Consider the following 56,864-nt stretch of genomic DNA (forward strand, 5'->3'; position numbering starts at 1 on the left):
CGAGGCCTCCCTCGACGCACTCGCGGACGAGATCCCCGAGGTCATCGAGATCCCGGGCCTGAAGCTCAGCGCCTCGTTCGACTCGGCGATCGCTGACGGCGCCACCACCACGGCGCCCTCGACCGTGCAGCTCGAGCCGGTCAAGGGAGCGATCGTCCTGTCCGCGGAGGCTGTCGCCGAGATCCGAAAGCTCGGCCTCACCGAGGGCGTGGCCGGCGCCTTGCTCCTCGCGGGCATCGAGGAGACGGGAGCGGACAGCGAGACCGACTTCTTCTTCGACGCCGTCAGCCTCCCGGAGTCGGGATCACTGACGCTGTCGACGGACGACGGGTACGCCGAGCCGTTCCGCGCGAACGCTGCTGGCACGTTCACCTACGTCGCCGGCGACATGGAGCTCTTCATCGCCTCCGAGGACGAGGAGAGCGTGATGTTCGCGGGCTTCTCGTGTGTCCCCGACGAGGGCCAGGACCTGACGATCGACCAGATCGTCGCCACCGGCGCCCCGACCACGACCCCGACTCCGACGCCCAGTGCTCCCGGGCCGGTCCGCCCCGACGTGGTCCAGACCGACGCGGCGCAGCCGACGTCTCCCACCTGGCTGCCCCTGACCGCCGCCGGTATCGGCTCGGTCCTCCTGTTCGGTGCCGCCTCACAGCTCGTCGGTCGTGCCGGTCGTCGCCACTGACAGACGCCGCACGACCGGTGCGGTGGCGGCCCTCGCTGTGGGGACTGCCCTGATCGCGTGGGGCCTGACCTTCCGTCCCGACTCACCCGAGTCCGGGGCCGGTCAGGCACTCGCGCAGGTCACCGGCTCGCCGACGTCGTCGTCCTCGGCCACGCCCACCACGGCCGGCACCCCGACTTCGAGGACGACACCCTCCCCGTCGCCATCTCCCTCCGGCTCGGCCTCCGCTGCGCCGAGGTTCGGCCCCTCCACGGTCAAACCTGAGGGAAGCCCCCGGCGAGTGGTGGTCGTCAGCACGTCCGGTCGGGTGCTCGTCGACGCCGAGCTGGTGCCTGACCGGCTCGACGCCGACGGCGTGCTCGCTCCGCCGTTCGGGGTTGCGGGCTGGTACGCGGAGAAGGGGTGGCCGAAACCCGGCTGGCCGGGAGCGTCCATTCTGGCCGGGCACATCAACCGCCGGTCGCCCTCGGTGCAGCTCGACACCTTCGGGCGCCTCACCGAAGTTCGGGCGGGGGACCGCATCACGGTCGTCTACAGCTCGGGCCAGTCCGTCACCTTCGTGGCGACCAGGTCGAAGGCCCTGTCGAAGAGGGCCGTGCCGCGCGACGACTCCATCTGGGACGCCGCCAACCCCGAGCCCGTCCTTCGCCTCATCACCTGCGACCCCACCACGCCCGTCAAGGGTGGCCACTACGAGGGCAACTGGGTCGTCTGGGCCTCCCTGGCCTGACCGCGAGCCGAGGCGCGGCTGCGAGTCAGGCATCGCATCGTGGCCCGGTCGCCTCCCACCCCTGCTCCGGCGCGACCGGACTGCGGGGAGGCGTGACGAGGGGGCCGACCCCAGCGGGCCGGCCCCCTCGTCACGTGGCTCAGCAGCCCCTGGGCTTCTTGCAGGTGGTGGTGGCGGTCGTGGCCGTCCGGGCGTTGACGTTGAGACCGTCAAGCTTGACGATCGTGGCGTTGAGGCGCTGACCGAGGTAGATCGTGCCGTTGTGCACGCCGATCGACCACGCGAGGTCCGGCGTCTGGGCCAGTCCCTGCCACGTGAGGCCGTCCGCGCTGCGGAAGATGCCATGGCCAGCGAGGGCGTAGATGTAGCCGTCGCCGGGGATGTCGAAGTCACGAACGTTGCCGTAGGTCATCGGCAGCACCGGGGTCATCTTGCGACCGTCGAAGGCGATGAGGCCCTTGAGGTAGTTCGGGCAGAGGATCAGGCCCTTGAAGACCTCGACCGAGCGCGCCTCGACGGCGTGGCAGGGCGTCATGGCCAGGCTCGTCCAGCGAGAGCCGTCGAAGACGCGCACCGGCGGGTCCTCGGTGACGCCCTGGGCCTGCATGTACATCTTGCCGTTGAGAGCGGCCGCCCAGTAGTAGCGCTCGTAGCCGGTCTCGGTGACGGAGGTGTCCTTGCTGACGAGGGACCAGGTCGCGCCGCCGTTGGTCGACCGGTAGGCGGCGGCGCCGCCCTTGGTCCCCACGACGTTCTTGGCCGAGCCGACCATCCACAGGTCGGAGCCGTTGAGGCTCGCGACGTCGTAGACGTGCTCGGCAGGAGCCTTGTACTCGTTGGTCCACACGCCGCTGGCGTTGGTCGAGAAACCCTGCTTGGCGGTGGCCGAGCCGGTCGGGTCCGTCCACGGCGCGTACATCTTGCCGTTGATCTTGCGGTAGGTGGTGATCTCCTCGGTGGGGGCGGTCAGGCCCGACTCCGCGAAGGTCCGGGTCACCGGGTCGAACGTGCTCACCTTGGTCGGCCCGGAGTTCTCCAGGTAGTCGCCGTGGCCGACGTAGAACTTCCCGTTGTCCATCGTCAGGCTTCGGATGGTCTTGCCCGACGCGGTCGTCTTGGCCGCAGCCTGCGGGCTGATTCCGACGACCGAGGTCGAGTAGGTCGGGAGGACCATCGGGGTCGGACTGGTGGGGGCGGGCTTCGCGGCGCTGGCCGGGGCGGCGGACAGGGCCAGGACGCAGCCCAGGCTCGTAGCGCCTGCGGCGAGCGCAGACAGCAGTGGACGGGGGGACAGGGCGGGGGATCCCATCGTGGGCGCTCCTCGGGTTCAGGGGTTGACCCGAACGGGTCAGGGCCAATAGTCAAGGTGAGGAGGGGTTTAGGCAACTCAGAACGCCCAAATGACCCAGAATGACTATAGGGTGCGCTCTTCACGTTTTGACGTGGTTCCGCGTGTTCCTGGTGGTGCCAATGGGAGTTCTGCGGCATGATGAGGCCCACGGTTCACGAGTTCGCTCGTGAGGCGACAAACAGCGGCGCGTGACGCGCCCTCACAGCAAGCTGGCCGGCATACAGATCTGTTGCCTCCGAAGGACCACGTGCGACGGCGTTGGGGAAGACGTCCCTTGCACACCAAGGAGGCCAGGATGTCTGTCGCGACGCGACGTGTGTCGACCCGGGGAGTGGTGTTCATCCACTCGGCCCCGGCAGCGCTGTGCCCCCACATCGTGTGGGCGCTCGAGTCCGCCACGGGCTTGCGCGTCACCATCGACTGGTCTGCGCAGCCCGCGGCTCCCGGCCTCAAGCGGGGTGAGTTCTCGTGGATCGGTGAGCAGGGCACCGGTGCGCGGATCGCGTCGACGCTGCGCGGCTGGCAGGGGCTGCGCTACGAGGTCACCGAGGACCCGAGCGCGGGCTGCGACGGCTCACGCTGGTCGCACACGCCGAGCCTGGGCATCCATCACGCCACGACGTCTGCGAGCGGCGACGCGGTCATCAACGAGGAGCGGCTCAAGGAGATCCTCCTGCTGGCCCAGGGCTCGCCCGACGCCATCGAGGAGATGATCGAGGAGGTGCTCGGCACCGACTGGGACAACGAGCTCGAGCCGTTCCGCTACGCCGGGGACGGCGCACCCGTCCGCTGGTTGCACCAGGTCGGCTGACCGCAGCACCACGGCACCACCCGCGTACGTCGCGAGGCCCGCTCCGGTACAGGGGGAGCGGGCCTCGCGTCGTGGGTGCCCCTCAGAGGGGGATGTTGCCGTGGTCCCCGCGCCGTTGGGGCGCCTCGGCGATGGCCCTGGCCAGGGCGGAGCGGGTCACGCTGGGCTCGACGATCTCGTCGACCACGCCGATCTCGACGGCGCGGGAGAGGCCACCCGACATGAGGTCGTGCTCGGCGGCCAGCTGCTGCTCGACGGCCGCACGCTCGGCGTCGTCGACCTCGGCCAGGCGGCGGCGGTGCAGGATCCGGATCGCGGCGACCGAACCCATGACCGCGACGTGCGCCGTCGGCCAGGCGAAGACCTTGGTCGCACCCAAGGAGCGCGCGTTCATCGCGATGTAGGCGCCGCCGTAGGTCTTGCGGGTCACGAGGGTCACGCGCGGCACGGTGGCCTCGGCGAAGGCGTGGAGAAGCTTGGCGCCGCGTCGCACGACTCCGTCCCACTCCTGGCCGACGCCGGGGAGGTAGCCGGGGACGTCGACGAGCACGATGAGCGGCACGCCGAACGCGTCGCACATGCGCACGAAGCGCGCGGCCTTCTCGGCGCTGGGTGAGTCGAGGCAGCCGCCGAGGCGCATCGGGTTGTTGGCGATGACACCGACGGTGCGCCCACCGAACCGGCCGAGCTGGGTGACGATGTTCGGCGCCCACCGCGGGTGCAGCTCGATCGAGTCGGCGCCCTTGTCGAGGACGTTGTCGACGACGGGGTGCACGTCGTAGGCGCGCTTGGCCGACTCGGGGAAGGTCTCCTCGAGGTCGAAGTCCTCGACGCCGGCGACGTCGAGCGTGCCCTGGTCGGCGAGGAGCGAGCAGAGCTGGCGGCCGCGCTCGTAGGCCTGCTCGGTGGACTCGGTGACGACGTGGACGACGCCGCTGCGTCGGCCGTGCGGCTCCGGCCCGCCGAGGCGCAGGGCGTCGACGGCCTCGCCGGTGACGGAGCGGACGACGTCCGGTCCGGTGACGAAGATCCGGCCGTCGGGTGCGAGGACGACGATGTCGGTGAGCGCGGGCCCGTAGGCGGCACCACCGGCGGCGGCGCCGATGACGACCGAGATCTGCGGGATCTTGCCGGACGCGCGCGTCATGATGGCGAAGACCTCGCCGACGGCGTGCAGGCTGACGACGCCCTCCGGCAGTCGCGCGCCTCCCGAGTGCCAGATGCCGACGACCGGTATGCCGTCCGCGAGCGCGCGCTCGTAGGCCGTGAGGACGACCTTGCAGCCGGCGACGCCCATGGCCCCGCCCATGATCGTGGCGTCGGAGCAGAAGGCGGCGACGGGCGTGCCTTGGCAGGTGCCGACCGCGGCGAGCATGCCGGAGTCGTCCTCGGGGCTGATGAGCTCGAGGGAGCCCTCGTCGAAGAAGGCGGCGAGCCGCAGGCGGGGGTTGCGCGGGTCGGTGGCGCGGTCGGGCTTGGGCTTGGTCGCCGCGGACGCGGTGGCGGAGGCCTCGTTGGGCTGGTGGGCCATCAGATGCTCTTCACGGCGAGGGCCACGTTGTGACCGCCGAAGCCGAACGAGTTGTTGAGGGCCGCGATGTCGCCCTCGGGGAGCTTGCGGTGCTCGCCGCGCACGACGTCGAGGTGGATCTCGGGGTCGAGGTTCTCGATGTTGATCGTGGCCGGGGCGATCCGGTGGTGCACGGAGAGGATCGTGAAGAGTGCCTCCAGTGCGCCCGCGGCGCCCAGCAGGTGACCGGTCATCGACTTCGTACCGCTGACGCACATGCCGTCGGTCGCGTCGCCGAAGGCCCGCCGGATGGCGTTGGCCTCGGCGACGTCGCCGACGGGCGTCGAGGTGGCGTGGGCGTTGATGTGGACGATGTCGGCGGCGGTGATGCCGGCGCGCTGCACGGCCTCGCGCATGGCGCGTGACGCTCCGGCGCCCTCGGGCTCGGGCGCGGTGATGTGGTGGGCGTCGGACGACATGCCGGCCGGTGCGAGCTCGGCGTAGATCCTGGCTCCGCGGGCCCTGGCGTGCTCCTCGGACTCGAGGACGATCACCGCGGCACCCTCACCCATGACGAAGCCGTCACGGGCGGTGTCGTAGGGGCGCGAAGCGTGCGCCGGGTCGTCGTTGCGCGTCGAGAGCGCCTGCATCTGGGTGAAGCCGGCGAAGGGCAGCGGGTGGATCGCGGCCTCGGTGCCACCGGCGATGACGATGTCGGCGCGGCCGGAGAGGATCTGGTCGACGGCAAGGCCCATGGACTCGGCGCCGGAGGCGCAGGCCGAGACGGCCGTGTGCGCGCCTGCCCGGGCGCCGAGGGCGAGCGAGACGTTGCCGCTGCTCGTGTTGGGCATGAGCATCGGGACGGCGAGCGGGAAGACCCGGCGCACGCCCTTCTCACGCAGGTTGTCCCACTGTGCCAGCAGGGTGTGGACGCCGCCGATGCCCGTGCCGATGGCGACCATGAAGCGCTCGGGGTCGACCTCGGGGCTGCCGGCGTCGGCCCACGCCTCGCGCGAGGCGACCATGGCGTACTGCGCGCTCGGGTCCATCCGGCGGCACTCGACCTTGGTGAGGACCTCTTCGGGCGAGGTGTGGATGGTGGCGGCGAAGGTGACGGGGAGCTCGTACTTCTCGACCCAGTCCTCGGTGAGGGGGCGGGCGCCGGGGGTGCCGGCCAGGATCGCGTCCCACGTGTCGGTGATCGTCCCACCGAGCGGGGTGGTGGCTCCGAGTCCGGTGACGACGACGCGACGTTCGGTGCTCATGTTCGATGACTCCTTGGGCGGTGGGACGGTCCCGGTGCCGCCCTCGACTCTGGTGAGGGCGGCACCCGACGGATCAGCTGCGGATCAGCTCTGGTTGGACTGGATGAACGAGACGGCGTCGCCGACGGTGCGGAGGTTCTTGACCTCGTCGTCGGGGATGCGCACGCCGAACTTCTCCTCGGCGTTGACGACGATCGTCATCATCGACAGCGAGTCGATGTCGAGGTCGTCGGTGAACGCCTTGTCGCTCTGGACGCTCTCCGGGTCGAGGCCGGTCTCTTCGTTGACGATCTCTGCGAGACCCGCGAGGATCTCCTGCTCGCTCTGAGCCATGTCCTGCTCCTTCATGGTTCGAGTCCGCCGGGTGCGGACACTCTGGGATGGGGTGGTGCTGTGGTCCTTGGTGACCCGTGGACCGCGGGAGTCTTCTAGGGAAGGACGACGACCTGGGCGGCATACGAAAGGCCGGCGCCGAAGCCGATCTGCAGTGCGAGCCCACCGCGGGGGGCGAGGCCCTCGCGCAGCAGTCGCTCGGTCGCGAGGGGCACGGACGCGGCCGAGGTGTTCGCCGAGTCGACGATGTCGCGCGCGACGGCCACGTGTTCGGGGAGGCCGAGCTGCTTGCACATGGCGTCGATGATGCGGACGTTGGCCTGGTGGGGGATGAAGGCGTCGAGCTGGTCGACGGTGACCCCGGCGACCTCGAGGGCTCGTTGGGCCACGGGCGCCATGCTCCACACCGCCCAGCGGAAGACCCGCTGGCCCTGCATACCGATGGTCGGCCAGTCGAGCTTCTGCTCGTGGACGTCGATCCAGCTCTCGTTCTGCGCGATGACGTCCCACTTGTCGCCTTCGGAGCCCCAGACCGTGGGACCGATGCCCGGCGTGTCGGAGCCGGTGACGATCGCGGCACCGGCGCCGTCGCCGAAGATGAAGGCCGTGCCGCGGTCGGTACGACTGGTGAAGTCCGAGAGGCGCTCGACGCCGACGACCGCGACGTTGCGGGCGCTGCCACCGCGCACCATGTCGCTCGCCAGGGCGATGCCGTGGCAGTAGCCGGCACAGGCGGCGGAGATGTCGAACGCGACCGGCTTGTCCATGCCCATGCGGTCGGCGAGGGCGGGTGCGGCAGCGGGGGTCTGGTAGGGGTGGGACACCGTCGCGAGGACGACGGCGTCGATCTCCCCGGCCTCCATGCCTGCCATCTCGAGGGCGCCGTTGACCGCGGCCTCAGACATGTCGATGACGCTCTCGCCCTCGCCGGCGAAGTGACGGGTCTTGATGCCGGAGCGCTCCTGGATCCACTTGTCCGAGGAGTCGATGGCCTCGATGATCTCGGAGTTGGGGACGACGCGTCGCGGCCGGTAGGCGCCCACACCGGAGATCCGGGCGTGTGCCGAGCCGGTGGCGGGGGTGATGAGTCCGGCCATGTCAGCCTTCCTGGGGGTGCAGACGGAGGACGGGCTGGCCGGGGGAGACGGGGTCGCCGTCCTCGACGAGCCACTCGACGATGCGGCCACCGTGCGGTGCGACGACCTCGTAGGTGTCGCGCAGGGTGCCGACGGTGGCCACGACGCTGCCGGCCTCGACCGCGGTGCCCACCTCGCTCGCGGTGAACGAGACCATGCCCTTGGCCGGGCTGATGACGAGGCGCCACGTCGGGTCCTGCACCGCGCCGGAGGTCCGGCCGTGCTCCTTGACCATGCGGTGCGCCTGCTCGAGGTCGTCGGGCGACTTCAGCGCGAGGATCTCGACGTCCTTGAGGACGCGCTTGGCGAGCCCGGCGAGGGTCCCGGCCGGCGGGATCTCGATGATGCCCGTGACGCCGAGCTCCTTGAAGGTCTCCATGGTGAGGTCCCAGCGGACCGGGTTGCTCACCTGGCTCACGAGGCGACCGAGCACCTCGCGACCGCTGTGGACGACGGCGCCGTCACGGTTGGACACGAGCGGCACGCGGGCGTCGTGGGTCGACATGGCCTTGGCGTAGCCGGACAGGACGTCGACGGCAGGCGCCATATGCTCGGTGTGGAAGGCGCCGGCGACCTTGAGGGGGATGACCCGCGCCTTGGCCGGCGGGTCGGCGGCGAGCGCGGCGAGCTGCTCCATCGTGCCGGCGGCGACGACCTGCCCGGCACCGTTGATGTTGGCGGGGGTGAGGCCGTGGCGGGTGATCGTCGCGGTGACGTCGTCCGGGTCACCGCCCATGACCGCGCTCATGCCGGTCGGCCGGACGGCGCTGGCCTGCGCCATGGCGCGGCCGCGCTCGCGGACGAAGACCATCGCCTGCTCGGCGGAGATGACGCCACCGGCCGCAGCCGCGGTGATCTCACCGACCGAGTGGCCGGCGCCGCCACCGACGAGGCGGAAGCCGTCGGCGGGGTGCTCGAAGAGCGCGAGCAGCGAGACGAGGCCCGAGGCGACGATGAGCGGCTGGGCGACCGCGGTGTCCTTGATGGTCTCCTCGTCCGACTCGGTGCCGTGCCGGACGAGGTCCATGCCGGCCACGGCGGAGAGCCAGCCGAGCCGTTCGCGCACGCCGGGGATGGCGAGCCAGGGGGTGAGGAAGCCGGGGGTCTGGGAGCCCTGTCCAGGGCAGACGATCACGAGCACCCCTTCAGCGTGTCGGCCCACGGCACCTCCCGGCGCGACCGGCGGCGACGATTCTCGACGCTGACTTCTGTAGGGTTCCTACAACTCGCGTGGAGAGGGGCGCGGCACGCGGGGACTCGGCTCCGGGGCTACTCGCCCGTAGGCCAGGGCGAGCCGCACGGTCTGCGCGTCATGGGGGTCGGTGAGGTCGTAGCCGATGGTGTCGGCGATCTTGGCGAGCCGGTAGCGGACCGTGTTGGGGTGGACGAACAGGGTGCGGGCGGTGCCCTCGAGGCCGAGGCCGCCGTCGAGGTACGCGGCCGCGGTCTCGAGCAGGTTGCCCCCACTGCTGGCCGACAGCGGCGCATAGACCCGCGACACCAGCGAGGCCCGCGCCGGCAGGTCGCCGAGCAGGGCGCGTTCGGCGAGGAGGTCGTCGCTGCGCACCGGGCGAGGGGCCTTCGGCCAGGCGAGCGCTGCGGTGTGACCGGAGAGCGCGGCGCGCGCGCTGCGCCCCGCGGCATACAGGTGTGGGACGACCGGACCGACGACGATCGGGCCGTCGCCGAAGGAGTCACCGAGGTGGGCCGCCGTCTCGAGCGCGTCCGAGACCTGCCCGGCGATGCAGACGACGCGACGGCCGTGGATCGCGACGAGGACCTCGACGCCGAACCGCTTCGCGCCGCGGTGCAGCTGGTCGACCACCTGTGCGGCGCCCGTGCTCGGGGTCGACCCGACGATGACGCACACGTCGCCCGTCGTGCCCCACCCCAGGGCCGAGGCCCTGGACTGCATCGAGTCGTCGGCCTCGCCACGGATGACGGCGTCGACGACGAGCGCCTCGAGCCTGGCGTCCCAGGCGCCGCGCGCCTCGGCGGCGTGGGCGTAGACCTCCGCTGCGGAGAAGGCGATCTCACGGCTGTAGAGGAGCACGGCCTCGCGGACCTTGACCTCGTCGCCGCGCGCGGCGAGCCCCATGGACTCGCGCTCGACGACGTCGACGACGGTGCGCACGAGGTCGAGGGTCTGGCCGAGGCTGATCGACCGGGTCAGCTCACGGGGCGCCGTGCCGAAGACGTCGGCCGTGACATGGGCGTGGTCCTGGCTGCCGGTCAACCACTCGATGAACGACCGGATCCCGGCCTGCGCGACGAGCCCGACCCACGACCGCTCCTCGGCGGGCAGCGACCGGTACCACTCGTGGTGGGTCTCCATCTGCTGCACCGCGGCGGCGCCGAGGTCGCCCGCAGCACGCTCGACTCGGCGCCGGGTCGCCGCTGACGGGCGGCTTCTCGAGGTGGCCACGTCGCGAGTCTATTTGTATGCCGTGCACAACGTGCTTCCTGTGTCCACCGTCGTCCGCGTGGTGACCGTGATCGCTGGTCAGGCCTGCCAGCCGAGGAGCGACTCACCGAGGGTCATCGACAGCCACCACACCGCTGCGGCGACGAAGGGCATCGCGAGGATGGGCCACGGGTACCTGGCGAACCACCGTATCGCGGTCGCGAGGAGGGCGAGCCAGAAGGCGAGCAGCAGGACGATCGCCCAGAAGGGCGCCGCGAGTCCTGACGCCACGTAGAACGGCAGGACCGCGAAGAGGCCCAGCACGCCCAGCGTCGCCGCCACCCGCTCGATGATGCGTTGTCGATCCACGCGCCCAGCATCCCGTACCGGCCCTCGGCTGCTCGGCCAAACGGCAAGAGTCGCCACGGTGGTCCCCACGTGTGGCGAGGGGACCGCGCCGGGCGGTCGTCAGTCGGTGCCGAACTCCATGGCCGCGCGGTCGAGGGCGTCGTCGTCGGGGCCGTCGGCGACCGGGTTGTCGGTGATCCGGTCGTACCCGCCGGCGGGCAGGTCGCCGAAGAGCGTGCCGTTCTCGACGAGCAGCTGACCCTGGTCCACGGGCTGGCTTGCGTAGAGCTCGAGCTTGGCGCGGCTGTCCGCGATGTCGAGGTTGCGCATGGTCAGCTGGCCGATCCGGTCCAGGGGTCCGAACGCGGCGTTCTCGACACGCTCCATGGAGAGCTTGTCGGGGTGGTAGCTGAAGTTCTCGCCGGTCGTGTCGACGATCGAGTAGTCGTCGCCGCGACGCAGCCGGAGGGTGACCTCGCCGGTGACGACCGAGGCGATCCACCGCTGGATGGCCTCACGCAGCATGAGCGACTGGGGGTCGAGCCAGCGGCCCTCGTAGAGCAGCCGGCCGAGACGGCGGCCCTCGGCGTGGTAGTTGGCGATGGTGTCCTCGTTGTGCACGGCGTTGAGCAGCCGCTCGTAGGCGATGTGCAGCAGGGCCATGCCCGGTGCCTCGTAGATGCCACGGGACTTGGCCTCGATGATCCGGTTCTCGATCTGGTCGGACATGCCGAGACCGTGGCGACCACCGATGGTGTTGGCGAGGTCGACGAGGGCGACCGGATCGAGGTCCTCCCCGTTGATCGCGACGGGACGGCCCTGGACGAACCGGACCCTCACGTCCTCCTGCTCGATGGCGACCGACTGGTCCCAGTGCTTGACGCCCATGATCGGCTCGACGATCTCCATCGACTCGTCGAGGTGCTCGAGCGTCTTGGCCTCGTGCGTCGCGCCCCAGATGTTGGCGTCGGTCGAGTAGGCCTTCTCCGCGCTGGCCCGGTAGGGGAGCTTGCGCGCGGTGAGCCACTCGCTCATCTCGTGCCGACCACCGAGCTCGCTGACGAAGGCCGCGTCCAGCCACGGCTTGTAGATCCGCAGGCCGGGGTTGGCGAGCAGCCCGTAGCGGTAGAACCGCTCGATGTCGTTGCCCTTGAAGGTCGAGCCGTCGCCCCAGATCGACACGTCGTCGGCCTGCATGGCGCGCACCAGCAGGGTGCCGGTGACGGCGCGGCCCAGGGGAGTGGTGTTGAAGTACGTCCTGCCGCCGCTGCGGATGTGGAAGGCGCCGCACGCGAGCGCGGACAGGCCCTCCTCGACCAGCGCGCTACGGCAGTCGACGAGCCGCGCGACCTCGGCGCCGTACTCGCCGGCCCGCTCCGGGACCGTGTCGATCTCGGGCTCGTCGTACTGCCCGAGATCGGCGGTGTAGGTGCAGGGCACCGCGCCTTGCTCGCGCATCCAGGCGACGGCGACGGAGGTGTCGAGACCTCCGGAGAAGGCGATGCCGACGCGCTCGCCGACGGGCAGGGAAGTGAGTACCTTGGACACGTTGCAAGACTATACAGTCGGGCGCATAACCACAAATGCCGGCGTATGCCGTGGCTCGCTGGTCGGGCACCCGTCACCTGCCGTCCAACTCCTCGACAGGCGATGACACCGTCACCGTCCTACGTTGGACGACATGAACCGACCTCTCCTCTCCGTCCTCCTCGCTGCCGGCGTGGCCCTGTCGTCCGTGGCCGCCACGGCTCCCGCAGGCGCCGACGCGCCGCCGTCCTCCAGCGGCCGTGCGAAGTTCACCGAGCCGCTGGTCCACGCCCACCGCGGCGCGTCCGGCTACCGGCCGGAGCACACCCTCGCGGCCTACCGCCTGGCCGTGGAGCAGGGCGCCGACTACATCGAGCCGGACCTCGTCATGACCAAGGACGGCGTCCTCATCGACCGCCACGAGCCCGAGATCGGCGGCACGACCGACGTCGCGGACCACCCGGAGTTCGCCGACCGGCGGGTCACCAAGCAGCTCGACGGTGACGCGGTCACCGGATGGTGGGTCGAGGACTTCACCCTCGCCGAGCTCAAGACCCTGCGCGCCGAGGAGCGACTGCCGGCGCTGCGTCCCGAGAGCGCGAGCTTCGACGGGCAGTTCGAGGTGCCGACCCTCGCCGAGGTCCTCGCGCTGCGCGAGCAGCTCAGTGCCGAGACCGGTCGCACGATCGGGGTCATCCCCGAGATCAAGCACTCGACCTTCCTCCACGATGCTGGCCTCGACCCCGAGGTCGCCCTCATGGACGAGCTCGAGGAGCACGGGCTCAACAGGCCCAACGCCGCCCTGTGGGTGCAGAGCTTCGAGCTCACCCCGCTCGTCCGGCTGGACGACGAGCTCGGCTACAGGGCCAACCTCGTCTTCCTCGTCAGCGCCAGCGGCCGCCCGTACGACCTCGAGGCGCAGGGCGACCCGCGCACCTACACCGACCTGCTCACCCCGGACAGCCTCAAGGCGCTCGTCAAGGACGTGGACGGGCTCGGCGTCGACAAGAGCCGGGTCATCCCGCGCCGCAGCGACGGCACCCTCGGCACGCCGACCGCCCTCGTCGGCAACGCGCACGCCGTCGGGCTCGACGTCACGCCGTGGACGTTCCGGGCCGAGAACCAGTTCCTGCCGGTCGACTACCGCATCGGGACCAACCCGGCGACGCATGGCCGCATGGCCGACGAGGTGACCCGCTTCTTCGAGGCCGGTGTCGACGGTGTCTTCTGCGACCAGCCCGACATCTGCGTCGCGGCCCGTTCGGAGTTCCTCGCCCGCTGACGGTCGACTGACTGCCCGGGGACCACCGGATGCGGCGCCCTCAGGCGCCGATCCGGTGGTTCTCGGGCAAGAAGTCACGGGTTCTCCCTGACAGATGTCACGGTGAGGTCGTGTCTCCCGGCACTGTCGTCGAACCCCCTCGGCGGCCGAGCCTTGGGGCATGACCCACCACGACAGTCCCGCCGTCGAGCTGACGGCCCTCACCAAGTCCTTCCAGAGCCGCGCCGGGGACGTCCGGGCGGTGCGCGGCATCGACCTCACGATCGCCCGCGGCGAGGTCGTCGCGATCCTCGGGCCCAACGGCGCCGGCAAGACGACGACCCTCGACCTGGTCCTCGGGCTCGCCACCCCGACCTCGGGAGCCGTGCGGGTCCTGGGCCGCGCGCCGCGTGACGCGGTCCGCGCCGGTGAGGTCTCGGCCGTCCTCCAGACCGGCGGACTGCTGCGAGACCTCACGGTGCGCGAGACGGTCGAGCTCATCGCGAGCACGTATGCCGTCCACGCACCGGTCGAGGACGTCCTGCGGCGCGCGAACCTCACCGCCCTCGGACGGCGCGGGGTCTCGACGTGCTCCGGCGGCGAGCAACAGCGTCTTCGTTTCGCCCTGGCGCTCCTGCCCGACCCCGAGCTGCTCGTCCTCGACGAGCCGACCGCCGGCATGGATGTCTCCGCGCGCCATGCGTTCTGGGAGTCGATGCACGCGGAGGCAGCGGCCGGCCGCACCATCCTCTTCGCGACGCACTACCTCGAGGAGGCCGACAGCTTCGCGAGCCGCATCGTGCTCGTCGCCGCCGGGCAGGTCGTCGCCGACGGTCCCACGGACGTCGTCCGCGGCCGGGCGCTGGGCCGCACCGTGGCCGCCCGCCTCGACCTCGACCTCGTCGATGCGGCTGCCACCCACCTGAGTGCGTTCCCGACCGTCCACGACGTCCGCGTCGACCGCGACCGTCTGACCGTGACGACGTCGGACTCCGACGCCGTGGCCCGAGCCCTGCTCACCTCGCTCGGTGGCCGCGACCTCGAGGTCACCACCGGCTCGCTCGAGTCCGCCTTCCTCGCCCTCACCGACGCCACAGCCGCGACCTCAGCCACAACCACGACCACAGCCACGGCCACGACGAGCGAAGGAGCCGCAGCATGAGCGCCGCGACCACGACCCCCGCCAGCCGACCCGGCGTCACGCCCCGCCGCGCCACTGAGCACCCCGGTCACGCGGCGAGCCAGCCGAGGACGCGAGGGGAGCGGACGGCATACGTGCGGTTGGAGCTGCGCCGCATCCTGCGTGACCTCGTCACGTTGTTCTTCGTCGTGGGCCTGCCGGGCTTCATGTACGTGCTCTTCGGCGCCAGCGCCGGCTACTCGCAGCAGGAGGCCGGCAACGGCAACGTGGCCCTCTACGTCATGATCTCGATGGCGGCCTACGGCGCGGTCACCGCGACCGTGGGCATCGGCGGCTCGGCCGCGGTCGAGCGGATGCAGGGCTGGGGGCGCCAGCTCGGTCTCACGCCGCTGGGCGACGGGACCTACGTCGCGACCAAGGCGGTCGTCGCGCTCGTCGTGGCCACGCTGCCGATCGTCGTCGTCTACGTCCTGGGACTGCTCACGGGAGCCGAGGGCACCGTGACGGCCTGGCTCGGGAGCGCGGCGATCCTCGTCGTGGGGGCGGTGATGTTCGCGCTGTACGGGCTGATCTTCGGTCTGGCCTTCCGGTCCGAGGCAGCCGTCTCGGCGGCGTCCGGCTCGCTCGTCGTCCTGGGCTTCCTCGGCAACATCTTCTTCCCGCTGAGCGGCTTCCTCCTCGAGCTCGCCCGGTTCACCCCGCTGTACGGCTACGTGTCGTTGGCGCGCTACCCGTTGACCGGGGGCGACGTCATCGACTCCGAAGGTGGCCTCGTCCATGAGGCGCTGTGGATGTCGGTGACTAACGTTGCGGTGTGGACGGTGATCTTCGCGGTGCTCGCGACGTGGCTCGTGCGTCGCAGCCGCGGCCGGCAGTGAGCGCGTCGTCCTCGGCGGCGAGGCCCGACCGGGCGATGGTGACCCATCCCTGGCAGCGGTGGGGCTGGGTCATGGGTGGGGTCTGGCTCGTCTTCCTCGCCTTCCCGATCGCCGGCGTCGTCGACAGCGGCGAGAGCCGGCCGCGGGTCGTCGCCGCGGTGGCGCTCTTCGTCCTCTTCGCGGCGGTCTACATCCGCGGGTTCCGGGCGGTCAGCCGAGCGCCCTCGGGCGCCGCGGTGGTCCGCGGTGGCGTCGTCCACCTGGTCGCGCTCCTGCTCATCTGCCTCGCGATCCACGTGCTCGTCGGTCCCGCGTCGGTCGGCGGCGGCCCCTACCTCGTCGCGCTCGCGATGTTCGCCCTGCCGATGTGGGCGGCGGTCGGGGTCACCGCGGTGGTCCTCGCCCTCACCGCCTGGCTCACGTCGGTCTCCAGTGAGCTGGCCGACACGTGGTACCTCTCCGGCATCGTCCTGCTCGTCGCGGTCGTCACCGCCGTGGTCCGCACCATCGAGCGGCGCGGCATCCTCCACGACGAGCTCGCCGCCGAGCTGACCGTCACGGCCGAGCGTGACCGGGTCGCCCGCGACGTCCACGACGTCATCGGCCACACCCTGACCGCGATGAGCCTCAAGGCCGACGTCGCGGAACGGCTCGTCGCCACCGACCCCGAGCGGGCTCGGCAGGAGATCGCCGAGGTCGGGGTGCTGAGCCGGCAGGCGCTCGCCGAGGTGCGTGCTGCCGTGGGCGGCATCCGTTCGGCCCGGCTCGACGACGAGATCGCGTCTGCCGAGCGGGTGCTCGCTTCCGCCGGCATCAGGGCTGACATGCCCGACGACCTCTCGGTGGTCGACCCACGCCACCGCGTGGTCGTCGCGTGGGTCCTGCGTGAGGCCGTCACCAACGTGGTCCGCCACAGCAACGCGTCCGTATGCCGTGTGGCCCTGGGGCCTGCGTCGCTCACCGTCGAGGACGACGGCCGGGGCCCGTCCGGGCTGCGCGAGGGCAACGGACTGCGTGGTGTGCGCGAGCGGGTCGACGCCGCCGGGGGAGTGTTGCGGGTGCTCGACGCCGCACCGGGCACGAGGCTCGAGGTGACCCTGTGATCCGGGTGCTCGTCGCCGACGACCAGGCCCTCGTCCGCGGGGCGATCGTCACGCTGCTCGGGCTGGAGCCGGACCTGGAGGTCGTCGCCGAGGCGGGGCGCGGCGACGAGGTACTCGGGCTCCTGTCGGCGCACGAGGTCGACGTGGCCCTCGTCGACGTCGAGATGCCCGGACTCGACGGCATCGAGGTGTGCCGGGCGATGACGGCTGCCGGGCTCGCGACCCGTGCGCTCGTCGTCACGACGTTCGGTCGCCCCGGGTTCGTGCGGCGGGCCCTCGAGGCCGGCGCCGCGGGCTTCGTCGTCAAGGACACCCCCGCCTCGGAGCTCGCCGACGCGGTGCGCCGCGTCCACGCGGGTGAGCGCGTCGTCGACGGGGCACTGGCCGCCGAGTCGCTCATCGAGGGCGCCAACCCGCTCACCGCGCGCGAGCAGGACGTCCTGCGAGCAGCCCTGTCCGGCGCGCCGATCGCCGTCGTCGCGAGGTCGGTCCACCTGTCCGAGGGCACGGTGCGCAACCACCTGTCCTCGGCGATGGCCAAGACGGCGACGTCGACCCGGGCCGAGGCCGCCAACCACGCGCGCGACCGCGGTTGGCTCTAAGAGGCGGACCGACGGCATACCCTCGCCTGTCCCACCCCACCACTGATTGCCCGTAGCGGCTGCGGCCGTGCCCGGGCACCGATCCGGATCCGCCGCTACGGGCAATCAGTGGGACTAGCGTCGCCGAGCCGTCGCGCGCAGCACGAGGCCGGCCAGGACGACGCCCATCGCCGCCAGCGCGGTCGTGTCGACCGCCGGGACGAAGCGCACCCGTCCGTCCTTGACCTCGTAGACCCCGATGCCGCGGACCATCCCGCCGAAGCCCGCGCCGCTGCCCAGCTCCTCGGAGCCCTGGCTGCCGCCTCCACCACCGATGGCGACGGCGACCGGGACGAGCAGGACGCCCGAGTGCTCGACGGGGGTGCCGAACACCCGGCGGACCCCAACCTGCTCGCCCACTCGCTCCAGGATGTCCTCAGGGGTCATGGCGCGCCTCCAGTGTCCGGTCGTGACGGCTGACGCTCCCAGCAGAGCACAGCTCGCAACGCGTGCGAAAGACCATCGGGTCACACCACCTGGAAGTTGAGCATCATGCCCGCGTCCTCGTGCTCGAGCTTGTGGCAGTGCATGAGGTAGCGACCCTTGAGGTCGAACCTCACGAGCACGTCGACGGACTCCTTGTCGAGCAGGAGCACCGTGTCCTTCCAGCCGCCCTCCCAGGCGAAGAGCCGGTTGCGGCCACCGCGCCGGGCGACGACCTGGAACGACGCGCCGTGGACGTGGATCGGGTGCGGCGGGTTGCCGTTGCCCACGAAGGTCCACTTCTCGACGACGCCGCTGGGGGTCTCGAAGCTGATCCGGTTCATGTCGTACTCGAGCCCGTTGACCTTCGTCATGCCGTCGAAGGTGAAGGTGCGGGAGCGGACCGGGTCGCGCAGGGGGGTGATGACCGACAGCTGGCTCGGCGGTGGGGTGAACGGCACCGTGACGGCCGCCGGCTTCGGCCGCAGCTCGAGCAGCGACCAGCCGGAGTCCCGGTCGACGACGAACAACGGTGCGGTCAGGCCGCGGAGGTCGACGAGCAGGTCGAGGCGTTCGGCGTTCGCCAGCAGAACCTCGCTGACCGCCACAGCCGTCGGCAGCAGGCCACCGTCGGTCCCGATGAGGCTCATGCTCGCCCCGTTCGACAGGGCGAGGCGGAAGAGCCGGGAGTTGGCGGCGTTGACGACCCGGAACCGGTAGACCGCCCGGTCGACCACGAGGTAGGGGGCGAGGGTGCCGTTGACCAGGGCGGTGTTCCCGAGGAAACCCGAGGCCCGGCCGTTGTAGGTCAGGGTGTTCATCTTGTCGAGGTTGGCGTCCCGGATGACGAGAGGCACTTCGTAGTCGCCGGAGGGCAGGAGCAGGGCGTCCTCCTCCGCGTCACGGACGATGAACGCTCCCTGCAGCCCCAGCGCGACCTGCTTGGCCGTCGCCCGGTGCGGGTGCGGGTGGTAGAAGCTCAGGCCGGCGCGCTGGCGGATCGGCAGGTCGTACTGGAACGACTGGTTGACGCCGAAGGCGTCGTGCGGCTGGCCGTCGACCGCGGTGGGGACGACCAGGCCGTGCCAGTGGACGGTGGTCTCCTCGGTGAGGCTGTTCGTGACCCTGATGGAGGCGGTCGTGCCGGTTCGGGCGACGAAGGTGGGTCCGGGGAAGTGCCCGTCGTAGGTCAGGGCTGAGCCGTCCTTGCCACCGAGGTTGATCTTGGTGCGTCCGGCGGTCAGGGTGCTCGGACCCTGCGTCGACAGGACCGGGGGGATGTGCAGCGGGTTGAGGTGGGCGGTGGGCGTCGCGCCGCCTCCGCCGGTCGGCGGTGCTGCGAACCCCGCGGTGGCCGGACCACCGACCGTGACGGCGATCCCGGCCACCGCGGAGAGGCGGAACAGGTCGCGACGCCCCAGTTCGCAGGTCGGGTGGGTGTTCATGGCGGTCCTTCCCTCATGCGCCGGAGAGGAGGGGGTAGAACCCGGGCCCCGGCACGCTCCGGGTCCTTGGGTCTCACGCTAGGACCGCGTCGCTCCAGCGGGCGGGGACCATGGTCCCCACACTCCGCGGTTGCCGCCACCCGGCACAAGGCGAGTTACGGCATACAGCACTGCGCCCGCCACCTCGATCGCGAGGTGACGGGCGCAGTGGGAGGACGGGTCAGGCGTCGCCGCCCTCGTTGCCGCTGGTGCCGGCGCGCACGTCGAGCAGGTCGTACTTCTCCGCGGCCTTGCCCGGCACGTCCGTGGCCACCTCGCCGCGAGCCGCGAGCACCTGGAGGGTGCGGACCGCGAGCGACGGGCCGTCGACGTGGAAGAAGCGTCGGGCGGCAGGCCGGGTGTCGGCGAAGCCGAAGCCGTCGGTGCCCAGCGAGTGGAACTCGCCGGGGACCCACTGCGCGATCTGGTCGGGGACGGCCCGCATGTAGTCGGAGGTCGCGAGCACCGGACCCTCGACGTCCGCGAGCCGCTGCGCGACGTAGGGAACGCGCGCCTCGTTCTCCGGGTGGAGGAAGGCCTCCTCGTCGCAGGACAGTCCGTCGCGGCGCAGCTCGCCCCACGAGGTCACCGACCAGACGTCGGCGGCGACTCCCCAGTGGTCGGCGAGCAGGCGCTGGGCCTCGAGGGCCCACGGGACGCCGACGCCCGAGGCGAGCAGCTGGGCCCGCGGCGGCTTGTGGGTCCAGCCCGTGGTGTCGGCCTTCTCGAGGAGGTACATGCCGCGCAGGATGCCCTCCGTGTCCACGCCCTCCGGCTCGGCCGGCTGCACGATCGGCTCGTTGTAGACGGTGAGGTAGTAGATGAGGTCCTCGGGGCTGTCGCCGTACATGCGCTCGAGACCGTCGCGCATGATGTGCCCGATCTCGTACCCATAGGCCGGGTCGTAGGCGACGACGGCAGGGTTGGTCGACGCGAGCAACGGGGAGTGGCCATCGGCGTGCTGGGTGCCCTCGCCGGTGAGCGTCGTGCGACCGGCGGTCGCGCCGATGAGGAAGCCACGCGCCATCTGGTCGGCTGCGGCCCAGATCGAGTCGCCGGTGCGCTGGAACCCGAACATCGAGTAGAAGATGTAGATCGGGATCATCGGCTCGCCGTGCGTCGAGTAGCTCGTCGCGGCGGCGGTGAAGGCGGCGACCGAGCCGGCCTCGTTGATGCCCAGGTGCAGGATCTGCCCCTGCTCGGACTCGCGGTAGCTGAGCATGAGGTCGTGGTCGACCGGCGTGTAGTTCTGCCCGTGCGGGTTGTAGATCTTCAGCGTCGGGAAGAAGCTGTCCATACCGAACGTGCGCGCCTCGTCCGGGATGATCGGCACGACCCGCTTGCCGAACTCCTTGTCGCGCATGAGGTCCTTGAGCAGGCGGACGAACGCCATCGTCGTCGCGATGGTCTGCTTGCCCGAGCCCTTCTTGACCTGCTTGTAGGCCTCGTCACCTGGCAGCGAGAGCTGGGCGTACTTGCTGCGGCGCTGGGGGATCGGACCGCCGAGCTCGCGACGGCGCTCGAGCATGTACTGGAGCGTCGGGTCGTTCTCACCGGGGTGGAAGTACGGCGGCTGGTAGGGGTTCTCCTCGATCTGCGCGTCCGTGATCGGGAGGCGCAGGACGTCGCGGTAGCCCTTGAGGTCGTCGACCGTCATCTTCTTCATCTGGTGCGTCGCGTTGCGGCCGGCGAAGCCCTTGCCGAGCGAGTAGCCCTTGATGGTGTGCGCGAGGACGACGGTCGGCTGGCCGGTGTGGTTCACCGCGGCCTGGTAGCCGGCGAAGACCTTGCGGTAGTCGTGGCCCCCGCGCTGGAGGTCGTGCCAGATCTGGTCGTCCGTGAGGCCCTCGACCATCTTGCGGGTGCGGGGGTCGCGGCCGAAGAAGTGCTCGCGGACGTAGGCCCCGTCGTTGGCGCGGAACGTCTGGTAGTCACCGTCGGTCGTCGTGTTCATGATGTGCTTGAGGGCGTGGTCGCGGTCGGCGGCGAGCAGCGGGTCCCAGCCGCGGCCCCAGATGACCTTGACGACGTTCCAGCCGGCGCCGCGGAAGAAGGCCTCGAGCTCCTGGATGATCTTGCCGTTGCCGCGCACCGGCCCGTCGAGGCGCTGGAGGTTGCAGTTGACGACGAACGTCAGGTTGTCGAGCTCCTCGTATGCCGCGAGCTGGAGCAGGCCGCGTGCCTCCGGCTCGTCCATCTCGCCGTCACCGAGGAAGGCCCAGACGCGCTGGTCGCTCGTGTCCTTGATGCCGCGGTGCTGGAGGTACTTGTTGAACTGAGCCTGGTAGATCGCGTTCATCGGGCCGATGCCCATCGACACCGTCGGGAACTGCCAGTAGTCCGGCATCATCCGCGGGTGCGGGTAGGACGACAGGGCCCGGATCTTCCCGTCGACGAGGTGGCTCTTCTCCTGGCGGAACCCGTCGAGGTCGGTCTCGCCGAGGTGGCCCTCGAGGAAGCTGCGGGCGTACATGCCGGGGGAGGCGTGACCCTGGAAGAAGATCTGGTCGCCACCGCCGGGGTGGTCCTGACCGCGCCAGAAGTGGTTGAAGCCGACCTCGTAGAGGGTCGCGGCGGAGGCGTAGGTGGAGATGTGGCCGCCGACACCGACTCCGGGGCGCTGGGCGCGGTGCACCATGACCGCGGCGTTCCAGCGGATCCAGCGGCGGTACTGGCGCTCGACCTCCTCGTCGCCGGGGAACCAGGGCTCCTGCTCCTGGTCGATGCTGTTGATGTAGTCGGTTGCCGTGAGCGACGGGACGCCGACCTGGTTCTCGCGGGCACGCTCGAGCAGCCGCAGCATGAGGTAGCGCGCGCGCTGGCGGCCGCCCTCGTCGATCACCTGGTCGAGCGAGTCCAACCACTCCGAGGTCTCCTCGGGGTCGATGTCGGTGAGGCTGCTCGGGAGGCCATTGAGGATCGGTCCGGCTTCCTCGCGAAACGTCACGACGGTGTCCCTTCTTCTTGCGGATGCGACCTGGAGGTGGTCGCGACCATCCTGTCACTGGGGAGTGGCCGCCGTCACACTCGGGTCGGCAGGCAGGATGGGGGCATGACAACCGAGCTCGACCCGGGCGCTGTCACCCTCCGCGGGGACGAGCTTCCGTGGCGGAAGGTCAGCCCCGCCCTGCGCGCCGTCCGACTCATCACGCTCTTCTCGTGGCTGCTGCCGTTCCTCGTCGCGTTCGCGGTGCTGTCGGTGCTGGTGTCGACGTGGTTCTGGATCGGCGCCGCGGTGGTCGCCGCCGTGCTCGCTTGGGGTGCGTGGCTCATCGGGCGCCAGGTCTCCGCCATCACGTGGATCGAGCTGCCTGACGAGATCGTCATCCGCAAGGGCAGGCTGTTCCGCTCACTGGTGAGCATCCCCTACGGCCGGCTCCAGTACATCGACGTCGAGTCCGGGCCCCTGATGCGGTCGCGCGGCATCGCGTCGTGCGAGTTCCACACCGCCTCTCCCGAGAGCGGCGGCACCCTGCCGGGCCTGCCCGTGGACGAGGCCGAGGCGTTGCGTGGACGTCTCGCCGCCCGCGGTGAGGCGCAGCGAGCGGGCCTGTGACAGAACAGGATTCGTCAGCCTCGAGCCCGCAGGCTCGCAGCCGGGACGATCGCGCGCTGCACGAGTGGCAGCACCTCCACCCGTTGTCGCCGATCCTGCGCGGCGGGGTCGTCGGGGTCGCGATCATCGGGTATGCCGTGACGCAGTTCGTCGACGACATCTTCCGTGGCCTCGGGGGCGGTGGCGACCGGGACGACTCCGACGAGACGACCGACCGCGGGCTGCGCGAGGGGCTGGGCTTCCTCTTCGACCACTCGCTCGTGGCGAGCGCGGTCATCGTCGCGGGGCTGGCCGTCATCGGGCTCATCGGCTGGCTCTCCTGGCGCTACTCGAAGTTCCGGGTGGCAGCGGGCCAGATCGAGCTGCGCAAGGGCTGGCTCTTCCGCGAGCACCGCCAGGTGCCGCTCGAGCGCGTCCAGGCCATCGAGATCAGCCGCCCGCTGCTGGCCCAGCTCACCGGTCTCTCGCAGGTCATCGTCCAGTCGGCAGGTGGGGGCGACTCCCACCTCAAGCTCGCCTTCCTCGGCGCCGGCCGCGCGGAGGAGGTCAGGCGTGAGCTGGTCGCCCTGGCCGGCCGGCGCGACGAGGCCCCACCCGGTGCCGTCACCCTTGCCCGCGTGGGCGCGGACGGGGCCCCGTCGGCCACGACGACCGCGCCGGTCGACCCCGACGAGGGCCGCGAGGTCCTGCGCGTGCCCAACTCACGGCTCTTCGTCGCGACGATCCTGCACGGCGGCACGATCTTCCTCGGCGCGGTGGCGTTGCTGACCGCGAGCGTGGCGATCGCGGCATACGGCTCCTCCTTCGAGGCCCTGACCGGAGCCGCGATCGCGCTCCCGGCCCTGGGCCCGCTCGCGTTCGGCATCGTCGTCAACCGCGTCGGCGAGCTGCTCAAGCACGGCAACTTCCGCCTCGCCGACACCGGGTCCGCCGCCCGCATCCAGCACGGCCTGACCGACAAGCGCACGACGACCGTGCCGCTGCACCGCATCCAGGCCGTCGGCATGGTGCAGCCCCTGTGGTGGCGACCCCTGGGGTGGTGGCGGGTCAACGTCAACGTCGCCGGGATCGGCCATGACCCGACGGGCAACGACGACAAAAACGACACGACCGTGCTGCCCGTGGGCACTCTCGACCAGGCGCTCGAGGTGCTCGCCCTGCTCGACCCCGCCCTGTCCGCGGACGACCTGCGCCGCGCCGCCCTCGGCGACGGACGCGAGGGTGGCTGGACGCTCGTCTCGGAACGAGCCAAGGTCTTCGACCGGCTCAGCTGGCGGCGCAGCGGCTTCGCGGCCTCACCGCACTCGCTCATGGTCCGGTCCGGTCGCTACTGGCGCCGCGTCTCGGTGATGCCGCACGCTCGCGTCCAGTCGCTCACCCTGGCGCAGGGCCCCCTCGACCGGCGGCTGGACCTCGCCACGGTGACCCTCGTCTCGACGCCCGGACCGGTGTCGGTCTCGATCCAGCACCTGGCGGCCGGAACGGCGGCCGAGCTGCTGCGCGAGGAGGCCGCACGAGCGCGCGATGCCCGTCAAATCTCCCGAAGCGCTTGCACGAGCGACGATCTTCCTAGTCAACTAGAGCCCCCAGCACCGTTCGAGGAGAGGTAGCCGACCGTGAACACCCCTGCAGCACCCGCCGCCGACCCGGGGTCAGCCGACCCCGGCATCGTCGGACGCCTCGGCTTCGCCGCCGAGCAGATCGTGCAGGAGTTCGGCTGGGACGGTGACGTCGCCGACGACTTCCGGTTCGCCGTCGAGGACGTCATCGGCTCGGACCTCGAGGACGAGGACTACACCGGGGAGACCGATGCGGTGCTCCTCTGGTGGCGGGCGGGCGACGGCGACCTCACCGACGCACTGGTCGACCTCGTCGGCGTGCTCCAGGAGGGCGGCTTCGTCGTCGCGCTCACTCCCAAGGACCGCGGCAACGGCGCGGTCGACCCGGCCGAGATCGACGAGGCCGCCGGAACCGCGGGGCTCCACACCGCCGGGGCCTTCCACGCCGCCTCGGGCTGGCGTGCCACCAAGCTCGTCGCACCCAAGGGTCGCCGCTGAGCGACCCTGCGGCAGACTGCACGGCATGAGCGACGTCCTCACCGGTCTCCCCGTCGGGGAGCGGGCACCCCTGTTCACCCTGCGTGACCAGAACGGCGCCGACGTCTCGCTCGCCGACCACCTCGGCCGTCGCCACGTGCTCCTCGTCTTCTACCCGTGGGCCTTCTCGGGCATCTGCACCGGAGAGCTCACCGAGATCCGCGACAACCTCGGCAGCTACGTCACCGAGGACGTCCAGGTCCTCACCATCTCTTGCGACGCGATGTTCTCGCTGCGGGCCTACGCCGACCGCGACGGCTACTTCTTCCCCCTCCTCTCGGACTTCTGGCCGCACGGCGAGGTCGCCCGCGCGTACGGCGTCTTCGACGAGAAGGCCGGCGTCGCCCGGCGCGGCACCTTCCTCGTCGCCCCCGACGGGACCATCCGCTGGTCCCTCGTCACCGGCATCGGCGAACGCCGGGACTTCAGCGGCTACCACGACGCACTCGCCCGCGCCTGAGCGAGGGCTGACACAATGGGCAACCGACCGCGGCCGAGCGTCGCGTCGGGGCCTGTAGCTCAGTTGGTAGAGCACCGCGTTTACACCGCGGGTGTCGTCGGTTCGAGGCCGGCCGGGCCCACGTGACCCACACCCTTCGGGACGTCGTCGACGTCCTCGACCGCCTCTTCCCGCCGGACACCGCCCAGAGCTGGGACCAGGTCGGCCTCGTGACGGGGGACCCGGAGCAGCCGGTCGAGCGCATCCTGCTCGCCCTCGACCCGACCCTGGCCGTCATCGAGGAGGCGCGCGACCTCCACGCCGACCTGCTCGTCACGCACCACCCGCTGCTCATGCGCGGGATCCACTCGGTGGCGACGACCAGCGCCAAGGGCGCGAGTGTCACCGGACTCATCGTGGGCGACATCGCGCTCTACGTGGCGCACACCAACGCCGACGTCGCGACCGCCGGGGTGTGCGAGGCGCTCGCGGCCGCCGCCGGGCTCACCGACACCGCGCCCCTGACCGTCGTCGAGGACCAGCCGCTGGGTCGGGTCGGACGCCTTGCCGCACCGACGACGTTGGGGGCCTTCGCCACCGCCCTGCATGCCGCCCTCCCGGCCGCCGCTCCGGGCCTGCGCGTCGCGGGCCCGGCCGACGCGGTCGTCGAGACCGTCGCCGTGCTCGGGGGAGCGGGAGACGACCAGTTCGCCGCGGTCCGGGCGAGCGGGGCCGACGTCTACGTCACCGCTGACCTGCGCCACCACCCCGCGCTCGAGGCTCGTGAGGAGTCCCGAGGCGGCCCGCCCCACCTCGTCGACGCCGGCCACTGGTCGAGTGAGGCCGTGTGGCTGCCGACCCTGCGGGACGCCCTCTCGGGTGCACTTAGGGTGGACATCGACATCAGCACAGTGCGCACCGACCCGTGGACGTTCACGGTCGGGGCAACCAACCTCGGAGGTATGCCGTGAAAGCCGACCCAGCGCGCCAGTCAAGGCTGCTCGACCTCCAGGCCATCGACACCCGGCTGTCGCAGATCGAGCACGCCCGCAGGACCATCCCCCAGCTCGCCGAGATCGCGGACCTCGAGGGCAAGGCGCGCCTGCTCGACGACCAGCTCGTCCGGTCGCGCACCGAGCTCGGTGACGTCAAGCGTGAGATCACCAAGGCCGAGGGCGACGTCCAGCAGGTGCGTGACCGGGCCACCCGTGACCAGCAGCGCCTCGACTCCGGTGTCGGGACCGCCAAGGACCTCACGGCGATCCAGCACGAGCTGGGATCCCTCGCTCGCCGACAGGCTGAGCTCGAGGAGATCGAGCTCGAGGTCATGGTGCGCGCCGAGGCGATCGAGTCCGACGTCGCCGAGCTCGAGCGCGGTCGCGCCGAGCTGACCGAGCGCCTCACGGCCCTCGAGTCAGTGCGTGACGAGCGCCTGGCCCAGCTCGAGGCGGAGGAGCGCCAAGTCGGTGGGCCGCGCGACACCGTCGTCGACGAGGTCGGCGAGGACCTCGTGGCCCTCTACGAGAAGATCCGCACCACGAGCGGCACCGGAGCGGCCCCGCTCCGGCAGCGTCGGTGCGGCGGCTGCCAGCTCGAGCTCAACCCGGTCGAGCTCCGCACCATCAAGGACGCTCCCGAGGACCAGGTGCTGCGCTGCGAGGAGTGCCGCCGGATCCTCGTGCGCACCCCGGAGTCCGGTCTCTGAACGACCCGCGACCGCAGACGGAGGCGAGCCTAGGCTGGCGCGCATGACCTATGCCGGTGACGTCACCCCTGCCGAGGCGTATGCCGCGGTGACCAGCTCCGAGGACGCCGTCCTCATCGACGTGCGCACCCGCGCCGAGTGGGCCTACGTCGGTGTCCCGGCGCTGGACCCGCCGCACCGGCCGGTCTTCGTCGAGTGGCAGCGCTACCCCGACGGCAGCATCAACGACTCCTTCGTGGAGGACCTCCGGTCGGCGGGTGTCGGCGAGGGGGCGACTCTCTACTTCCTCTGTCGTTCCGGCGTCCGGTCGATCGCCGCGGCGGAGGCCGCGACGGCGGCTGGACTGGGGCCGGCATACAACGTCCTCGAGGGTTTCGAGGGTCCGCACGACGCCTCCGGGCACCGCACGGTGTCCGGCTGGAAGGTCGCCGGACTGCCCTGGAAGCAGGGCTGACATGGCAGACGAGTCCGGGCGCTCGTTCCGCCCCGACACCCTCGCCGTGCGAGGCGGCCTGTCCCGCAGCGGTTTCGACGAGACCAGCGAGGCGATGTTCCTCACCTCGGGGTTCGTCTACGAGTCGGCCGAGCAGGCCGAGGCGGCCTTCAAGGACGAGATCGAGAAGTTCATCTACAGCCGCTACGGCAACCCGACGGTGAGCATGTTCGAGGAGCGGCTCCGCCTCCTCGAAGGCGCCGAGGCGTGCTTCGCCACCTCGTCGGGGATGTCCGCGGTGTGGGTCGCACTCGCCGCCCTCTGCGGCAAGGGCGACCGGATCGTGTCGTCGCGCGCCCTCTTCGGGTCGTGCTTCGTCATCATCGACGAGATCCTCCCGAGGTTCGGTGTCGAGGCGGTCTTCGTCGACGGCCCCGACCTGGCCCAGTGGGAGGCCGCGCTGTCCGAGCCCACCGCCGCCGTCTTCTTCGAGACACCGAGCAACCCGATGCAGGAGCTTGTCGACATCGAGGCCGTGTCCGCCCTCGCGCACGCGGCCGGGGCCAAGGTCGTCGTCGACAACGTCTTCGGGACACCGGTGTTCTCGCGCCCGCTCGACCACGGCGCGGACGTCGTCGTCTACTCCGCGACCAAGCACATCGACGGCCAGGGACGCGTCCTCGGCGGCGCGGTGCTCGGCACCTCCGAGTTCATCGAGGGCCCGGTCAAGAACCTCATGCGCCACACCGGTCCGTCGATGTCGCCGTTCAACGCCTGGGTGCTCCTCAAGGGGCTCGAGACGATGTCACTGAGGGTGCGTCAGATGGCCGACAACGCGCTCACCCTCGCCCGCCACCTCGAGTCGCGAGACGGCGTCGTCAGGGTCGTGTACCCGCTGCTGGAGAGCCACCCCCAGCACGAGCTCGCCCAGCGCCAGATGACCGGTGGCGGGACGGTCGTGACGTTCGAGGTCGACGGGGGCAAGGCCGTCGCCTTCGCGGTGATGAACGCGTTGCAGCTCGTCGACATCTCCAACAACCTCGGCGACGCCAAGTCGCTCGCCACCCACCCCGCGACGACGACCCATCGCCGCCTCACCGAGGAGGCGCGCGCCGCGGTCGGCATCACCGACGGGACCATCCGCATCTCCGTCGGGCTGGAGTCGGTGCTCGACCTCGTCGAGGACGTCGAGGCAGCGCTGGCGGGGGCCCTCGGGTCCTGATGCCGTCCTACCGCGTCACAGTCGACGTCGTGGACGTCCGCGACGGCGTGCCGCCCCACGAGGTCCTCCCCGCTGCGGAACGCATCGTCGCCAAGACCCACGTAGTCGAGGACCGGTCGCTGGACGTGGCCGACGGGGCGACGTCCCGCCCGCAACCGCAGGTCCACCTCCGCTTCATCGTGCAGCCGGCCGGGCGGGAGTCCGAGGATGCAGAGGCCGGGGCGGTGGTGCGGCTCCTGCTCGCAGAGCTCGACGCCTTCGCCCGGTGTGGCGGCTGGGAGCTCCGGCGCGGTCCGGGCCGGCGGTGGGTGCCCGTCGCCAGCGGGACCGTCGTCAGCGAGCCGTGACGTCGAGGACCCACGGGCGACCGCGTCGCGCCGGGGGAGCGAGGTCGACGTCGAAGGCTTCCTCGACGACGGCGGCGAGCCTCTCCGGGGTCCGCGCCCGCTGACCGGTGACGCAGAGGTGCCGGGCCACGAGTCCCCGCGTGTGCTTGGCCATGTGGCTGGCGCCGGGCACGCGGACCTGCACCCAGCGGTCGGCGACCTCGCCCGTGGGAGTCCAGGCGACGGCATACGTCGAGCTCCGGCAGTCGACGACGACCTCGCGCCCGGCGGCGGGGGTGAGCACGTCGTCGAGGACCGGCCTCCAGGCGGCCGCCACCGGTCCGAGACCGGCGAGGTTGACGTCCATGGACAGCCGGTATGCCGTGATCCGGTCCTTCGGCCGTACGGCGCCGTGGAGCGCGGAGATGATGACGAGCCACTGGTTGGCGCGGCGACGGGCCGACCCGTCCATCGAGGTGAGGTCGAGGGCGTCGTAGAGGACGCCGGTGTAGACCTCGGACGCGGGCGTGGCGGGTGCGGAGTCGAGGAGGAGGTTGCGGACCACCTCGCTGGCGAGGCCGGGCGACACCCCCAGATCGGCTGTGGCAGTGGAGGACTGGCTCACCTCGCGCAGGTGCTTGGCGACGAGGGCGCGGGTCTCGGCCAGCTCGGGGAAGGACCAGCCGCTCGGGTCGGCGGCCCTGCCGCGGCGACGGTTCGCCTTCGACTCCGAGGGCGGCAGGAGGATGAGCACGCGGACACCCTATGCGTGCCCCGCTTGGGTAGGTTGGCTGGCATGCCCCAGCGCCAGATCAGCCTCGCACCGGCCGACGCCACGACGTCCGACACCCTTCGGGAGACGCTGCTCGCCCGCTTCGCGGCGATCCGGGCCGAGCTCGGCGTGAGCGAGGAGTTCACACCCGAGGTCACTGCCGAGGCCGAGGCCGTGGCGTCCTCGCCGCCCGACCTCCCGGAGCGCGACGAGACGGCGGTGCCGTTCATCACGGTCGACCCGGCGACATCGATGGACCTCGACCAGGCGATGCACCTCGAGCGTGACGGTGACGGCTACCGCGTGCGCTACGCGATCGCCGACGTCCCGGCCTTCGTCGCCGCGGGCGGCGCCATCGACGCCGAGGCCCGTCGTCGCGGCCAGACGATCTACTGCCCCGACAAGCGGGTCCCTCTCCACCCCACCGTCGTCAGCGAGGGCGCGGCCAGCCTGCTCCCCGGTCAGGTGCGGCCCGCCTTCGTCTGGGACATGCGGCTCGACGCCGAGGGCGAGGGCACGAGCGCCGAGGTCTACCGCGCGATGGTGAGGTCGGTCGAGCGGTTCGACTACGTCGACGTCCAGGCGCAGGTCGACGCCGGCACGAGCGACGAGCGCTGGGTCCTCCTGCGTGAGGTCGGGGAGCGCCGGATCCGCCAGGAGCAGCTGCGTGGGGGCGCCAGCCTTCCCATGCCCGAGCAGGAGGTCCACCTCGGCGACGACGGCGACTTCACCCTCGAGTTCCGCCCGCCGCGCACCGTCGAGGAGTGGAACGCGCAGATCTCGCTGCTGACCGGCATGGCGGCGGCCGACATGATGCTGCACGCACGCGTCGGCATCCTGCGCACGATGCCCGAGGCCGAGCAGGGCGCCGTCGCGCGATTCCGCAGGCAGGCCAAGGCCCTCGGTGCGCCGTGGCCGGCCGAGCAGGGCTACGGCGACTTCCTGCGGAGCCTGGACCGGGCCAACCCCAAGCACCTGGCCCTCATCTACGACGCCACGTCGCTCTTCCGAGGCGCCGCCTACACGCCCTTCGACGGGGACGTGCCCGAGCAGGTCGAGCAGGCCGCCGTCGCCGACGCCTACGCGCACGTCACCGCCCCGCTGCGCCGGCTCGTCGACCGGTTCGGCCTCGTCATCTGCGAGTCGATCAGCCGTGGCGACGACGTGCCCGGCTGGGTCCGCGAGGCCCTGCCGAAGGTCCCCGAGCTCATGAAGGAGTCCGACCGGGTGGCTGGCGCGGCCGAGCGGATGTGCGCCGACGCCGTCGAGGCGGCGGTCCTCAGTGCCCGGGTGGGCCAGACCTTCTCGGCCGTGGTCGTGGACCGTGACGACAGGGGGCTGGAGCTCCAGCTGCTCGACGTGCCGGTCGTCGCGCGGGCCAAGGGCACGGCCGAGCTCGGTGCGACGGTCGAGGCGCGCCTCGAGTCGGCGGACGTCGCCACCGGTCAGGTGCGGTTCGTCGTCGCGTGACCGAGGCGGCTCGGCGCGTATGCTGTGTGGGCGGACGAGTCAGTCCGACGGTCGCGGCGTGGGCAACCACGTCGAGGAAAGTCCGGGCTCCACAGGGCAGGGTGGTGGCCAACAGCCACCCGGGGTGACCCGCGGGACAGTGCCACAGAGAACAGACCGCCCGGTCAGGGGCTTCGGCCCGAGATCGGGTCAGGGTGAAACGGTGGTGTAAGAGACCACCAGCGGCTCCGGTGACGGAGTCGGCTCGGTAAACCCCACCCGGAGCAAGCTCAGACAGTGTGCGTTCGAGGGCGGCCCGCCCGAGCACACGGGTAGAGCGCTGGAGGCCACTGGCAACAGTGGTCCGAGATGGATGACCGTCAACGTGACCCGGGCAACCGGCCACGTGACAGAACCCGGCTTATGACTGACTCGTCCGCCCTCACGGGGCCACCCGGCATACGGTGAGGGCATGCGACTGACTCACCTCGGACACGCGTGCCTCCTCGTCGAGATCGCCGGTGAGCGCATCCTCATCGACCCCGGTGGCTTCACCCCCGGCTTCGAGGACCTGCGTGACCTCTCCGCCGTCGTCGTGACGCACCAGCACCCCGACCACCTCGACCAGCGACGCGTGCCGATCCTCATGCACCACAACCCTCGGGCACGGCTGCTGGCCGACCCGGGCAGCGTCGAGGTGCTGTCCGGTCTGGGTCTCGACGCCGAGGTGCGCACCGAGCCGACCCGGGTCGGCTCCGTCACGCTCACGCCGGTGGGGGAGGTCCACGCGCTCATCCACGACGACATCCCGCGGATCCCCAACGTCGGCGTCGTGCTCCGCGCGCTGGGGGAGTCGAGCCTCTACCACCCGGGCGACAGCCTCGACGGTGACCCCGGCGACGTCGACGTCGTCGCGTTCCCCCTCAACGCACCGTGGCAGGCGAGCCGTGACATGGCGGCGTTCCTGCGCCGGCTCGACCCGCCGCACGCGGTCCCGATCCACGACGCGCTGCTCAGCAACCAAGGCCGCAGGCTCTACCTCGGCCAGGCCGACTCGCTGGGTGGTGAGCACACCGTGATCCACGACCTCGCCGCTCGCGGAGCGGTCGACCTCATGGCGTCCTAGGTCGGACGAGAGGAGAGAACGCGCCGCTGGAGCCGGACGGCATACGGCGCGTCGTCTCCTCTCGACCGCCTCGAGACGACGCGCCCAGAGCGTGGACGTGTTTTGGAGAAGTAGGTAAGGCTCACCTACCCTCGACGCGTGCCCAAGGTCTCCGCGAAGAAGAAGTGCTGCAAGGACAGGCCCCGCTGCAAGGCGTGCCCGGTCGTCCTCATGCGCCTCTCCAAGATGGGCTACGCGGAGCAGCTCACCACCGGCAAGAAGGCGACCTACGCGGTCGAGAAGAAGGTCCCCAAGAAGGCCGTGCTCGTCGCGCGCCAGCGCTGAGCCGGACCACCCGCCGCCGAGCGCCACGTCTCAGTGGGAGTCGTGGTACTCCTGCGCCAGGTGCGCCGCACCGATGATGCCGGCCTTGTTCTCGAGCATGGCGGGCACGATCTTCGTCCGGAGGTCGAGCAGCGGCAGGAACTCCTCGTGGTCCTTGGAGACCCCGCCCCCGACGACGATGAGGTCGGGCCAGAGCAGGTTCTCGAGGTGGCTGTAGTAGCGCTGGAGCCGCTTGGCCCACTCGGCGTAGCTGATGCCCTCGATGTCCTTGATCGAGGAGGCCGCACGCTTCTCGGCGTCGAACCCGTCGAGCTCGAGGTGACCGAGCTCGGAGTTCGGGATGAGGGTGCCGTTGTGAATGAGGGCCGTCCCGATGCCGGTGCCGAGGGTCGTGAGGATGACGAGCCCCTTCTGGCCCTTGGCTGCGCCGTAGTGGAGCTCGGCGACGCCGGCCGCGTCCGCGTCGTTGACCAGGACGATGTCGTGGCCGAGCTTCTTCTCGAGCATCGGCTCGGCGTCGAAGTCGAGCCACGACTTGTCGATGTTGGCGGCCGAGCGGACGACGCCGTGGGTGACGACGCCCGGCACGGTGATGCCGATGGGGGAGTCGCCGCGCACATCGTCGAAGTGGTCGACGATCTGGTCGATGACCTCGGCGACGGCCTCGGGCGTGGACTTCGCCGGGGTGTCGATGCGCTTGCGCTTGGCGGCGAACGCACCCTTGGAGAGGTCGACAGGCGCGCCCTTGATGCCGCTCCCGCCCACGTCGATGCCCAGCGGCAGACCGGTCTTCGTGCTCATGGGGACTCCTTCGTCCGTCGGGTCGTGCTGCGTGGTCAGGGGAGGGTGAGGATCTCGTTGCCGCGGTCGGTGACGAGGATCGTGTGCTCGAACTGGGCCGAACGCTTCCGGTCCCGGGTCACCACCGTCCAGTCGTCGTCCCACATGTCCCACTCCTCGGAACCGAGGTTGAGCATCGGCTCGATGGTGAAGGTCATGCCGGGCTCGATGACGGTGTCGTAGGAGGGCGCGGCGTCGTAGTGCGGGATGATCAGCCCGGAGTGGAATGACCGGCCGATCCCGTGCCCGGTGAAGTCGCGCACCACGCCGTAGCCGAAGCGCTTGGCATAGCTCTCGATGACGCGGCCGATGACGTTGACCTGACGCCCGGGGACGGCGGCCTTGATGCCGCGCATCATCGCCTCACGGGTGCGCTCGACGAGCAGCCGGAACTCCTCGTCGACGTCGCCGCAGAGGTAGGTCGCGTCGGTGTCGCCGTGCACCCCTCCGACGTAGGCGGTGATGTCGATGTTGACGATGTCGCCGTCCTCGAGGGGGCGGGAGTCCGGGATCCCGTGGCACACGACCTCGTTGACCGACGTGCAGAGCGACTTCGGGAAGCCTCGGTAGCCGAGCGTCGACGGGTAGGCGCCGTGGTCGAGGAGGAACTCGTGCCCGACGCGGTCGATCTCGTCGGTCGTGACCCCCGGGGCGATGACGGCCGCTGCGGCCTCCATCGCCTGTGCGGCGATCCGGCCGGCGACCCGCATGAGCTCGATCGTCTCGGCGTCCTTGACCTCGGGGGAGAGGTTCTTGTCCGGCGTCGGCTTGTCGACGTACTCGGGCCGCTCGATCGCGGCGGGGACCGGGCGCCTCGGGGAGACGACTCCCGGAGCGACACTTCCGTACGTCAGCGGCATACGGTGGAGTCTAGGCAGACCGCCGATCCGGAAACCGAGGAGGACGACGTGGCGTACTGGTACAACATCCAGACCAAGCAGGTCGAGACCGACGAGAACCGCAGCCGCAACGACGACGTCATGGGCCCCTACGACACCGAGGCCGAGGCGAGCAACGCCATCGCGTCGGCCCACGAGAAGACCGAGCAGTGGGACGCCGAGGACCGCGCCTGGGAGGGCGAGAGCGACCTCGAGGACTGACGCCGCATCTGATTGCCCAGTCCGTCGCACACCGAGGCGCCCGCCGGAAAGGGCAATCAGGTGCGAAAGGGAGAGGGCGGTATGCCGGGTAAGCACCCGGCATACCGCCTCTCGTTCGTTCCTTCTCCCGCCCGTGCCCGGGGGCTACTCCTCGAAGCTGTGCTCGGCCGCCGGGAACGACCCGGAGGCGACCTCCGCGGCGTAGGCGCGGGCCGCGGTGCCGAGGTCGGTGCGCATGTCGAGGTACTTCTTGACGAAGCGGGGGGCGCGCCCGCCGCGCAGGCCGGCCATGTCCTGCCAGACGAGGACCTGGGCGTCGCAGTCCGGCCCGGCACCGATGCCGATCGTCGGGATGCGCAGCGCCTCGGTGACCCTGGCGGCGACCGGCGCCGGCACCATCTCCATGACGATCGCGAAGCACCCGGCGGCCTCGAGGGCGAGGGCGTCCTCGAGGAGGCGGTCGGCGCCGTCGCCGCGGCCCTGGACCCGGTAGCCGCCGAGGACGTGCTCGCTCTGCGGCGTGAAGCCGATGTGCCCCATGACCGGGATGCCCGCGCGGACGAGCAGCTCGACCTCGGGGACCATCGGCTTGCCACCCTCGAGCTTGACCGCGTGGGCCATGCCCTCCTTCATGAAGCGGGTCGCGGTCGCGAGGGCCTGCTGCGGGCTGGCCTGGTAGGAGCCGAAGGGCAGGTCGGCGACGACCATCGCGTGCTTGGCCGCCGAGGTGACCGCCCGGCACAGGGGGACGAGGTGGTCGACCGTGACCGGCACGGTGGTCTCGAAGCCGTAGACGTTGTTGCCCGCTGAGTCGCCGACGAGCAGCACCGGGATACCCGCCTCGTCGAAGATCTCGGCGGCGTACATGTCGTAGGCCGTGAGCATCGCCCACTTCTCCCCGGTCTCCTTCATCTTCTGGAGGTGGGGGACGCGGATCCGCTTCTGCGGGGCCGCCTGCGCACCGGTGCCGTAGGGGTTGGTCGTCTCGGCCGAGGGAGAGGGCTGATCGCTCATGGGGCGATCCTGTCAGAGCCCCGACGGCTCCGAGCGCTGAGCCTGGAAGGTAAAGGGCAGGTAAAAGAAACCCCACAAACCATTGTGCGAATCGCATTGCACATGTTTCTCTGCAGTGGCCACGCCTGACCCCTGGCTGGCGATCACACTCGGAGGAACCGTGACCACACGACACAGTCGTGCCCTCGCCGCCCTGGCCGGGGCTGCGTTGGTAGTGAGCCTGGCCCCCATGGGCGCGCAGGCGACCGAATCAGCTCCACCCGTCGACGGCTCGTCGAAGGCGCAGAAGCGGGACGACCTGCCCAACCCCCTCGGCGACGCCCAGCGCAAGCTGCGCAAGGACGCCGTCGCCAAGCTCATCAAGGGCGAGGCCTCGCTGCAGACCCGCAACGGCGCCCAGGTCATCGCCGTCCCGACGGAGTCGGGCGAGGACCGTTACGTGCAGATGTACACGACCGAGCGTGAGGAGAGCATCTTCACGATCCTGTCCGAGTTCGGCACCCAGAAGCTCGGCCAGGGTGTGCGCGGCACCGACGGTCCGCTCCACAACCAGATCGCCCAGCCCGACCGCACGTGGGACGGCAACGCGACCGACGACAACTCGACCTACTGGACCGAGGACTTCAACCGGGCGCACTTCCAGGACATGATGTTCGGCGAGGGCGAGTCCTTCAAGGACTTCTACCTCAAGCAGTCCAACGGGCGCTTCCTCGCGACCGGCGACGTGTCCGACTGGGTCAAGGTTCCCTACAACGCGGCGCGCTACGGCACCAACAAGCTGTCCGACGCCGAGACGGTCTGGCCGTTCGTCGAGGACACCGCGCAGGCCTGGTACAACTCCCAGGTCGCGGCGGGCAAGACCGCCGCGGAGATCAAGACCTACCTGGCGCAGTTCGACAAGGTCGACCGCTACGACTACGACAAGGACGGCAACTTCCTCGAGGCCGATGGCTACATCGACCACTTCCAGGCGATCCACGCCGGCGAGGGTGAGGAGGCCGGTGGTGGCGCCCAGGGTGAGGACGCGATCTGGTCGCACCGCTGGTACGTCAACTCCACCGACATCGGGACGACCGGCCCGGCCTTCAACAAGCTCGGTGGCGCGCCCCTCGGTGACACCGGGATGTGGATCGGCGACTACACCACCGAGCCCGAGAACGGCGGCCTCGGTGTGTTCGCCCACGAGTTCGGTCACGACCTCGGCCTCCCCGACCTCTACGACACCGCCGGTGGCGACAACGGCACCGGCTTCTGGACGCTCATGTCCGGTGGCTCGTGGCTCAACCGTGGTGCGGACTCCATCGGGACGACCCCCGGCTACATGGGTGCCTGGGAGAAGCTCCAGCTCGGCTGGCTCGACCACCAGGTCATCCAGCACGGGACCGACACCAACCTCCAGGTCGGCGCTGCTGACGTCGCGGGCAAGCAGGCTGCGGTCGTCTCCCTTCCCGACAAGTCGGTGACCACGCAGTACAACACCCCCCACTCGGGCAGCAACGAGTGGTGGAGCGGCTCCGCCGACAACATCAACACCACGCTCACGCGTGAGATCAGCGTTCCCGCCGACGCCCGTCGGGCGTTCGTCAAGGCCTTCCTCCAGTACGACATCGAGGCCGGCTACGACTACCTCTACGCCGAGGTCTCCACGAACGGCACGGACTGGACCAAGCTGGCCACGCTCGATGGTGTCTCGGCCTGGAGCGAGCAGTCCTTCAACGTCTCCGCGTACGCGGGCCAGACGGTGCAGTTCCGCTTCCGCTACCAGACCGACGGCGGCGTCTCGCAGCCCGGCGCGTTCATCGACGACATCTCGCTCGTCAGCGGTCGCACCGTGGTGTGGACCGACGACGTCGAGGGCGCCGACCAGTGGACGGCCGACGGCTTCACGAAGATCGACGGCTCGGCCAGCAAGACGGCCAGCCAGTACTACCTCTTCGAGAACCGCGTCTACGGCGGCTACGACGAGACCCTGAAGACGGGTCCGTACAACTTCGGCTGGGCCTCGACCAAGCCTGACTGGGTGGAGCGCTTCCCGTACCAGAACGGCCTGCTCGCCTGGTACGCCGACGGCACGTACGCCGACAACAACACCAGCGTCCACCCCGGTGGCGGCCAGGTGCTGCCCGTCGACGCACGACCGACCCCGATCGTCTTCGCGGACGGCGTCAAGCTCGGCAACCGTCGTCAGCCCTTCGACGCCACGTTCGGTCTCGAGGCCACCGACGCGGTGACCTTCCACCGCAACGGCGTCGCGACGAACGTGCCGTCGTCGCCGGCCATCCCGACGTTCGACGACTCCAACCCCGAGGCCTACTGGTCCTCGGCCAACCCGATGAGCTCGACCAAGGTCGCCGGCTCGGGCACGGTCGTCACCGTGACCGGTGCGACCGGGGACACGCTGGACCTCAGCGTCTCCTTCAAGTGAGCTCACCTGAGCTCGTGGGACAGCCCTCCCTGAGCTGACCCACACTGCGAGACAAGGGCCCCGGAGCGAGATGCTCCGGGGCCCTTGCCGTGCCTCCCCCTAGGATGCCGACATGGATCGTCAGCAGGAGTTCGTGCTCCGCACCATCGAGGAGCGGGACATCCGCTTCGTCCGCCTCTGGTTCACCGACGTGCTCGGTGCGCTCAAGTCCGTCGCGGTGGCGCCGGCCGAGCTCGAGGGGGCCTTCGCCGAGGGCATCGGCTTCGACGGGTCGGTGATCGAGGGCTTCGCGCGGGTCTACGAGGCCGACATGCTGGCGAAGCCGGACCCCTCGACGTTCCAGGTGCTCCCGTGGCGCGGCGAGAGCCCGGGCACCGCCCGCATGTTCTGCGACATCACGCTGCCCGACGGGGCGCCGAGCATGGCCGACCCTCGCCACGTCCTGCAGCGGACGCTGGCCAAGGCGGCCGACCAGGGGTTCACCTTCTACACCCACCCCGAGATCGAGTTCTTCCTGTTCGAGAAGGGCTTCAAGCCGGGGGAGCAGCCGACGCCGATCGACCAGGCCGGCTACTTCGACCACGTCCCGCACGGGTCCGCGCAGGACTTCCGCCGCGCCGCGATCACGATGCTCGAGTCCATGGGCATCAGCGTCGAGTTCAGCCACCACGAGGGCGCTCCGGGCCAGAACGAGATCGACCTGCGCTACGCCGACGCGCTGTCGACCGCCGACAACATCATGACGTTCCGGACGGTCATCAAGGAGGTCGCGCTCGAGCAGGAGATCTACGCCTCCTTCATGCCCAAGCCCCTCGCGGAGCACCCGGGCTCGGGCATGCACACCCACATGTCGCTCTTCGACGGCGACAGCAACGCCTTCTACGAGGCCGGTGCGCCCTACCAGCTGAGCCGGACCGGCCGTCAGTTCATCGCCGGCCTGCTCCACCACGGTGCCGAGATCACGGCCGTGACCAACCAGTGGGTCAACAGCTACAAGCGACTCTGGGGTGGCGGTGAGGCCCCGGCCCACCTCACCTGGGGTCACAACAACCGCTCCGCGATGGTGCGCGTCCCCATGTACAAGCCCAACAAGGGCCAGAGCAGCCGCGTGGAGGTCCGCTCGATCGACTCCGCCTGCAACCCCTACCTCGCGTTCGCAGTGCTGCTCGCCGCCGGGCTCAAGGGCATCGAGGAGGGCTACGAGCTCGCACCCGAGACCGAGGACGACGTCTGGGGACTCACCGACTCCGAGCGCAAGGCCATGGGTATCAAGCCGCTGCCGGCCTCGCTCAGCGAGGCGATCGAGGTCATGGAGGAGAGCGAGCTCGTGGCGGAGACGCTCGGTGAGCACACCTTCGACTTCTTCCTGCGCAACAAGCGTTCCGAGTGGGCCGACTACCGCGGCCAGGTGACCGCGTTCGAGCTCGAGCGGTACCTCCCGCGCCTGTGAGCGGCGCAGCATGAGCGCCCGTATGCCGTCCCTCCCCGGCGACCTGACGCGTCTCGGCTTCGCGGAGCCGCGCCGGGCCGACACCCTGCTCGCCGACCGGGCGCTGGCCCCGCTCGTCAAGGACCGCGAGCGCGTCGAGTCCGACGGCCTCGCGGTGTCGCTGTCCAAGGTGGCCGACCCGGACCAGGCGCTGCTCGCGCTCGTCCGCCTCATGGAGGCGGTGGGCACGCCGTCGCGCGCCCCGGTGCGGGACGAGCTCGTCTCGGCGCTGCGCGAGCCCGGACGCTCCCGTGAGCGGCTCTTCGCCGTGCTCGGGGCGTCGACGGCCCTGGGCGACCACCTCGTCGCGCGCCCGGAGCACTGGAGCGCCGTCGCCAACGCCTACCCGCTCGAGGTCGAGGAGCGCATCGACCTGCTGACGAGCGCGGTGCAGACTCCGGCCGAGGGGGTCACGCCCGAGGACGCGCTGCGGATCGAGTACCGCCGCCAGCTCCTCGGCATCGCCGCGCTCGACGTCGCCCGGCCGGACCCGCAGGCACGCCTGCCCGAGGTGGCAGCCTCGCTGGCCGACCTCGCGGAGGCCGCGCTCGAGGCGGCCCTCGTCATCGCTCGAGCAGCCATCGGCGACGAGGCCGACCGCTGCCGCTTCGCCGTCATCGGCATGGGCAAGACCGGTGGCCGCGAGCTCAACTACCTCAGCGACGTCGACGTCATCTTCGTCGCGGAGCCCAGCGAGGGCACCGACGAGGACACCGCGCTCGCGATCGGCACCGAGCTCGCCACCCGGCTCATCAGGATCTGTTCGAGCGCGACAACCGCCGGCTCGCTGTGGCAGGTCGACCCGGCGCTCCGGCCAGAGGGCAAGAACGGGCCCCTCGTCCGGACCCTCGACTCCCACCTGTCCTACTACGAGCGTTGGGCGAAGACCTGGGAGTTCCAGGCGCTGCTCAAGGCCCGTCCGGTGGCGGGCGACCGCGCCCTCGGCCGCGCCTACGTCGAGTCGGTCGCCCCCTTCGTGTGGAGCGCCGCGTCGCGCGAGAACTTCGTCGAGGACGTGCAGGCGATGCGGCGCCGCGTCGAGGACAACGTGCCCTCTGGCGAGGCCGACCGCCAGCTCAAGCTCGGCCCGGGCGGGCTGCGTGACATCGAGTTCAGCGTCCAGCTGCTCCAGCTCGTCCACGGACGCGCTGACCGGTCGCTGCGCTCCGGCACGACGCTGACCGCGCTGGCCGCCCTCTCCCAGGGCGGCTACGTCGGGCGCGAGGACGCGCAGACCCTCGCCACGGCATACCGGCTCCTGCGCACCCTCGAGCACCGGATCCAGCTGCACCGCCTCCGTCGCACCCACCTCATGCCGACCGCGGCCGGGGACCTGCGCTGCCTCGGTCGGGCGCTCGGGCACCAGCGCGACCCGGAGGACTCGGTCGTCGCACAGTGGCGCACGGCCGCGCGCGAGGTGCGCCGCCTGCACCAGCGGATCTTCTACCGGCCGCTCCTGTCCGCCGTCGCGCGGCTCGGGCCGGACGAGGTGCGCCTCACCCCGGAGGCGGCCCGCGAACGGCTGGCCGCCCTGGGGTTCCAGGACCCCCGGGGGGCGCTGCGCCACCTCGAGGCGCTCACCGACGGGGTGAGCCGTCGCGCCGCCATCCAGCGCCAGCTGCTGCCGGTGATGCTCGGCTGGTTCGCCGACGAGGCCGACCCGGACGCCGGCCTGCTCGCCTTCCGGCGGATCAGCGACGAGCTCGGCACCACGCACTGGTACCTCCGGCTGCTGCGCGACGAGGGCAGCGCCGCCGAGCGCCTCGCCCACACGCTCGGGCGCAGCCGGTATGCCGCGGAGCTCCTCGAGCAGGGACCGGAGTCGGTCCAGTTCCTCGGGGACGCCGGTGGCCTCAAGCCGCGCTCACGGGACGAGGTGCAGGGGCGCATGCGGGCCGCTGCCCGCCGCAAGGACGAGGCCCAGCCGGCCGTCCTCGCCGCCCGCGCGGTGCGCCGTTCCGAGCTCTTCCGGCTCGCGGTGGCCTCGCTCCTCGGTCAGATCGGGCTCGACGAGCTGGGGACGGCCCTCGCCGACGTCAACGGGGCGCTCATCGACGTCACGCTCGAGATCGTCCTCGAGGGTGTCGAGCAGCAGACGGGCGCCCCGCCGCTGAGCCGCCACCTCGTCGTCGGCATGGGACGCCTCGGCGGAGGCGAGTCCGCCTTCGGCAGCGATGCCGACGTCCTCTTCGTCCACGACCCCGTCGAGGGCGCCGAGTCCCGTGCCGCCCAGGAGCAGGCACTCGAGGTCGTCAAGGAGCTCATCCGCCTCCTCGGGCTCGCTGCGCCGGACCCGAGGCTCGAGGTCGACGCCGGGCTGCGACCCGAGGGCAAGAACGGCCCCCTGACGCGCTCGCTCGACTCCTACCGCGCCTACTACCAGCGCTGGTCCCTCGTCTGGGAGGCCCAGGCCCTGCTGCGGGCCGCGCCCGTCGCGGGAGACGCCGCGCTGGGTGAGGCCTTCGTCGAGCTCATCAACCCGCTGCGCTGGCCCGAGGGTGGGCTCGACGCGGGGCAGGTCCGCGAGATCCGAACGCTCAAGGCACGCATGGAGTCGGAGCGGCTGCCCCGCGGTGCCGACCGCAAGACCCACTTCAAGCTGGGCCACGGCGGCCTCAGTGACGTCGAGTGGTGCGTCCAGCTCATCCAGCTCGAGCACGCTCACACGCACGAGGGGCTCCGGACCACCTCGACGATGGGTGCCCTCGCTGCGGCGAAGGCCGAGGGACTCGTCGACGCCGAGGACGCCGCTGCTCTGGCCGAGGCCTGGCGGCTCGCGTCGCAGATGCGCAACGCCGGCCTGCTCGCGCGTGGTCGCCCCGTCGACTCCGTCCCGTCGGACCTGCGGGATGCCGACGGCGTCGCCCGGATCATGGGCCTGCCGCCGAAGTCGGGCCAGGAGCTGGCCAACCGCTACCGTCGCGTGGCCCGTCGTGCCCGGCATGCGGCCGAGCACGTGTTCTACGGGGACCCTACCTAGACTGGACGCCATGATCCCCGTCCTCGACCTGCGTGGGCGCACGCCCGGTGTCCGTGAGCTGAGGGCGACGCTTCCTCGCGCCGAGCTCGACGTGGAGGCCGCGGTGGCCACCGTGCGTCCCGTCTGCGACGACGTCGCCGCCCGCGGAGCCGCGGCAGTCCTCGACGCCTCCGAGCGCTTCGACGGCGTGCGCCCGGCGTCCCTGCGCGTGCCCGCCGACGTCATCACCTCCGCCCTCGACGGACTCGACGCCGACGTGCGCGCCGCGCTCGAGGAGTCGATCCGCCGCGCCGAGCTCGTCCACGCCGAGCAGCGCCGCACCGACTCGACGACGACCGTCACCGACGGTGGCAGGGTCACCGAGCGCTGGGTGCCCGTCGACCGGGTCGGCCTCTACGTCCCCGGCGGCCGGGCCGTCTACCCGAGCAGCGTCGTCATGAACGTCGTCCCCGCGCTGCTCGCCGGTGTGGGTTCGCTCGCCGTCGCCAGCCCGCCCCAGAAGGACCACGACGGCTGGCCGCACCCGACGATCCTTGCGGCCTGTGCGCTCCTCGGCGTCGAGGAGGTGTGGGCGATGGGAGGTGCCCAGGCCGTGGCCGCGTTCGCCCACGGCCTTGACGGCGAGGACGAGCTCGAGCCGGTGAACCTCGTCACCGGCCCCGGCAACATCTGGGTGGCCGCCGCCAAGCGACTGCTCAAGGGCCTCATCGGCATCGACGCCGAGGCCGGACCCACCGAGATCGCCATCCTCGCCGACGCCTCGGCCGACCCCGAGCACGTCGCCGCCGACCTCATCAGCCAGGCCGAGCACGACCCGATGGCCGCCGCCGTCCTCGTGACCGACAGCCCCGACCTCGCGGACGCGGTGCAGGCCGCCGTCGTGCGACGGGTGGGCGAGACCAAACACACCGACCGGGTCAGGGAGTCGCTCACGGGGCGCCAGTCCGCCGTCGTCCTCGTCGACGACGTCGAGGTCGGTCTTGACGTCGTCAACGCCTACGCCGCCGAGCACCTCGAGATCCACACGGTCGACGCGTCCGCCGTCGCGGCCCGAGTGCGCAACGCCGGGGCGGTGTTCGTCGGCACCTGGTCGCCGGTGAGCCTCGGCGACTACTGCGCCGGCTCCAACCACGTCCTGCCGACCGGTGGCTGCGCCGCGCACTCGAGCGGGCTGTCGGTCCAGTCGTTCCTGCGCGGCATCCACGTCGTCGAGTACACCGAGGCGGCTCTGCGCGACGTCGGCGCCCACGTCGTCACCCTGGCCCGCGCGGAGGACCTGCCCGCGCACGGTGACGCCGTCATCGCCCGGCTACCCGATCTGGCATGAGCACGATCGAGGGGCTGCTGCGCGAGGACCTGCGGGGGCGGACGGCATACGGCGCGCCCCAGCTCGACGTGCCGGTCGCGCTCAACACGAACGAGAGCTCGTATGCCGTGCCCGCCGAGGTCGTCGACGAGATCGTGGCGGCCGTGGCGGCCGTCGCTGCCGGTCTGAACCGATACCCCGACCGGGAGTTCACGGACCTGCGCGGTGACCTCGCGGCATACCTCTCTCGCAGCGGCACGACAGTGAGCCCGGAGCAGGTCTGGGCCGGCAACGGCTCCAACGAGGTTCTCCTGCACCTGCTCCAGGCTTTCGGCGGGCACGGGCGCACGGCGCTCGGCTTCACTCCGGCCTACTCGATGCACCCGATCATCACCGCGACCACGGGCACGGCCTGGGTCGACGGGCTGCGCGGCGTCGGTGCCGACGAGCACGAGGGTGGGGGAGCGTTCGACCTCTCGGTCGAGTCCGCCGTCGCGCAGGTCGAGCGGCACGACCCGCACGTCGTCTTCCTCTGCTCACCCAACAACCCGACGGGCACGGCTCTCACCCTCGACGTCGTCACCGCGGTCCACGACGCGGCCCCCCGCGCGGTCGTCGTCGTCGACGAGGCCTACGCGGAGTTCGCGCGTCCGGGGACGGCGAGTGCGCTGAGCCTGCTCGACGGGCGGCCCCGGCTCGTCGTCACGCGCACGATGAGCAAGGCGTTCGCCTTCGCGGGCGGGCGTCTCGGCTACCTCGCGGCCGACCCCGAGCTCGTCGACGCGCTGCGCCTGGTGCGGATGCCCTACCACCTGTCCTCCCCGGCACAGGCCATCGCGCGGGCGGCGCTGCGGCACGCCGACACCATGCTCGGCACGGTCGACGCCATCAAGGAGCAGCGCGACCGGATCGTCTCGTCGCTGACCGACCTGGGCCTCGACCCGGTGCCGAGCGACGCCAACTTCGTCCTCTTCGGCGGGCTGCGCGACAGCCACACCACGTGGCAGGCGCTGCTCGACAGGGGGGTTCTCGTCCGGGACGTGGGGATCGACCACTATCTTCGAGTCACCGCCGGGACCCCGGAGGAGACGACGGCGTTCCTCGACGCCGTGGCCGGCCTCGGCCCCGACCACCTGGAAGGACAGCCGTGACCAGCAACCGCACCGCGACGGTGACGCGTTCCACCTCCGAGAGCACCGTCGAGCTCACCCTCGACCTCGACGGCACCGGTGTCGGGGAGGTGAGCACGGGGGTCCGCTTCTACGACCACATGCTCCTGTCCTTCGCCAAGCACTCGCTCATCGACCTGCGCGTCAAGGCGACCGGTGACGTCGACGTCGACGCCCACCACACCGTCGAGGACGTCGCGATCGTCCTGGGCGACGCCCTGCGCGAGGCGCTCGGCGACAAGAGCGGCATCTCCCGGTTCGGTGACGCCACCGTGCCGCTCGACGAGGCGCTCGTGCACGCCGTCGTCGACGTCGCCGGTCGTCCCTACGTCGTCCACACCGGCGAGCCGGCCGGCCAGGAGTACGCCGTCATCGGCGGCAACTACATCGGATCGCTGACCCGTCACGTCCTCGAGTCCTTCGCCTTCCACGCCGGGATCGCGCTGCACGTCCGCGTCCTCTCGGGTCGCGACCCGCACCACGTCGTCGAGGCCCAGTTCAAGGCCGTCGCGCGGGCGCTGCGCTCCGCCGTCGAGCGCGACTCCCGCGTCGTCGGCGTCCCCAGCGCCAAGGGTGCGCTCTGAGCCGTGGGCGCACCTGACCAGACCCCTCACCTCGGACACGGACTCGTCCTCGTCCGTGGCGGCGCCGCAGCATCCGCGCGGTGGGTCAAGCGTGGGCTCGCGCCAGTCCGGGTGGCCCCCCTGCCGGGCTGGACCGGCGTCTGTCTCGCGGAGGACCTGGCACTGACCGCCGCCCCCTACGACGTGGGGCTCGAGATCCTCGCCGCGCGACGGGCTCCGGCGCGCCACCGGCCGGCCATCGGGCTGTTCGTCATCGACGGCTGCGCCGTGGTGACCGTCCAGGCGCGCGGGTGGCGCCTCGAGCAGCGCTGGCTCGTGTGGGAGCCGGGTGGCGGGGTGCGCCGCACCCCTGACCTCCCCGCCCTGCCGGCTGGGTTGGTCGTCGACGTCGCCGGCGCGCGGTCCCGCACGTCCGCAGCCGAGGTCACCGCGCACTTCGCCGACCCCGAGGGAGAGCCGCTCGACGTGCTCGTCGGCCTCATGCGCCTGCTGGGACTGCCCGGTGAGGACCTGCTCGTCGACGGAGCCGACGAGAGCCACCCGCGCGTCGACCCCAGCCCTCGCTCGATCGCCGCCTTCGACGCGCTGGTGGCCGAGGAGACGGCCCACCGCGGGGAGTCCGACCAGTGAGCGCGCGACGGGTGGTCGTCCTCGACCACGGCAGCGGCAACGTCCACAGTGCGGTCCGCGCCCTCGAGAAGGTCGGAGCCGTCGTCGAGCTCACCGCCGACCGTCAACGCGCGCTCGACGCCCACGGCCTGCTCCTGCCCGGCGTCGGCAACTTCCACGCCTGCGTGCGTGGCATGCGGGCCGCCGACGCGCCCCGCATCATCGACGTCCGGCTGTCCGGTGGCCGTCCGGTCCTCGGGGTCTGCGTCGGCATGCAGGCCCTCTTCGAGACCTCCACCGAGCCGAGCGCGACTACCGAGGCAGGGCTGGCCGAGTGGCCCGGCACGGTCGAACGGCTCGAGGCCCCGGTCGTGCCCCACATGGGCTGGAGCGAGGTCGAGGTGCCCGACGGCTCGACCCTCTTCGCCGGCGTCGAGTCCGAGCGCTTCTACTTCGTCCACTCGTATGCCGTCCGCTCCTGGACGCTGCCCGAGCCCACCGGTCACTTCGCGGTCGTGGCGCCCAAGGTCACCCACGCCACCCACGGTGACCGCTTCGTCGCCGCCGTCGAGAACGGACCGCTCTCCGCCACCCAGTTCCACCCGGAGAAGTCCGGCGAGGCAGGGCTGCACCTGCTCGAGAACTGGGTCCGGTCCCTCTGAACCCGCCCCACCACTGACCACGTCCCACGATGAAGGTGCCATGACCACGCCCCGCCTCCAGCTCCTGCCCGCCGTCGACGTCGCGGGAGGCCGCGCTGTCCAGCTCGTCCAAGGGGTCGCCGGCACCGGTGGTGAGTTCGGTGAGCCGCTCGAGGCTGCGCTGCGGTGGCAGGAGCAGGGTGCCGAGTGGCTGCACCTCGTCGACCTCGACGCCGCGTTCGGGCGCGGCGACAACGCCGAGCTCCTCGCCCGGATCGTCGGGACCCTCGACATCCAGGTGGAGATGAGCGGCGGCATCCGCGACGCCGAGACGCTCGACCGTGCGCTCGCGACCGGCTGCCGCCGGGTCAACCTCGGCACCGCCGCGCTCGAGGACCCGGAGTGGACCGCGTCCGCGATCGCCGAGCACGGCGACCGGATCGCCGTCGGGCTCGACGTGCGCGGCACGACCCTGGCCGCACGTGGCTGGACCCAGGAGGGTGGCGACCTCTGGGAGACGCTCGAGCGCCTGGACCGCGAGGGCTGCGCGCGCTACGTCGTCACCGACGTCAACAAGGACGGCATGCTCAAGGGACCCAACGTCGAGCTGCTCCGCGACGTGTGCGCCCGCACCGACCGTCCGGTCATCGCCTCCGGAGGAGTCTCGACCCTGGCGGACCTCGAGACCCTCCGCACCATGGTGGGCGACGGCGTCGAGGGCGCCATCATCGGCTCGGCCCTCTACCGCGCCGCGTTCACGCTGCCCGAGGCTCTCGACGTCGCCGGTCGCCCGTGACCCGCGACCTCGTCTTCACCGGCTTCGAGGGTGACGACGGCTCGGCGCCCCCGACCCTGGCCGCCGCCCTCGGGCACGACGACCCCGCAGCCCTCATGGAGGCGTTGCGCGACTCGCGCCTCCTCGTCCCCATCGTCGCCGAGCCGGTCGAGACGGCGACCGAGGGCGGCCTCACCGTCGACAAGCAGACCGACATGGCCGCGGTCACGCTCCTCGCCCCCGACGGTGAGCGCGCCCTCCCGGTCTTCAGCAGCCTCGAGGCACTCGCCGCCTGGGACCCGGAGGCGCGGCCGGTGCCGGTGACCGCGGCTCGTGCCGGCCAGGCCGCGGTGAGCGAGCGCTGCGACGTCGTCGTCGTCGACGTCGCCGGACCACGGACCCGGGTGCTGCGGCCGTCGATGGTCTGGGCGCTCGCACAGGAACGCGACTGGACCCCGCCCCACCTCGACGACTTCGTCGCGGCCGGGGTCGCCCGCGCCGTCGCCGAGGAGCCGCACGTGGTCTCGCACCACGTCGAGGAAGGCGCACCGTCCGGCCAGGGCATCCTCGGGGTGGTCCTCGAGCTGAAGGACGGCCTCGACGCCGACGACGTGCAGCAGGTCGCCACCCGGGTGGGGGAGAGGCTGGCCACCGACGGCGAGCTCCGGGCCCGCATCGACGGCCTCGCCTTCCGCATTCACTGACCAGCAGCGGAGCCCCATGGCGTCCTTCGGGCCGTGCGTCGGTCCGCAGATCGGCGCGCCCGCAACGAGAGGTGAGGGGACAATGGAAGCAGCGCGCCGGTCGGAGGGCCGCTAGCGCGGGACGAAGGACGCGAGGGGCACCCCCACGGGGAGCAGACGGCATACGGCGAATTGGTCGTGACGCGAGGGACTGCTAATGTTGGCCGCTGACCGGCCGTGTCCTTCGGGACATGGTGCGCAAGTGAAGTTCGCTTCCACCCGCGACGACCTCAGGGTCGCCGGGTTCTCCACCTCGGTCACGGCATACGTGTATGCCGTGGGCTCCCGGAGTGGACGGATGTGAGGCTTCTCGTGCGCTGCGCGAGGAGCCTCTTCTCATGCCCGGCCGAGCACCACCCGACGTCCTCGACCTCAAGGAGCATGACATCAGCGAGCCTCGCATCAACGACCGCATCCGGGTTCCGGAGGTGCGGTTGGTTGGCCCCAACGGCGAGCAGGTCGGCATCGTCCGCGTCGAGGACGCCCTGCGTCTCGCGGCGGAGGCTGACCTCGACCTGGTCGAGGTGGCCCCCATGGCCAAGCCTCCCGTCGCCAAGCTCATGGACTTCGGCAAGTACAAGTACGAAGCCGCCATGAAGGCCCGAGAAGCGCGCAAGAACCAGGTCAACACGGTCATCAAGGAGATCAAGCTCCGCCCGAAGATCGACCCGCACGACTACGCCACCAAGAAGGGTCACGTCGTCCGGTTCCTCAACGGCGGCGACAAGGTCAAGGTGACGATCATGTTCCGCGGGCGTGAGCAGTCGCGCCCCGAGCTCGGCTACCGCCTCCTGCAGAAGCTGGCCGAGGACGTCATCGAGCTGGGCACCGTCGAGTCGGCGCCCAAGCAGGACGGGCGCAACATGATCATGGTGCTCGCCCCGACCAAGAAGAAGTCCGAGGCCCGCGCCGAGCAGCGTCGCAAGAAGGATGACGCCGCACACGCCAGCGAGGTACCTGCCGAGACGGCCCCCGAGGCGGCACCCGTGGCCGCCGCCGAGGTCGAGGCCACGGCTCCGGCCGAGGCCGCCGAGACCGAGGCGCCGGCCCCCAAGGCACCGGCCACCGAGGCACCGGCACCCAAGGCACCGGCACCCAAGGCACCGGCACCCAAGGCACCGGCACCCAAGGCCGACGAGACCGTCGCCGCCGAGTAGGCGCGACCCCCAGTTTTCCCGCAAGCAGCACCACAGCAGCACCGACAGCGAAGGAGATCGGCAGCCATGCCGAAGAACAAGACCCACAGCGGCACCAAGAAGCGCTTCCGCGTCACCGGTTCCGGCAAGGTCATGCGTGAGCAGGCCGGTCACGTCCACAAGTTCCACGAGAAGACCCCGCAGAAGGCCCGCGCCCTCAGCAAGGACCTCGTGGTGTCCAAGGCCGACGTCAAGAAGGTCAAGAAGCTTCTCGGCATCTGAGCCGGGCCCCCCGAACGTCCAAGAACAGCAAGGAGTACTCACGTGGCACGCGTGAAGCGGGCAGTCAATGCCCACAAGAAGCGCCGGGTCGTCCTCGAGCGCGCGAGCGGTTATCGCGGTCAGCGGTCCCGTCTCTACCGCAAGGCCAAGGAGCAGGTCACCCACTCCCTCGGCTACGCCTACCGCGACCGTCGCGCCCGCAAGGGTGACTTCCGTCGTCTGTGGATCCAGCGCATCAACGCTGCGGCCCGCGCCAACGGCATGACCTACAACCGCCTCATCCAGGGCCTTAAGGCCGCCGAGATCGAGGTCGACCGTCGCATGCTCGCCGAGCTCGCCGTCAACGACGAGGCCGCCTTCGCAGCCCTCGTCGAGATCGCCAAGGCGAACGTCCCCGCGCAGCCGGTCACCGACAAGGTCTCCGCCTGAGCCACCTCCGGGCGCACCCCTGCGTCCTTCGTGAAGCGCCGGGAGAGCCGTGCTGACCAACGTCCGATCCGATCGGGTCAAGTCAGTGCGATCGCTCTCCCGGCGCTCGGTGCGTGAGCGGACCGGTCGTTTCGTCGTCGACGGTCCCCAAGGCGTGCGCGAGGCGATCCGGTATGCCGCCGCCCGCGTCGACGACCTCTATGTCACGTCCGCGGCCATCGAGCGCCACGACGCGATCGTGCAGGCCGCCCTTGAGGCCGACATCCGCGTGCACGAGACCGACGAGGCCGTGCTCGAGGCGATGTCCGACACCGAGTCGCCCCAGGGCCTGCTCGCCGTCGTGGCGGCCGAGGCTCCCACGCTCGACGACGTCCTGGCCCGCAGCCCCCGCCTCCTCGTCCTGCTCACCAACGTCCGCGACCCCGGCAACGCCGGCACCGCCATCCGGGGGGCCGACGCGTTCGGCGCCGACGCCGTCCTCGTCACCGAGGGCTCGGTCGACGTGCTCTCACCCAAGGTCGTCCGGTCCACGGTCGGCTCGATCTTCCACCTGCCCGTCGTCACCGGCCTCGACGCCGAGGCGACGCTCGACGCGCTGGCGAGCCACGGCATACGGACGTTGGCGGCCGACGGTTCGGGGGAGACGCTCCTGCCCGACGTCGACGTCAGCGAGCCGCACGCGTGGGTCATGGGCAACGAGGCGTGGGGGCTGCCGCCCGAGCTCCGGAGCCGGTGCACCGACGTCGTGCGCGTGCCGATCTCCGAGCGGGTCGAGTCGCTCAACCTGGCCATGGCCGCGACGGTCTGCCTCGCGGCGTCGTCAGGCGCGACTCGACGCCCCTGACGTGGTGGGATGAGGTCATGGACCCGCAGTCAGTCGACGATCCCGTCCTCACCGTCCCCCGGTCGGTCGCGAGTTCCGCGGCCGAGATGCTCCCTGATGGGCTGATCGCCGCCGACGCCGACGGCCTGATCGCGTCGGTGAACCACCGGGCCGTGCAGATGCTCGGTCGGCAGGCACACGAGCTCGTCGGCCAGGACATCCGGACCGTGCTCCCGCTCGAGACGCGCAACGGCGAGTCGTGGTGGGCCATGACCGACCCGTGGAACGGCCTGCGCACCCGGACCGGGCACCGGGAGAAGCTCCTCCAGCTGCCGGACGGCCTCGAGCTCCTCGTCACCGCACGCTACCTGCGGGCGGGCCGGGCCGGGCCGCTCGAGGCGATCCTGCTCTCGCTTCGCGACGCCGAGGCGCGCCGGCGCGCCGAGCTCGACCACGCCGCCCTCATCTCGACGATCGCCCACGAGCTGCGGTCGCCGCTCACCGGAGTCAAGGGCTTCACGTCGACCCTGCGCCGGCGCTGGGACCAGTTCACCGAGGAGCAGCGGCTGACGATGCTCGAGGCGATCGACGCCGATGCGGACCGTCTCACGCGGCTCATCACCGACCTGCTCGACGTGTCCAGGATCGACTCGGGCCGCCTCCGGATCCACGAGATCCCGCTCACGACGCGGGACATCTTCGCCCGGCACGTCGAGCGGCACGTGGCCTCGGGGCAGGACGAGCAGGACTTCACGATCACCGTCGCCGAGGGCGCCGAGGAGATCTACGCCGACCCTGACCGTCTCGACCAGGTGCTCGCCAACCTCCTCGAGAACGCCGTCCGGCACCGCGCCGCGAGCGTTATCCTCGAGGCCTCGCCGTGGTCGGGCCCGACCGGACCCGGCGTCATGCTCAGCGTGAGCGACGACGGGACCGGGATCCCGGCCGAGCAGCGGCGCGCGGTGTTCAGCCGGTTCTGGCACGGTCCGAGCGGTGGGGGCACCGGCCTCGGTCTCTACATCGTCCGGGGTGTCGTCGAGGCTCATGGTGGGTGGGCCGAGATCGACGACGCACCCGGCGGCGGCGCGGTCGTCCGGGCGTTCTTCCCGGGGGAGCCGGTCTAGCGTCACTCGCTGCGCGCACCGGTTCGCATCGGGGTCGAGAGCCGACCTAGGCTGCCCCGGGGGTTCGGTCCGGACCCCCGTGAGCCGAGAGGTGGCGTCGTGTCCGTCGTGTCGATCGCGCCGTACCGCGCCGCGCTCGCCAGCCCCGGGTTGAAGTCGGCGCTGATCCTCGGCGCCTTCGTCCGGATCCCCGTCTTCTCTGCCGGCGTGCTGCTCACCGTGCACGTCGTGACCACCTTGGGCGAGTCGTATGCCGCGGCCGGCCTCCTCGCGGCCGTCGCCACCGTGGCCATCGCGGTGAGCGGGCCGTGGCGCGGTCGCCTGCTCGACCGGATCGGTCTGCGGCGGGTGGTGCTGCCCTCGACCCTGGTTGCGCTGGTGTGCTGGTCGGTCGCCCCCTGGGTGGGTTACCTGCCGCTCCTGGTGCTGGCGGGAGTCGCCGGGCTCTTCGTCATCCCGACCTTCTCCATCATCCGGCAGGCGGTCATGGCGGCCGTGCCCTCGACCGAGCGCCGAACGGCGATCTCGCTCGACTCCGTCGCAGTGGAGCTGTCCTTCATCGTCGGTCCCGCTGCGTCCATCTGGGCGGCGTCGCACTGGGACACCCGGTGGGTCCTCTTCGTCATCCAGATGCTCGGGGTGGTCGGCGGGGCCACGCTGTGGTGGGTGGACCCGGTGCTGCGCCCGGACACCGAGGAGGCGGACGAGGCCGAGCGACCGAGACGGTCGGACTGGTTCGGGCTGCCCTTCGTCGCCGTCTGCCTGGCCGCCTCCTGCTCGACCTTCGTGCTGTCCGGGACCGACCTCGGCATCGTGGCGCGGATGCGCGAGCTCGGCCAGCCCACCACCATCGGCCTGGTGCTCGCCCTGTGGGGTCTCGGCTCCCTCGTCGGAGCACTCGTCTACGGAGGTCTGAGCCGGCCGATCTCGACCTTCTGGCTGCTCGGTGCCCTCGCTGCGGTCACCCTCCCGATGGCGCTCGCGGGAGGCGCGCTCGCCCTCGGTGGGTTCGGGTTCGTCGCCGGCCTGCTGTGCGCCCCCACCATCACCGCCAGCGTCGACCAGGCGAGCCGCATGGTGCCGGCCTCGGCCCGCGGTGAGGCCATGGGCTGGCACGGGTCCGCCCTCACGCTCGGCGGGGCGCTCGGGGCACCCTTCGCCGGCGTGGCCATCGACCGGGCCGGTGCCGGTGGAGGGTTCGTCGCCCCGGCGGTGGTGGGTCTCGTCGTCGCCGTGGTCGGTGCCGGGGCGGCGCAAACCCGACGGCGTCGCATCGCGCCCGCGCGATAGGCTGGCCCCCATGTCGCCCGCGTCAGGCCCCCGCACCCCCCGTGCCGTGCGCCGATTTACCGTGCCCTCGGGTGCGGTGACGCCTGCCTGAGCCTGCGTGCGGGCGCCCGGCGTCCACCCACGGCCCGAGGGCGCGACCCCCCCGAAGACGTCCCAGCCTTCCCCGGCGCGACCTTGTCGCGCCCGCGACGAGAGTGGAACCCATGTCAGGACCCAACACGAACTTCGACCCCGTCGAGGTCGCGGCGCTCGACCCCGAGGCCATCGAGTCAGCCGTCACGACGGCGCTCGACGAGGTGGCCACCGCGAGCTCGCTCGACGAGCTCAAGTCGTTGCGGGCGACCCACACCGGCGACAAGTCGCCGCTCGCCCTCGCCAACCGTGAGATCGGCGCTCTCCCGCCCAGTGCCAAGGCCGAGGCCGGCAAGCGCGTCGGCCAGGCGCGGGGACGCGTCAACCAGGCCTTTGCCGGGCGGCAGGTCGAGCTCGAGGCCGAGCGCGACGAGCGGATCCTCACCGAGGAGGCCGTTGACGTCACCCTGCCCTCGGGCCGCCGTCCGCTGGGTCGCCGCCACCCGATCGAGCTCATGTCGCAGCGCATCGCCGACCTCTTCGTGGGCATGGGCTGGGAGATCGCCGAGGGCCCCGAGATCGAGGCGGAGTGGTTCAACTTCGATGCGTTGAACTTCGACGCCGACCACCCCGCCCGCCAGATGCAGGACACGTTCTACGTCGACCCGCCGGAGGACGGTCTCGTCCTGCGCACCCATACCTCGCCGGTGCAGGCGCGGACGCTGCTCGACCGCGGGGTCCCCGTCTACGTCGCGGCGATCGGCCGGGTGTTCCGCACCGACGAGCTCGACGCGACGCACATGCCCGCCTTCCACCAGGTCGAGGGGCTCGCGGTGGACGAGGGCATCACCATGGCGCACCTCAAGGGCACGCTCGACCGCCTCGCGAGCGAGCTCTTCGGCGACGGCATCACTACCCGGCTGCGCCCCTCGTTCTTCCCGTTCACCGAGCCCAGCGCCGAGATGGACCTGCGCTGCTTCGTCTGTCGCGGCGAGGACCCCGACTGTCGCACCTGCAAGGGGACCGGCTGGATCGAGTGGGGTGGCTGCGGGATGGTCAACCGCAACGTCCTCACCGCCTGCGGTGTCGACCCCGACCGCTACACCGGCTTCGCCTTCGGCATGGGAATCGACCGGGCGCTGATGTTCCGGACGGGCGTGAGCGACATGCGCGACATGATCGAGGGCGACGTGCGCTTCGACGCGCAGTTCGGTCTGGAGATCTGATGCGCTGCAGTCCCGTCCACGCACCCTGCGCCGGTGCACCCCTTCCTGTCGGTATGGAGATCTGATGCGTGTTCCCGTCGAATGGCTCCGCGAGTACGTCGCCGTCCCCGGGGACGCCCGCGGGCTGCAGATCGCCGCGGACCTCGTCAGCGTGGGGCTCGAGGAGGAGGGCCTGCACACCGGTGGAGTCACCGGTCCCCTCGTCGTCGGCCGGGTTCTCAGCCGCGACCCCGAGCCGCAGAAGAACGGCAAGACGATCAACTGGTGCACCGTCGACGTCGGTGACGCCAACGGCACCGGCGACCCGCAGGGGATCGTCTGCGGCGCCCACAACTTCGAGCCCGGCGACCTCGTCGTCGTCATCCTGCCCGGCGGGGTGCTCACCACGCCGCAGGGTCCGCTCGAGGTCAGCGCTCGCAAGACCTACGGCCACGTGTCGGCCGGGATGATCTGCTCCGAGCGCGAGCTCGGCATCGGCGACGACCACGACGGGATCCTCGTCCTGTCGCGCCGGTTCGCGGGCGACGACGAACTGCTGACCCGCCTGACCCCCGGCACCGACGCCATCCCGCTCCTCGGGCTCGACCGCGAGACCGTCGAGGTCAACGTGACGCCCGACCGCGGCTACTGCTTCTCGGTCCGTGGCGTCGCCCGGGAGTACGGCCACGCGACCGGCGCCACGTTCACCGACCCCGTGGCAGCGCTCGATGCCCAGGCGCCCGAACCCACTGACGGGGGCTTCCCCGTCGAGCTGCGCGACGACGCGCCGATCCGCGGACGCGACGGTTGCGACCGCTACGTCGCGAGGGTGGTGCGGGGGATCGACGTGTCGGCCCCGACCCCGGCCTGGATGGCGGCCCGGCTCACCAAGGCGGGCATGCGCCCGATCTCGCTGCCGGTCGACGTGACGAACTACGTCATGCTCGGTCTCGGCCAGCCGCTGCACGCCTTCGACGTCGCCACGCTCGACGCGCCGATCGTCGTCCGCCGCGCTCGCGAGGGGGAGCGGCTCACCACGCTCGACGGTGCCGACCGCGCCCTCGACACCGGCGACCTGCTCATCACCGATCGTGGGGGAGATCGACCCGTCGCCATCGCCGGGGTCATGGGTGGAGCCCAGACGGAAGTCGCGTCCGGGACGACCGACGTGCTCATCGAGGCCGCGCACTTCGAGCCGGTGAGCATCGCCCGCTCCGCGCGGCGCCACAAGCTGCCCTCCGAGGCGTCGCGCCGGTTCGAGCGAGGGGTCGACACCGCGCTCGCGACGGCGGCCGCCCAGCTGGCCGTCGACCTGCTCGTCGAGCACGGCGGCGGGGTCGCGGACCCCGAGGTCACCGATGTCGGCACGCCGGCGGCGCCGGTCCCCGTCTCGATGCCCATCGGCTTCCCGTCGCGCATCGTCGGGGTCGACTACGCCGACACCGAGGTGGTCACGGTGCTCGAGGCCATCGGATGTGCAGTGACCCGCGACGCTGACGTCCTCACGGTGGTGCCTCCGACGTGGAGGCCCGACCTCACGACCGCCGCCGACCTCGTCGAGGAGGTGGCGCGCATCCACGGCTACGACGCCATTCCCTCCCTGCTGCCCACGCCCCCCGGCGGCTCCGGCCTCACCCACGGGCAGCGCACCCGCCGCCTCGTCGCCGACGTCCTTGCGGGCCTGGGCCTGTCGGAGGTGTGGAGCGCGCCGTTCGTCGGTGCCGACCGCTACGCCGCGCTCGGGCTCGACGTCGACGCCGAGGAGGCCAGGTCGGTGCGCCTCGCGAACCCCCTGTCCGACGAGCAGCCCCTCATGCGCACGCGCCTGCTCGCGACGATGGTCGACGCGCTCCGGCGCAACGTCGCCAGGGGGACACGCGACGTCGCCCTCTTCGAGGTCGGCCTCGTCGTCGACGCCTCGGGCGAGCGGCAGCCCGCCCCCACCGAGGACGTCGGGGTCCGCCCCTCCGACGAGACCCTGGCGGCGATCCGGGCTGCGGTCCCGGCCCAGCCGCGCCACGTCGGCCTGCTCATGGCCGGTGACCGCGACCGTGCCGGCTGGTGGGGTCCGGGCCGCGCGGCTGACGTCACCGACGTCCTCGAGGTTGCGCGTGCCCTCGCGGAGGCCCTCGGGGTCGCGGTGCGCACGGTCGCCGACACCGTGGCGCCCTTCCACCCCGGCCGCTGCGCCCGCGTCGAGCTCGCCGACGGGACGGTCGTGGGACACGTCGGGGAGCTGCACCCCAAGGTCGTCGCAGCACTCGGCCTGCCCACACGCACTGTCGGTGGCGAGCTCGACCTCGACGTCCTCAGCCGTGCTGCGGAGGCGACGGTCCAGGCGCGCACGCT

At 71.3% G+C, this 56,864-nt stretch carries 56 protein-coding genes, 1 tRNA gene and 1 other RNA gene (2 of these 58 cut by a window edge); 41 read left to right on the plus strand and 17 right to left on the minus strand.

Annotation, left to right across the window (positions count from 1 at the left end; genetic code table 11):
* Window positions 1–685: the 3' portion of a hypothetical protein gene (locus tag LL946_RS15260; RefSeq protein WP_404382110.1), read on the plus strand. The gene continues 203 nt to the left of window position 1, outside the view; 685 of the gene's 888 nt are visible here — the last part of the coding sequence; the start codon falls outside the window, past its left edge; the stop codon is at window positions 683–685.
* Window positions 686–787: 102 nt separating this feature from the next.
* On the opposite strand, the gene LL946_RS15265 is transcribed toward LL946_RS15260, so the two are convergent.
* A complete protein-coding gene (locus LL946_RS15265) occupies window positions 788–937 on the minus strand; it encodes a hypothetical protein (protein ID WP_404382112.1) in 150 nt (49 codons plus the stop codon).
* Between the two features lie 28 nt (window positions 938–965).
* On the opposite strand from LL946_RS15265, the gene LL946_RS15270 reads away from it, so the two are divergent.
* The gene (locus LL946_RS15270) at window positions 966–1,415 is read left to right on the plus strand and encodes a class F sortase (RefSeq protein WP_404382114.1); all 450 of its coding nucleotides are present in this window, start codon (window positions 966–968) and stop codon (window positions 1,413–1,415) included.
* A 139-nt stretch (window positions 1,416–1,554) separates the two neighbouring features.
* On the opposite strand, the gene LL946_RS15275 is transcribed toward LL946_RS15270, so the two are convergent.
* Window positions 1,555–2,724, minus strand: a complete 1,170-nt coding sequence (locus LL946_RS15275) for a hypothetical protein (RefSeq protein ID WP_404382116.1) — start codon at window positions 2,722–2,724, stop codon at window positions 1,555–1,557.
* Between the two features lie 337 nt (window positions 2,725–3,061).
* On the opposite strand from LL946_RS15275, the gene LL946_RS15280 reads away from it, so the two are divergent.
* Window positions 3,062–3,577: a DUF3145 domain-containing protein gene (locus tag LL946_RS15280; protein WP_404382118.1), complete on the plus strand. Its 516-nt coding sequence runs from the start codon at window positions 3,062–3,064 to the stop codon at window positions 3,575–3,577.
* 82 nt (window positions 3,578–3,659) lie between these two features.
* On the opposite strand, the gene LL946_RS15285 is transcribed toward LL946_RS15280, so the two are convergent.
* The 8 genes from LL946_RS15285 to argG form a co-directional block, all read right to left on the minus strand.
* Entirely contained in the window at window positions 3,660–5,108 is a 1,449-nt protein-coding gene (locus LL946_RS15285) for an acyl-CoA carboxylase subunit beta (RefSeq protein WP_404382120.1), read from the minus strand.
* Window positions 5,108–6,352, minus strand: coding sequence for a beta-ketoacyl-ACP synthase II (gene fabF, locus LL946_RS15290; protein ID WP_404382122.1), 1,245 nt, complete (start codon window positions 6,350–6,352; stop codon window positions 5,108–5,110). The genes LL946_RS15285 and fabF overlap by 1 nt, the downstream gene beginning before the upstream one ends.
* Window positions 6,353–6,436: 84 nt before the next feature.
* Window positions 6,437–6,685 carry an acyl carrier protein gene (locus tag LL946_RS15295; protein WP_035946101.1) on the minus strand — a complete coding sequence of 83 codons (249 nt, stop codon included), beginning with the start codon at window positions 6,683–6,685 and terminating at the stop codon, window positions 6,437–6,439.
* 95 nt (window positions 6,686–6,780) lie between these two features.
* On the minus strand, window positions 6,781–7,782 hold the full coding sequence (locus LL946_RS15300) for a beta-ketoacyl-ACP synthase III (protein ID WP_404382124.1): 1,002 nt from the start codon (window positions 7,780–7,782) through the stop codon (window positions 6,781–6,783).
* Between the two features lies 1 nt (window position 7,783).
* Complete coding sequence (locus LL946_RS15305; RefSeq protein ID WP_404382126.1) at window positions 7,784–8,962, minus strand: acyltransferase domain-containing protein; 1,179 nt, start codon at window positions 8,960–8,962, stop codon at window positions 7,784–7,786.
* 78 nt (window positions 8,963–9,040) lie between these two features.
* The gene (locus LL946_RS15310; protein WP_404382128.1) at window positions 9,041–10,246 is read right to left on the minus strand and encodes a PucR family transcriptional regulator; all 1,206 of its coding nucleotides are present in this window, start codon (window positions 10,244–10,246) and stop codon (window positions 9,041–9,043) included.
* Between the two features lie 78 nt (window positions 10,247–10,324).
* Window positions 10,325–10,594 (minus strand): hypothetical protein, encoded by a 270-nt coding sequence (locus LL946_RS15315; RefSeq protein WP_404382130.1) that lies wholly within the window; start codon window positions 10,592–10,594, stop codon window positions 10,325–10,327.
* A 99-nt stretch (window positions 10,595–10,693) separates the two neighbouring features.
* Window positions 10,694–12,121, minus strand: coding sequence for an argininosuccinate synthase (gene argG, locus LL946_RS15320; protein WP_404382132.1), 1,428 nt, complete (start codon window positions 12,119–12,121; stop codon window positions 10,694–10,696).
* A gap of 133 nt (window positions 12,122–12,254) precedes the next feature.
* Between argG and LL946_RS15325 the strand changes: the two genes are divergently transcribed.
* The 5 genes from LL946_RS15325 to LL946_RS15345 all read left to right on the plus strand — a co-directional run bounded on the left by LL946_RS15325 (window position 12,255) and on the right by LL946_RS15345 (window position 17,085).
* Window positions 12,255–13,382, plus strand: coding sequence for a glycerophosphodiester phosphodiesterase (locus LL946_RS15325; RefSeq protein ID WP_404382134.1), 1,128 nt, complete (start codon window positions 12,255–12,257; stop codon window positions 13,380–13,382).
* Between the two features lie 160 nt (window positions 13,383–13,542).
* Complete coding sequence (locus tag LL946_RS15330; RefSeq protein WP_404382136.1) at window positions 13,543–14,523, plus strand: ABC transporter ATP-binding protein; 981 nt, start codon at window positions 13,543–13,545, stop codon at window positions 14,521–14,523.
* Window positions 14,520–15,380 (plus strand): ABC transporter permease, encoded by an 861-nt coding sequence (locus tag LL946_RS15335; protein WP_404382138.1) that lies wholly within the window; start codon window positions 14,520–14,522, stop codon window positions 15,378–15,380. The genes LL946_RS15330 and LL946_RS15335 overlap by 4 nt, the downstream gene beginning before the upstream one ends.
* On the plus strand, window positions 15,377–16,483 hold the full coding sequence (locus LL946_RS15340) for a sensor histidine kinase (RefSeq protein WP_404382140.1): 1,107 nt from the start codon (window positions 15,377–15,379) through the stop codon (window positions 16,481–16,483). The genes LL946_RS15335 and LL946_RS15340 overlap by 4 nt, the downstream gene beginning before the upstream one ends.
* Window positions 16,480–17,085, plus strand: coding sequence for a response regulator (locus LL946_RS15345; RefSeq protein WP_404382141.1), 606 nt, complete (start codon window positions 16,480–16,482; stop codon window positions 17,083–17,085). The genes LL946_RS15340 and LL946_RS15345 overlap by 4 nt, the downstream gene beginning before the upstream one ends.
* A 114-nt stretch (window positions 17,086–17,199) precedes the next feature.
* Here LL946_RS15345 and LL946_RS15350 read toward each other — a convergent pair whose 3' ends face one another.
* The 3 genes from LL946_RS15350 to aceE form a co-directional block, all read right to left on the minus strand.
* Complete coding sequence (locus tag LL946_RS15350; protein WP_404382143.1) at window positions 17,200–17,511, minus strand: hypothetical protein; 312 nt, start codon at window positions 17,509–17,511, stop codon at window positions 17,200–17,202.
* 80 nt (window positions 17,512–17,591) lie between these two features.
* Complete coding sequence (locus LL946_RS15355; protein ID WP_404382145.1) at window positions 17,592–18,992, minus strand: multicopper oxidase family protein; 1,401 nt, start codon at window positions 18,990–18,992, stop codon at window positions 17,592–17,594.
* A 220-nt stretch (window positions 18,993–19,212) separates the two neighbouring features.
* A complete protein-coding gene (aceE, locus tag LL946_RS15360; RefSeq protein ID WP_404382147.1) occupies window positions 19,213–21,978 on the minus strand; it encodes a pyruvate dehydrogenase (acetyl-transferring), homodimeric type in 2,766 nt (921 codons plus the stop codon).
* Between the two features lie 105 nt (window positions 21,979–22,083).
* Between aceE and LL946_RS15365 the strand changes: the two genes are divergently transcribed.
* From LL946_RS15365 to LL946_RS15410, 10 genes are all read left to right on the plus strand, one after another.
* Entirely contained in the window at window positions 22,084–22,587 is a 504-nt protein-coding gene (locus LL946_RS15365; RefSeq protein WP_404382149.1) for a PH domain-containing protein, read from the plus strand.
* Window positions 22,584–24,197: a PH domain-containing protein gene (locus LL946_RS15370; RefSeq protein ID WP_404382151.1), complete on the plus strand. Its 1,614-nt coding sequence runs from the start codon at window positions 22,584–22,586 to the stop codon at window positions 24,195–24,197. Before LL946_RS15365 ends, LL946_RS15370 begins: the two co-directional genes overlap by 4 nt.
* A gap of 6 nt (window positions 24,198–24,203) precedes the next feature.
* Entirely contained in the window at window positions 24,204–24,644 is a 441-nt protein-coding gene (locus LL946_RS15375; RefSeq protein ID WP_404382153.1) for a DUF3052 domain-containing protein, read from the plus strand.
* Between the two features lie 25 nt (window positions 24,645–24,669).
* Complete coding sequence (locus tag LL946_RS15380; RefSeq protein ID WP_404382155.1) at window positions 24,670–25,143, plus strand: peroxiredoxin; 474 nt, start codon at window positions 24,670–24,672, stop codon at window positions 25,141–25,143.
* 48 nt (window positions 25,144–25,191) lie between these two features.
* A tRNA-Val gene (locus tag LL946_RS15385) sits at window positions 25,192–25,264 on the plus strand.
* Window position 25,265: 1 nt separating this feature from the next.
* Window positions 25,266–26,093 (plus strand): Nif3-like dinuclear metal center hexameric protein, encoded by an 828-nt coding sequence (locus tag LL946_RS15390; RefSeq protein WP_404382157.1) that lies wholly within the window; start codon window positions 25,266–25,268, stop codon window positions 26,091–26,093.
* Window positions 26,090–26,827, plus strand: coding sequence for a zinc ribbon domain-containing protein (locus LL946_RS15395; RefSeq protein ID WP_404382159.1), 738 nt, complete (start codon window positions 26,090–26,092; stop codon window positions 26,825–26,827). The genes LL946_RS15390 and LL946_RS15395 overlap by 4 nt, the downstream gene beginning before the upstream one ends.
* Before the next feature lie 43 nt (window positions 26,828–26,870).
* Window positions 26,871–27,281: a rhodanese-like domain-containing protein gene (locus LL946_RS15400; RefSeq protein WP_404382161.1), complete on the plus strand. Its 411-nt coding sequence runs from the start codon at window positions 26,871–26,873 to the stop codon at window positions 27,279–27,281.
* 1 nt (window position 27,282) lies between these two features.
* Window positions 27,283–28,482: an O-succinylhomoserine sulfhydrylase gene (locus LL946_RS15405; protein ID WP_404382163.1), complete on the plus strand. Its 1,200-nt coding sequence runs from the start codon at window positions 27,283–27,285 to the stop codon at window positions 28,480–28,482.
* 29 nt (window positions 28,483–28,511) lie between these two features.
* A complete protein-coding gene (locus LL946_RS15410; protein ID WP_404382165.1) occupies window positions 28,512–28,829 on the plus strand; it encodes a hypothetical protein in 318 nt (105 codons plus the stop codon).
* On the opposite strand, the gene LL946_RS15415 is transcribed toward LL946_RS15410, so the two are convergent.
* Window positions 28,816–29,562, minus strand: coding sequence for a YaaA family protein (locus tag LL946_RS15415; RefSeq protein WP_404382167.1), 747 nt, complete (start codon window positions 29,560–29,562; stop codon window positions 28,816–28,818). The two genes, LL946_RS15410 and LL946_RS15415, sit on opposite strands and share 14 nt — an antisense overlap.
* Before the next feature lie 42 nt (window positions 29,563–29,604).
* Here LL946_RS15415 and LL946_RS15420 point away from each other — a divergent pair, with 42 nt between their 5' ends.
* The 4 genes from LL946_RS15420 to LL946_RS15435 all read left to right on the plus strand — a co-directional run bounded on the left by LL946_RS15420 (window position 29,605) and on the right by LL946_RS15435 (window position 32,479).
* On the plus strand, window positions 29,605–31,050 hold the full coding sequence (locus tag LL946_RS15420) for an RNB domain-containing ribonuclease (protein ID WP_404382169.1): 1,446 nt from the start codon (window positions 29,605–29,607) through the stop codon (window positions 31,048–31,050).
* Window positions 31,051–31,085: 35 nt separating this feature from the next.
* An RNA gene (gene rnpB / locus LL946_RS15425) (RNase P RNA component class A) lies at window positions 31,086–31,468 on the plus strand.
* 33 nt (window positions 31,469–31,501) lie between these two features.
* Window positions 31,502–32,155, plus strand: a complete 654-nt coding sequence (locus tag LL946_RS15430; RefSeq protein WP_404382171.1) for an MBL fold metallo-hydrolase — start codon at window positions 31,502–31,504, stop codon at window positions 32,153–32,155.
* 138 nt (window positions 32,156–32,293) lie between these two features.
* On the plus strand, window positions 32,294–32,479 hold the full coding sequence (locus LL946_RS15435) for a hypothetical protein (protein WP_404382173.1): 186 nt from the start codon (window positions 32,294–32,296) through the stop codon (window positions 32,477–32,479).
* A gap of 30 nt (window positions 32,480–32,509) precedes the next feature.
* On the opposite strand, the gene ppgK is transcribed toward LL946_RS15435, so the two are convergent.
* Complete coding sequence (ppgK, locus tag LL946_RS15440; protein WP_404382175.1) at window positions 32,510–33,280, minus strand: polyphosphate--glucose phosphotransferase; 771 nt, start codon at window positions 33,278–33,280, stop codon at window positions 32,510–32,512.
* Window positions 33,281–33,315: 35 nt separating this feature from the next.
* Entirely contained in the window at window positions 33,316–34,179 is an 864-nt protein-coding gene (gene map / locus LL946_RS15445; RefSeq protein WP_404382177.1) for a type I methionyl aminopeptidase, read from the minus strand.
* Between the two features lie 48 nt (window positions 34,180–34,227).
* On the opposite strand from map, the gene LL946_RS15450 reads away from it, so the two are divergent.
* On the plus strand, window positions 34,228–34,419 hold the full coding sequence (locus LL946_RS15450; protein ID WP_404382179.1) for a methionine aminopeptidase: 192 nt from the start codon (window positions 34,228–34,230) through the stop codon (window positions 34,417–34,419).
* A gap of 144 nt (window positions 34,420–34,563) precedes the next feature.
* Here LL946_RS15450 and panB read toward each other — a convergent pair whose 3' ends face one another.
* Window positions 34,564–35,433 (minus strand): 3-methyl-2-oxobutanoate hydroxymethyltransferase, encoded by an 870-nt coding sequence (gene panB / locus LL946_RS15455; protein WP_404382181.1) that lies wholly within the window; start codon window positions 35,431–35,433, stop codon window positions 34,564–34,566.
* Between the two features lie 160 nt (window positions 35,434–35,593).
* Here panB and LL946_RS15460 point away from each other — a divergent pair, with 160 nt between their 5' ends.
* From LL946_RS15460 to pheT, 18 genes are all read left to right on the plus strand, one after another.
* Complete coding sequence (locus LL946_RS15460) at window positions 35,594–37,858, plus strand: immune inhibitor A domain-containing protein (protein WP_404382183.1); 2,265 nt, start codon at window positions 35,594–35,596, stop codon at window positions 37,856–37,858.
* A gap of 112 nt (window positions 37,859–37,970) precedes the next feature.
* Window positions 37,971–39,308, plus strand: coding sequence for a glutamine synthetase family protein (locus tag LL946_RS15465; RefSeq protein WP_404382185.1), 1,338 nt, complete (start codon window positions 37,971–37,973; stop codon window positions 39,306–39,308).
* Between the two features lie 22 nt (window positions 39,309–39,330).
* Entirely contained in the window at window positions 39,331–42,327 is a 2,997-nt protein-coding gene (locus LL946_RS15470) for a bifunctional [glutamine synthetase] adenylyltransferase/[glutamine synthetase]-adenylyl-L-tyrosine phosphorylase (protein WP_404382187.1), read from the plus strand.
* 10 nt (window positions 42,328–42,337) lie between these two features.
* Window positions 42,338–43,654, plus strand: coding sequence for a histidinol dehydrogenase (gene hisD / locus LL946_RS15475; protein ID WP_404382189.1), 1,317 nt, complete (start codon window positions 42,338–42,340; stop codon window positions 43,652–43,654).
* Window positions 43,651–44,784: a histidinol-phosphate transaminase gene (locus LL946_RS15480; RefSeq protein ID WP_404382191.1), complete on the plus strand. Its 1,134-nt coding sequence runs from the start codon at window positions 43,651–43,653 to the stop codon at window positions 44,782–44,784. Before hisD ends, LL946_RS15480 begins: the two co-directional genes overlap by 4 nt.
* Window positions 44,781–45,386 carry an imidazoleglycerol-phosphate dehydratase HisB gene (gene hisB, locus LL946_RS15485; protein WP_404382193.1) on the plus strand — a complete coding sequence of 202 codons (606 nt, stop codon included), beginning with the start codon at window positions 44,781–44,783 and terminating at the stop codon, window positions 45,384–45,386. Before LL946_RS15480 ends, hisB begins: the two co-directional genes overlap by 4 nt.
* Window positions 45,387–45,389: 3 nt before the next feature.
* On the plus strand, window positions 45,390–46,016 hold the full coding sequence (locus LL946_RS15490; protein WP_404382195.1) for a hypothetical protein: 627 nt from the start codon (window positions 45,390–45,392) through the stop codon (window positions 46,014–46,016).
* Entirely contained in the window at window positions 46,013–46,657 is a 645-nt protein-coding gene (gene hisH / locus LL946_RS15495; protein ID WP_404382197.1) for an imidazole glycerol phosphate synthase subunit HisH, read from the plus strand. Before LL946_RS15490 ends, hisH begins: the two co-directional genes overlap by 4 nt.
* Before the next feature lie 40 nt (window positions 46,658–46,697).
* A complete protein-coding gene (gene priA, locus LL946_RS15500) occupies window positions 46,698–47,432 on the plus strand; it encodes a bifunctional 1-(5-phosphoribosyl)-5-((5-phosphoribosylamino)methylideneamino)imidazole-4-carboxamide isomerase/phosphoribosylanthranilate isomerase PriA (protein ID WP_404382199.1) in 735 nt (244 codons plus the stop codon).
* On the plus strand, window positions 47,429–48,115 hold the full coding sequence (locus LL946_RS15505; protein ID WP_404382201.1) for an SseB family protein: 687 nt from the start codon (window positions 47,429–47,431) through the stop codon (window positions 48,113–48,115). Before priA ends, LL946_RS15505 begins: the two co-directional genes overlap by 4 nt.
* 377 nt (window positions 48,116–48,492) lie before the next feature.
* Entirely contained in the window at window positions 48,493–49,311 is an 819-nt protein-coding gene (gene infC, locus LL946_RS15510) for a translation initiation factor IF-3 (protein ID WP_404382203.1), read from the plus strand.
* A 66-nt stretch (window positions 49,312–49,377) separates the two neighbouring features.
* Window positions 49,378–49,572, plus strand: coding sequence for a 50S ribosomal protein L35 (rpmI, locus tag LL946_RS15515; RefSeq protein WP_404382205.1), 195 nt, complete (start codon window positions 49,378–49,380; stop codon window positions 49,570–49,572).
* Between the two features lie 42 nt (window positions 49,573–49,614).
* Window positions 49,615–50,001 (plus strand): 50S ribosomal protein L20, encoded by a 387-nt coding sequence (rplT, locus tag LL946_RS15520; RefSeq protein WP_404382207.1) that lies wholly within the window; start codon window positions 49,615–49,617, stop codon window positions 49,999–50,001.
* A gap of 49 nt (window positions 50,002–50,050) precedes the next feature.
* Complete coding sequence (locus LL946_RS15525; protein ID WP_404382209.1) at window positions 50,051–50,845, plus strand: TrmH family RNA methyltransferase; 795 nt, start codon at window positions 50,051–50,053, stop codon at window positions 50,843–50,845.
* 17 nt (window positions 50,846–50,862) lie between these two features.
* Window positions 50,863–51,948: an ATP-binding protein gene (locus LL946_RS15530; RefSeq protein WP_404382211.1), complete on the plus strand. Its 1,086-nt coding sequence runs from the start codon at window positions 50,863–50,865 to the stop codon at window positions 51,946–51,948.
* Between the two features lie 99 nt (window positions 51,949–52,047).
* On the plus strand, window positions 52,048–53,238 hold the full coding sequence (locus LL946_RS15535) for an MFS transporter (protein WP_404382213.1): 1,191 nt from the start codon (window positions 52,048–52,050) through the stop codon (window positions 53,236–53,238).
* A gap of 203 nt (window positions 53,239–53,441) precedes the next feature.
* A complete protein-coding gene (gene pheS / locus LL946_RS15540) occupies window positions 53,442–54,536 on the plus strand; it encodes a phenylalanine--tRNA ligase subunit alpha (protein ID WP_404382215.1) in 1,095 nt (364 codons plus the stop codon).
* A gap of 64 nt (window positions 54,537–54,600) precedes the next feature.
* On the plus strand, window positions 54,601–56,864 hold the 5' portion of the coding sequence (gene pheT, locus LL946_RS15545) for a phenylalanine--tRNA ligase subunit beta (RefSeq protein ID WP_404382217.1). Its footprint extends 286 nt past the window's final position; the window shows 2,264 of its 2,550 coding nt (coding positions 1–2,264); it begins with the start codon at window positions 54,601–54,603; its stop codon lies off the right edge, out of view.

It is taken from the genome of Knoellia locipacati, from assembly GCF_044791685.1.
GTDB classification, from domain to species: Bacteria; Actinomycetota; Actinomycetes; order Actinomycetales; family Dermatophilaceae; genus Knoellia; species Knoellia locipacati_A.

What these genes read in the sequence shown, in the direction of transcription:
- LL946_RS15355 (WP_404382145.1), bottom strand. Translation starts at nt 18,992, where the DNA reads ATGAACACCCACCCGACCTGCGAACTGGGGCGTCGCGACCTGTTCCGC.
- LL946_RS15325 (WP_404382134.1), top strand. Translation starts at nt 12,255, where the DNA reads ATGAACCGACCTCTCCTCTCCGTCCTCCTCGCTGCCGGCGTGGCCCTG.
- LL946_RS15365 (WP_404382149.1), top strand. Translation starts at nt 22,084, where the DNA reads ATGACAACCGAGCTCGACCCGGGCGCTGTCACCCTCCGCGGGGACGAG.
- LL946_RS15350 (WP_404382143.1), bottom strand. Translation starts at nt 17,511, where the DNA reads ATGACCCCTGAGGACATCCTGGAGCGAGTGGGCGAGCAGGTTGGGGTC.
- infC (WP_404382203.1), top strand. Translation starts at nt 48,493, where the DNA reads ATGCCCGGCCGAGCACCACCCGACGTCCTCGACCTCAAGGAGCATGAC.
- priA (WP_404382199.1), top strand. Translation starts at nt 46,698, where the DNA reads ATGACCACGCCCCGCCTCCAGCTCCTGCCCGCCGTCGACGTCGCGGGA.
- map (WP_404382177.1), bottom strand. Translation starts at nt 34,179, where the DNA reads ATGCCGCTGACGTACGGAAGTGTCGCTCCGGGAGTCGTCTCCCCGAGG.
- LL946_RS15380 (WP_404382155.1), top strand. Translation starts at nt 24,670, where the DNA reads ATGAGCGACGTCCTCACCGGTCTCCCCGTCGGGGAGCGGGCACCCCTG.
- LL946_RS15400 (WP_404382161.1), top strand. Translation starts at nt 26,871, where the DNA reads ATGACCTATGCCGGTGACGTCACCCCTGCCGAGGCGTATGCCGCGGTG.
- pheS (WP_404382215.1), top strand. Translation starts at nt 53,442, where the DNA reads ATGTCAGGACCCAACACGAACTTCGACCCCGTCGAGGTCGCGGCGCTC.
- panB (WP_404382181.1), bottom strand. Translation starts at nt 35,433, where the DNA reads ATGAGCGATCAGCCCTCTCCCTCGGCCGAGACGACCAACCCCTACGGC.
- ppgK (WP_404382175.1), bottom strand. Translation starts at nt 33,280, where the DNA reads ATGAGCACGAAGACCGGTCTGCCGCTGGGCATCGACGTGGGCGGGAGC.
- LL946_RS15335 (WP_404382138.1), top strand. Translation starts at nt 14,520, where the DNA reads ATGAGCGCCGCGACCACGACCCCCGCCAGCCGACCCGGCGTCACGCCC.
- rpmI (WP_404382205.1), top strand. Translation starts at nt 49,378, where the DNA reads ATGCCGAAGAACAAGACCCACAGCGGCACCAAGAAGCGCTTCCGCGTC.
- LL946_RS15430 (WP_404382171.1), top strand. Translation starts at nt 31,502, where the DNA reads ATGCGACTGACTCACCTCGGACACGCGTGCCTCCTCGTCGAGATCGCC.
- fabF (WP_404382122.1), bottom strand. Translation starts at nt 6,352, where the DNA reads ATGAGCACCGAACGTCGCGTCGTCGTCACCGGACTCGGAGCCACCACC.
- LL946_RS15330 (WP_404382136.1), top strand. Translation starts at nt 13,543, where the DNA reads ATGACCCACCACGACAGTCCCGCCGTCGAGCTGACGGCCCTCACCAAG.
- hisD (WP_404382189.1), top strand. Translation starts at nt 42,338, where the DNA reads ATGATCCCCGTCCTCGACCTGCGTGGGCGCACGCCCGGTGTCCGTGAG.
- LL946_RS15300 (WP_404382124.1), bottom strand. Translation starts at nt 7,782, where the DNA reads ATGGCCGGACTCATCACCCCCGCCACCGGCTCGGCACACGCCCGGATC.
- LL946_RS15470 (WP_404382187.1), top strand. Translation starts at nt 39,331, where the DNA reads ATGCCGTCCCTCCCCGGCGACCTGACGCGTCTCGGCTTCGCGGAGCCG.
- LL946_RS15285 (WP_404382120.1), bottom strand. Translation starts at nt 5,108, where the DNA reads ATGGCCCACCAGCCCAACGAGGCCTCCGCCACCGCGTCCGCGGCGACC.
- LL946_RS15480 (WP_404382191.1), top strand. Translation starts at nt 43,651, where the DNA reads ATGAGCACGATCGAGGGGCTGCTGCGCGAGGACCTGCGGGGGCGGACG.
- LL946_RS15465 (WP_404382185.1), top strand. Translation starts at nt 37,971, where the DNA reads ATGGATCGTCAGCAGGAGTTCGTGCTCCGCACCATCGAGGAGCGGGAC.
- LL946_RS15295 (WP_035946101.1), bottom strand. Translation starts at nt 6,685, where the DNA reads ATGGCTCAGAGCGAGCAGGAGATCCTCGCGGGTCTCGCAGAGATCGTC.
- LL946_RS15405 (WP_404382163.1), top strand. Translation starts at nt 27,283, where the DNA reads ATGGCAGACGAGTCCGGGCGCTCGTTCCGCCCCGACACCCTCGCCGTG.
- LL946_RS15275 (WP_404382116.1), bottom strand. Translation starts at nt 2,724, where the DNA reads ATGGGATCCCCCGCCCTGTCCCCCCGTCCACTGCTGTCTGCGCTCGCC.
- LL946_RS15280 (WP_404382118.1), top strand. Translation starts at nt 3,062, where the DNA reads ATGTCTGTCGCGACGCGACGTGTGTCGACCCGGGGAGTGGTGTTCATC.
- LL946_RS15530 (WP_404382211.1), top strand. Translation starts at nt 50,863, where the DNA reads ATGGACCCGCAGTCAGTCGACGATCCCGTCCTCACCGTCCCCCGGTCG.
- LL946_RS15420 (WP_404382169.1), top strand. Translation starts at nt 29,605, where the DNA reads ATGCCCCAGCGCCAGATCAGCCTCGCACCGGCCGACGCCACGACGTCC.